Below are 57,671 nucleotides of genomic sequence, written 5' to 3' on the forward strand. Positions count from 1 at the left end.
ACTTGACAGGGAGCACTTCACATCTCGGACGGCTCTTGTCTCTTTTATTTTCCAACTTGAGTGAAATACTCTATATCATCTTTGTATATGTTGTACGCTGCTGAATACTCCATCACCCTAGCTACATCCGCGATGAAGGTGTCATCATAACCGGCACGTCTCAATAAATGGAATCCCATTTCCATGCCGGATGCGATACCGGCTCCAGTAATCATTCTGCCGGTATCAACAATTCGGGCTCTGCTGATCGTACAAGCGGGTGCGATTTCGGCAAGGCGATCTATCGGCACCTTGCCCATATTGGATGCTTCCAGCCGATCCGGTTCTTTCCTGCTAGTAGCGGGAAGACCATCCAAAAGCCCCATTTGTCCATATATCCAAGATCCCGTGCAAACGCTGGTTAGTAAAGTTGTTTTCGGCAGAGATACGATAAACTGATGCAATCGTTTATTATATGTTTCCTGGCGAGTTCCGAAACCTCCAGGAATCAGAAATGCATCCATATCCGGCATTTCATTGAAGCTGTAATTGGGATGCACAGTGAACCCAGCTTGTGTCTGGACTGGTCTTAAAGAATCAGCGACAAGAAATGCATCCAGTTCAGGATCCAACCTCCGTGCGACAGAGAATACTCCGTGAGGCGCTGCATAATCAATGATTTCAGCATCTTTGAAAATATAGATACCCACTCTAAAACCTTGCTTTTTACTCATAAAAATTCCTCCTGCTTTGATATCGAATTTTCGAATCTATTTCTTACGTTATTACATAAATTATGATAGCATGGTATCAGATATCGTAGTTATGATATAAAGCGATATGATCCATTTCATTTCATGATATCAGGAGGGGGAAGTTCTTGTGATTGAGTTATTGGAAGGAAGATTCTTCAAAACCTTTATTGCAGTGATGGAAGAGAAAAGTTTTAGCCGGGCCGCGGATAAACTGGGGTATGTTCAATCCACAGTGACAACGCATATCCAGTTTTTGGAGCAAGCGTGCAAGCAGAAATTGTTCCATCGATTGTCTCGTGGGGTAAAACCTACAGATGCTGGTGAAAAACTCGTGAAATTTGCATATCAATTTGTTCATTTGGGGGCTTCTATCGAAGAAGCTATGAATGAGATAGAACAGCCCCGAGGCACGGTTTACCTTCGTATGCAAGAATCCTTCTTTTTGACACGAATCTCTTCAATTATGAAGCATTTTGTTGCGGAATACCCAGAAGTGAAATTGCGGGTTGAATCAGGCTTCCATCAAGATATATTAAATCAAGTGCTTGAACATGCGATAGATTTTGGAATCGTGCCGCGTGATCCGCAGCGTAATGACATTTTATTTTATCCATTGGTTGAAGAAAAGTTAATATTTATCGCATCAAATGCCTTGATGAAGGAAATAGAGACTGAAGGTCTGAATCGATTAAGCAGAGAAGTAATGATCAGCTTCGGAACCATTTGCTTGTACCATACACATGCCAGCAAAGTGTTGCAGGAGGCAGGGATTTATGTGAAGGATGCGCTTGAACTTCCGAGTCTTGAAATGATTAAGGAATCCGTTACATGTGGAATTGGTTTTGCGCTGGTCCCAGAAATCGGTGTGAAAAAAGAACTCGACGAAGGCCATTTTAAAGTGCTCCCCATCAGTCCGGATAGCTATTCCATGCATGGGTTAATTATTCATAAAAATAGAGAATTAAGTTATCCTGCAAAATTGTTTAAATCGGAATTGATAAAGAGATTAACTCCGCCAATGTAAGCATAATCGTGGCCGTATTAACGATTCTGCTAATTGAACGCCTTGTCTGAGACGCTTGTTGCTTATCCCGTTCAACTAATTTCATGCTCTCTGTGTATAAGCAGCCAATAATCTGGTAAAACTTTGTCAAACACATTACTGGCTATTGTCGCATGCCTATTTACGGTTTAAGGGAGAATACATCCATGAATATTAGAGAAATTGACTTGCCGGGTATCGGCCACAAATATCAGGTTACGACACGTGGAGGAGACAAGCTCGTCATCATCGTGCATGACGACGGTCGAAGAGAGATGTATCACTTCGAATATGAAGACTCGGACGACAGCATCTCAATGGTAACGCTGGATGACGACGAGTCACGTCAAATCGCGGCCATTGTCGGCGGCATGACCTATAAACCTAAGGCACTGGAGACCGCCGAAGTCGTATTGGAAGACCTTACGATTGAATGGTACAAAATAAATCCAGCTGCGAAGTGCATCGGCAGGACCATTGGTGAATTGGATGTTCGGCAGAGCACGGAAACCACGATCATTGCCGTGGTTGAAAAAGATAGTAAAAGCATCAATCCGGGACCCGATTATGTGCTTAAACCAGATTCCATCCTAGTCGTAGCCGGGGAACGCCCCCACATCAGTGCATTGAAAAGATTGCTCTTAACCGGGGGGGAGTAGTATGGATCATCTCGTTCTCGAAATCGGACTTGCGGTTCTGCTCATAGCCGTTGTAGGCATTTTTTCAACCAAGCTTAGATTTTCCGTAATCCCTTTCTACATCTTGATCGGCATGGCAGTCGGACCGCATGCGCCCAAGATCGGTGTATTTGATTTCCGTTTTATCGAGAGCGCGCCGTTCATCGAATTTCTTGGTCGACTGGGTGTCCTGTTCTTGCTGTTCTATCTGGGACTAGAATTTTCCATCGGGAGACTGATCAAATCCGGACGTTCGATCGCCGTCGGCGGCACAATTTACATTGTCATCAATTTTACCCTTGGCGTTATTTATCCTTTGGCCCTGGGATTCCCAATCGAGGAAACGCTTGTCATGGCCGGCATCACAACGATCTCATCCAGTGCCATTGTGGCCAAGGTTCTGGTTGACTTGAAACGAACGGCCAATCCGGAGACGGAGATGATCCTCGGGATCATTATGTTCGAAGATGTCTTCCTTGCCGTATACATTTCCATTCTGTCCGGCCTTGTACTAAGCGGCTCCACTTCGCTTGGCGGCGTCCTGCTATCTGCCCTATACGCGCTCGGTTTTATGCTCGCCTTTCTCATTATCGGCCGAAAGGCGGTTCCACTCCTTAACCGGGTGTTGAATATGCGCTCCAATGAGTTGTTTCTGCTTGTCATTTTCGGCTTTCTGTTCGTCACAGCGGGATTCTCGGAGACGATTCATGTCGCAGAGGCAATCGGAGCGCTGCTTGTTGGTCTGGTGCTTGCGGAAACGGAACACCTAAAACGGATCGAGCACTTTATAATACCGTTCCGGGATTTCTTTGGCGCCTTATTTTTCTTCAGTTTTGGCCTCACAATCGATCCGTTTACACTCGGAGGCGCCGTCTGGCTTGCCTTGGGTGCCGTTCTTATTACCCTGTTCGGAAATTATTCCGCCGGACTGCTTGCAGGCAGGTACGCTGGACTGTCCCCCAAAGCATCCACCAACATCGGCCTGACCATTGTATCGCGCGGAGAGTTCTCTATCATCATGGCAAATATCGGGCTTGCCGGCGGTCTGCTTCAGATCATTCAGCCGTTTGCGGCGTTGTATGTCTTGATTCTGGCCATCTTGGGTCCACTGCTCACCAAAGAGTCCAAGACGATATACAAATACGCCAACAAGCTGCTAAGGCTTGATCGAGGAAAGATGGCCGTCCAGAAGAATAATCCAAATGAAACTTGACAGAACGGAAGGAAGGTGTGCAAGCAGTCCGGCCTGCCCCATTACATGCGTCAATTGTTCAGCCATGTACCTAGGAGTGCTGTTGCGTATCTGGCTTTTATACCGATCACTGGTACTTCAGGCCGCTGTCCGATATGTGTTTGCGCTACTACGGAGTAGTACCTAAGAAACGTTTTATGATTCAAGAATAACTACATTGCCCGTTTCAGGACGTTTTAAGATGTTTATGGACATGCCTATCCTTCTCTGCGGAGCCAAGGCTGAACAGTACAAGGAGGTTTTGGAACGCCGATACAGATGACAGGTTATTGTAGGAACAGTCGATTGCTCGAACTGGGCAGCTACACTCCATGCGACCAAGGAGATGGAATCTCTCTACAAGGAGCGACCATGGCGACTCGCTATCGTCTGCGCGGGTGCTCATGGTAAGGTTCTGACCGTTACTACGCTTATATCTGGTAATTTAAGGAAAAATGGTGATATTGTTATTGTAAACGTTATAGCAAAGGATAAATACAGGCAAACTATGAGCAGATTGCACAAAGGACGGAATACCTTTTAAAGTATCTGTCCTTTTTTATTTGCGCCCAGCATGGGCGCTATCTCTAGGGTTCAAGTCCCGAACGGTGAAGGCAGTAATAGCCGTAGCTTAAGACAAGGGTGTCGACCGCGAGGTCGAATCTGAAGGAAGTCGGCAGCAAATCTCCGGTCTGAGGAACACGAACTTCATATAAGGCTAGCGTATGTTGGATGAGGTTGCATAACAAACCAAAGTCCTTACTGCCAAAGGCATGCGAGAGTAAATGAAGCAGAGAGATGGAGAGGAAGATAGCGCTCTTACCTGGGGAGATCTGTATGAACGCAGAGTAACTCTGTAAATCTGCTTGTGAAAGCAGACTGAACATACAGAAGTCAGCAGAGGTCATAGTACGACAGTTGTGACGACAACGGTCGGAAGGGCCGAACATGTTATAGGAATTGAACGACTTGGATTTCGAATGTAAGCGATAAAGGCAGACAATCTCCTGTTTTTTTGGGAGGCCTATTTGGAGAAAGTAGCGGTGAATACGTGAGGGTATTCAGAAGGGCTGAGCTTACAGCGGCATGAACAGAAGAACAATTCACGCAAGGACGAATGATAGAACTACTATTGTCACGGGAGAACTTGCTGACAGCGCTAAAACGCGTTGAGGCGAACAAAGGGAGCCATGGCGTAGATGGAATGACCGTAAAAGAGTTACGAGTCCACATTCTACAAAATTGGCGAACCATTCGTCAAAGCTTGAAATAGGGAACCTATGAGCCAAGTCCAGTCCGTCGGGTCGAAATCCCGAAGCCGAACGGCGGAACTCGGTTATTAGGTATACCAACCGTGACAGACCGATTTATACAACAAGCGATTATGCAGGTATTGACTCCTGTATTCGATTCGACCCTACGTTTTCCGAACATAGTTATGGATTTCGTCCACAAAGGCGAGGGCATGACGCAGTAAGGAAGGCGAAACAATTCATGCAAGAAGGATATCGGATCGTGGTAGACATTGATCTAGAGAAATTCTTTGACCTGGTTCACCATGACCGACTGATGGCGAGACTGGCAGAGCGAATAACGGATAAGATGCTGTTAAAGCTAATTCGAAAGTACCTACAATCGGGGATACTCCAAGATGGACTCGTGCAATCGAGTCGAGAAGGAACCCCGCAAGGAGGCCCGCTGAGTCCGCTACTGTCCAATATTGTACTAGACGAGTTGGACAAGGAATTGGAACAGAGAAGCTTAAAATTTGTGAGGTACACAGATGATTGTAATATCTACGTAAAGACATGGAAGGCAGGAAACCGAGTAAAGCATTCGATAACGCAGTTCATTGAGAAGAAGCTAAAGCTAAAGGTGAACCAAGCGAAAAGTGCGGTAGACCGTCCATGGAAACGAAAGTTTCTCGGATTCAGTTTTAGTGCGGATAAAGCAAACCCGAAGGTAAGGATATCCCAGACATCTTTGCAGCGAGTAAAAGCAAAGATAAAGGAACTCACCGCGCGGAAAAGTCCAATCTCAATGAAAGAGCGGATAAGAGAACTGAATCAGTATCTGACGGGGTGGTGCGGATACTACGCGTTAGCTGATACACCATCTATCTTTAGTGCACTCGATTCATGGATACGTAGAAGATTGCGAATGTGCATCTGGAAACAGTGGAAACTGCCAAGGACTAGGGTTAGGAACCTGATAGCATTAGGTATTCCGAAAGGGAAAGCATGGGAATGGGGGAATACGCGGAAGAAATATTGGCGTAGTGCGTACAGTCCAATTCTCAGTCGTACATTGAGTAACGAATACTGGTTAAAGCAAGGGCTGAGAAGTCTAATGTATAGATATAATCTTCTGCGGAATATAACATGAACCGCCGTATACCGAACGGTACGTACGGTGGTGTGAGAGGACGGGGGTTAGGCACCCCCTCCTACTCGATTAAGCTACGGGCAGGATTGTGTAGCACCAAAACAGGTCAAGATCGGGCAAGTTTCTATCAAATAATTGGATGGATAAAGGAAGTTGAACATGTTAGAGAGGATATATAGTTCTGACACACCGCAGACAACAGTGACAGGAAGTAGGTAACCGACTCCCTGTAACATCTATTCTCAGAATGAACCACTTTCTCGACAAGCTCGCAGAAGTCGGATCTACGGTCCGATTTCTTCCTTCAAATTCGTATTATTTTTGATACTGCTGCTGAACCGCCTCTGGTAGCTCCTCGAAGGTAACCTCTTCCCAGTACGTGACGCCCCGAATCAACGTGTTATATAGCTGAACATAAGCGCCTTCTCTCAATTGCTTTCCGGCCGAAAAACCAAGCTTCTTCTCCTTTCCTTTCTCGTTATATGAAGTCAGCTCATAGTTGTAACGCCCGTTCTCATCTTGAACACCGAGGCCGGTTATCATCGTATAATAGATCGTTTTTCCCGCAGAATTTTCAGGCGTCAGCTTCTCCGAGTTGAAGAAGAACATCAATAGGCATGCCCCAACCACGAGTATGAGCCCCAGCACAAGCAATATTTTTTTCATGATAAATTCCTCCTAACGCAATCAGGATGAGACAATATCGTTGTTCTTCAACCGGCGAATAGACATCGACGCAAAAATAATGATGAAAGCCAAATTGATCATCCAAAACAGAAAGTTCTGCATGTCAGTCAACTTATCCTGACTCATCACACGCATGCCAATATTGAGCAATGAGAACGGGAAAAACATTCCCAACTTGGCAATATACATGCCCAGACCGATAAAGACCGCGCACAGACTAATGCCGATAGGCGTAGCAAAGCTGCGGATCCGCAGCGAAAGTCCCAATTGAAGAGCGCTAATGGACATACAAGCATACCATCCGCGTATCGTCCAACCTATAGTCTCTACAGGGAAAGGCCCAGGTAAGGAGAACAAGGTACCTGCAAGCCAGTAGAGTCCCATGAACAGCGCTTGCGCGAACAAGATTAAAATGCTAACGACAATCAATTTGGCAAGAAATACACTGGCAACTGATACAGGAGAGGTCATAACCATATTCCAATTTCGGTTTAAATGCTCTAGTCTACATATATAGGAACAACAGATGGCAATCAGAATAGGCAGGAAAAACACACCGTAAAATAGGCTGACCTGGGTCCACAGGCTGTACCAACCATTTTGCAGGGCACCCTGGTTAAAATAATAATTCGCACATCCAATCAACAGACTTATAATTGGAAGTACAGCGATTACAAGACCAATCCGGGAATGACGCAGTTTGAGCCATTCAGCAGAAATACTTCGTTTCATTAACTTCCCTCCTCAGATTTCCTGCCGGCTTACATGGATGTTCCCGGCGATATAGAACAGGACGGTCATAATCAACGCACCCAGTACAATTCCAAAACTTTCTGGCTGTACCGTATAGGTGTTCGCAGCGTATAGATAAGTAACCGGGCTGAGATCCAAATAGTAAGACCAAATAAAAATATGTCTAAAAGCAGCCGGAAATAATCCGGCGGTCATTCCGATGAAGCCGCCCAGCATGCCCAAGCACAGCGCAAAGGCCTGATTTTTAATAGCAAAAGAAATCCATTGTTGAAGTGCTGTGACAGCGAGAGTCGTCAGTAGAGTACCCCCAATGAACCGAATCAGTAAATCGATAGGAAGCGTACCGGGAAAATCCTTTATGACTCCGAACACGATGATGAATAAGGCCTGTACAAAGATGCCATACAGAAGCAGACTATTGATGCAAATATACTTCGCTGCGTAGAGATGCCCGCGCCCCACATTGGTAGCAACAAGCATTTTCCAGGTCGTTCCCTTATGCTCCATATCGCAAATACGTGAGACAACAACGGCCGAAATAATCGGCATAAAAAAGCCATTCATGGAGGATATACTAAAAATAATAGATTCCCAAACGGCGTGATCCGGATTGCTCGCAATGGACCGGCTAATGGACATAAAAGCCCATAGCATCTCTACGACAAGAAATAAGATAATCATGATCCATATTTTTTTGCGGCGGATTTTGAAATATTCCAGTCCTAATATTTTGATCACAAGCTCCGCTCCCTTCCTGTCAATTCCAGGAAAATATCCTCCAGACTTTTCTTCTGCTCCTCGATCCGAGTGACAGCGATTTGATGCTCAACAAGCAATCTGTTCATTTCCGCCACTTCCGTATCCTGAAGATTGCTAAGCTCAAGCCGGCTGCCACTTTGTGTTGGACTGTATCCTTTAGTGAATAGTAACTGCTCCGCTTTGGCATTGTCCCCTGTTTTCATAAAAATGGCGTTTCTATTTTTTTGCCGCAGGCTTGCCATACTGCCCTGGTACAACAGATTCCCTTCGCTGATAATGCCTACTGAGGTAGCGATCTGTTCGATCTCCGAGAGAAGGTGGCTGGAGAGCAATATCGTTATTCCATAGCGTTCGGGTAATGATTTGATGAGCTCCCGAATTTCACCAATGCCTGCGGGATCAAGTCCGTTCGTCGGTTCATCGAGGATCAACAGCTTGGGGAAGGCTAGCAGGGCCATTGCGATTCCCAGCCGTTGCTTCATTCCTAGCGAATATTGTTCAGTTTTTTTGTTTTTCTGATTTTCCAGCCGTACAATACGAAGCGCCTCATGTACGTTTTTATCTGGCACGTTCCGCAGGCGCTGCATGACCTTCATATTCTCAAGCCCTGTCAAATGTCCGTAGTAAGAGGGAGATTCAATCAGTGATCCAGTACGTTGCAGAATGGATGGCCGATGTTTGCTCAGGCTTTCCCCGAAAATTTGGATTGTCCCTTCAGTAGGCTTGATGAGTCCGAGCAGCATTTTTAGCGTAGTTGTTTTCCCCGCTCCGTTTGGACCCAGAAACCCATAGATTTCTCCCTCCTGCACATGTAAATCAACCTTATTCACACTGTTAATTGCCCCGTACGTTTTGGACAGATTTTGCGTTTGCACAATAGCTAATGCACTCATAAGAAAGTCAGCTCCATTCAAGTCATTTTAAATATTTCCCCTCTGTTTCAACAGTAAGGAATCCACCTTTCCTTAATCTTTAGAAGACCTTACGCCAACCTTAAATAGAATCTGAAAAACATGGTTTATCCCCTTGTTCATGTATAATAAATTCAGGGTGGTGCAGCATGGAGAATTTAAAAGACAAAAAAATATTAATTGTAGATGATGAACCGGAAATCAGAACTATGATAGAAAGATTTTTAAGAAAAGAGGGCTTTTTCCGCATTTACACAGCAGCCGACTGTGCTTCAGCTCTGTCGATCTGCCGCACAGGCAAGCCGGATTTCGCGATTCTCGATGTCATGCTGCCTGATGGCGACGGATTCTCGCTTCTGTCTTCCATTAGACAGTTCTCGGAAACTCCGATTCTTTTTCTCTCCGCACGGGGTGAGGATGAAGACCGATTGCTTGGACTAGGTTTGGGGGCAGATGATTACATTGTGAAACCGTTCCTACCGCGGGAGCTGGTATTACGGCTTATGGCAATACTGAAGCGGGTCTACTCCTCTCCCATGGTGGAGCGTTTGTTTGCTTTTCGATTGGGAGAACAGAGCATTGATCTGGATAGCGCTGTTGTGCACAGGAATCAGAAAGAGCTGCCATTGACGGCAAAGGAACATGCGATTCTTGTAAAGTTGTACGAAAACCAGAATCGAATTGTCACAAGTGATGCCTTATGCCAGGCTGTTTGGGGAGACGACAGCTATGGTTACGAAAATACATTGATGGTCCATATCAGGCGGGTACGAGAAAAAATCGAGCTCGATCCCTCCAAACCGATCCATCTTCTCACCGTCAGGGGACTGGGATATAAGTTGCTGGTGAAGGAGATACGTTAGTGGAGGGAATTATTCGCATATTACGCCGGTTTGTCGCCACGACCATCTTTATCTCGATATTTCTGCTTATTTTTAATTTCGTACTACTGGGCACGCTGGTGTTCACAGAAAACTACAAGCACCCGTCCCCAGAAGGCATGATTAAGCAAGTGGCCCAAGGCTTGGAGAAGCAGGACGACAGCTTTCAACTGGACGAGCAGGCTACCGAGCTTCTGAAGCAGAATCATGCCTGGGCCATGCTTCTCGGTGATAAAGGTCATGTGAGATGGGACTACCATCTACCTAATGATGTTCCTAAATCCTACAATCTAGTCGATGTAGCCAAGTTCTCGCGGTATTACCTTATGGATTATCCGGTTTATACGTCAGAACATACGGATGGCCTGATGGTGGTAGGGTATCCCAAGGAAAGCCACTGGAAGTATCAATTGGATTTTCTTCCAGATTGGATAAGCTCGTTGCCTCTGCGGATTGTACTACTGCTACTTTGTAATTTAGCGTTGGCTCTGCTGATATCTATTGTCATTGGCACGCGTCTCATAAGAAAGATACGCCCTCTGGTGGACGGAGTTCACAACCTAGCCAGGGAGCAAGCGATTCAGTTGGACGCCAAAGGTATATTCGGTGATTTAGCCCAGAGCATTAATTCCGCGTCAGCTATACTTCAGAGAAAGACAGCCGCGCTGCAAGATCGGGATGAAGCACGCTCCAACTGGATTGCCGGGATTTCTCATGATATTCGGACGCCTCTCTCGCTCGTTCTCGGTTATGCAAGTGAAATGGAGGATCATTCGGACTTGCCAGAGGAGCAGAGGCATCAGGCCGGTATTATCCGGCGCCAAGGCGAGAAGTTACGCTCACTTGTAAGTGACCTGAATCTGGTCTCCATGCTCGAGTATGAAATGCAGCCTTTGCATTTGAAGCACATCCGGTTATCGGTTTTAGCTAGACAGGTTGTCACGGAATTTTTAAATAACGGATTGGATGACCGATATGATATTGAATTGAAACTGGCCGATGAAGCGGTTCAGATCCATGGGGATGAGAAATTACTGCTACGTGCAATCAGTAATCTTGTCCAGAACAGTGTGCGTCATAACTCGCAGGGATGCAAAATCATAATAGAAGCCTCTCTATCCAAGGACCGCTCCCAGTATCTCTTTATCGTAAGGGACAATGGACGGGGAATCCCACAGGAGCAATTGGCGGAGATTACCGAATTGTACTTTTCAACAAGGAGAAAGCGCCCTATCGAGCAAGGTCAAGGCCTGGGGCTTCCGATGGTGGCAAGGATTGCGAAGGCGCATCACGGTCGTCTCGTTCTTGCAAGTGGTGTGGACCAAAGAGGTCTAACAGCGGTTATGGAATTCCCTGTGCAGTCACAAAACGAAAAATTAGACAATGAGAACATTTGATTACATATGGTTATGGTTAATCTTTAAACTAATTTAGATATCATTCCAAACACGTGAGGTGCGCTTTGAACTTAATACAAACGATCTTCCTCAAGGAAAGTATTTCTGTATTGCAGAAATCCGTAGGTAGTTGAACTAACGGAGAACGTTAGTTAAATAAAACAGCGGCAGTCTAATACTTTATTTTCTCGGCACACTAAAGGGATTGATAAATGATGAAATATGAAATCATAAACTGGTTAAGGGAAATATATGATGACTTGGCATACATATTTTCAAGCCAACAGTATTTAAATGAATTAATAATATTGCAAAGCGAATTCCCAAACATAGATATGAATAGTGATATCGAATTTGTTGAAAAAACAATCAATTGTAGTCAGGGATTGGTGAGAGGCGCATAAATTAGTATGCGCCTGCTCGGATTACGTGTGACAGCGTACAGCTCACTCTTTGATTGCACCGCAAGCAATGCGATCTCCGGAGTTGCCTGTAGGATCCGTGATATAATCATCGGCTTTGTCATGAATGATCAATGATGTTCCGCCGGGTCTTAGTAGCGAATTGGGCTTGCCTTTTTCTAGAGTTACCGTCGTGGTTGTAATATTTGCCCGCACTTTGCCGTCAGCACCGACTTCAATGTTCGGCAAATCTCCAGCGTGGAACCCTTTAGGATTTTCAAAGCCATGCTGCTTGTGTTTCGGATTCAAATGCGCTTCTGCCGTTTTGAAATCTGGTGTATCGCATCGGCCGACAGCGTGAAAGTGAGTGCCATGTATTCCCGGGGGCAGGTTGTGCGCCTCGATAAGAATCTGTACTTTATCGCCGATTTGACTGAGTCGAGCCGTTCCGATATCAGCGCCCTTGCTGTTGATGATATTGACCGTCACGTCAGGAGTTTTCTCTTCAGCAAAGGCTTCGTTGGTGCCGCAGGCGCTTAATATAAGGCCGCTTGCCAACAAGCATGTAATAGCAAGTTTGTTCATCTTGTCCTCCTTGATGTTTGCATATTTCTGTATTAGTGTGCTCCATTTTTATACAAAAAAAACGATAGCTAGCACATTTCTATATAAAAGCTCACCATTAGTCATTCGGTTTTGTACATGGGACGACGCGATTGCTGGAAGCCCCTTATATGTAGGGATAAGATTGAATAACAGGAACACGGAGGACTATTATAAAATGAGACCGTTGCCCGGTGTGGATACCGGACAATGGCCTCTGCTGAATTTCCTAAAAGGGTGTGCACCAAGTGGAACTGATTTTCAGTAATTAGATGAATGAACGGCTTATAATGACCAATAAAATAAAGAGCACCAGGATTACACCAGTAGACGTGAAGAGTCCGGCACAAGAACCACAGGATGGAGCGAAACCCATTTTCTATTCCTCCTTATATTACAGATGGTGTATTGTATGGCGGATGATGGATATGCGTATAGATAAGTGCCATTAGGCAAGCACATATATATTTTTGACTATGGAAAAGGATGCGGGTGCGGATTGAGTTGTGCAAGCGTCAGTGGTAGCTTCGCATACCCAAGTTCAACTGGCACATTAAGAACTCTCTCCAGCCCTGTCAAGCGGGAAAGGTGATGCCCGAACGACATCGGGATCATTCCCGGAATGAGCACTTTTACGCAATGCAGCCCGTTGCGCAGCGTTTCTAACGACGTCTGATCTACCACAATCACATCGAGGCTCAGCCTGCGGAATGCTTGGAGCATCTCATTAACATCATCGGTCAGATCCCGATGTCCCGGCTTCCGCTTATATTCCTCATCAAACGATCGCAATGGACGACGTTCGTCCAACAAAAAATGCAAACGTTCCTCTGCTTGTGGTAAACCGTATAGCAGGGAATGATCCCCCATTTGCTGTACCAAGGATGGATCGTAGAACATTTGAACGCACTCTTCGTGGCGTTCCCTGAAAGTCTTCTTCAGCGGCAACATCATGCCTGCTAATTCATGAATCGCGCTTTTTGCGGCCCGTATCGGATCCAAATGGGCTCCTGCCGCGCAGATAAGGTTCATTTCTTCAAATTTTGTGCTCTTCGCCAACGCCCATATGCTCGGAATTCCATTCTCCATAGTCGTGTTGAACAAGTGCAACTCATATCCGGTTACGGCCTGCAGCCGTTCGATCATAAGCCTTAGCTCCCGATCATTAGCTGAAGCAGGATCGAGGCGGGGGACAGGGAGCTTCGCATACCAGGTCATCAGGAATGAATCGCGTTCCACCACTTCCAAGATGCCATAGAATATCGCCTCCTCCAAACTTCCGCCCAGCGCGCACCCGTTAGAGGTTTCGTAGACAAAACCGCCTTGATCGCCCAAGCTGTAGTAGCCGAGCAGCTCCGGAACAAGGATTGGACGTTCCTGCAAGAACGAATAGCCCCACACCCAGTCGATTGGTTGGTCGGGATCGAACGGTTCAAACGGGAAATCCTGTTGTCCATATTGCTTCTGCGAGTAAACTCCTGCCTTGACCGGATCGAGCGCCTGACTCGCAAGATTGCGGAAGCTGTCTCGAATCACGGTTCGTTTCCCGCGGGGAGCCAGACCGCAGCTCCGCTCCAAGCCCTCCAAAATTGCAGTCAGCTCGCTCTCCGCATACGAATGGGCACGGCCTCCTGTGACCTCGTCTCCTGTGAAGAACAATGGCAAATTCACGACTGAGCCTGCAAACGGTGACAAAAGGTCGTGCTTTTTATCATTAAAAAGTCCAGTCCGGCCATCCACATAATCCTGAATTAAAACTTCTTTCAGCTCGTCGAGCGGACGGGAACGGTAGTTCTCACAGCTTATTTTGGGACGCGGATGCAGCGAAATTCGGGCGGCTTCTAGCGAGTCGTCGGGCAACTGTCCGCACACGGGACATAACGGGTTCGGCAGAAAAGTGTGAAGAGAGGTCGCTAAAGTTATCAGATTGATCAAATATATTCGTTCTTCCGTATGTGCCCTGCTGCCCTGAAGAATTCTCTGCGCCTCTGCCGCGATCAGAAGAGCCATTTGACGAAGTCCTGTTATTGACGCATAAGGGTTAGGGGCTCTTTCTCCAGGCGTCAGCAGATTGTTCAAAAGCTGCTCTAGTCTCTCCTCGGAGTCACGTCCCGCCAAGAGGCGGCGGTGATCAGCGCATTGGGAACAGCCCGGCGTACTCGGGCGAACGCAAGGTCCCACTACACCCTCGTCGAATGACACAAACGCGCATAGCCATGGGATGTCCCCCTGCTGGAGCGCTCCTTCGGCTTCAAGAAAGATGGAGGAGTCTGAGTCGTCGTCAAGAATCAGAATCAATTCGACTGACTTCGGAACATTTGCTCCGACATCAGATAGACAGACAATCGTATGCATTTCTAATAGTTCTTCACATGCAAGCTCCGCCAACATGCCCTTGCCTACAACTGCTACGACGGGATTCATGGCGATACCTCCTCGTGCATCAGCACGCCGAACACTTCTATTGGAGCTCCTGTTACAAAAGGTTCCAGTTCCAAATCGAACACGATAAGCCGCTTGCGGTTCCGTTCCAGTATTTGCAGGGCGGACCCTAGAACTTCGACATGTGATGCGCATGAACTGGCAGGGACGGCTAGATGAAGCGGAATCCTGTCTGCTTCCATAATGAGAGGGGCGTTCAAGCTGTTCGCCGCCTGATCAATCACTTCATTTTGCGCCAGCTGCAGTGCTTGCTGCAAAGCCCGCCGCAGCGCCGCTGTCGTATTCAAGCCTGTGCTTCCATGCCAACGATCATTTGCATGAACCCATACGGCAGGGAAGCCGCATATATTCTCTTCCAAGCCGATCGCTGGCATTCCCTGCAGCGTGGTCAGAGCCTGCAAATAAAAAAGGCAACGTTCATCTTCCACCTCATGTAAATGCACTGGTACGATGGAAAGGATACACTGAGCTTGCCGCTTGCCTAGTTCATCGTCCAGACACTTTTGCAATCCGCGACAGACGCCTTCCGCGAACGTTTCTCCTGCTCCGACGCCGATGTATTCCTTCGCTTCTATTTCATTCCACTCTATTCCGTGAGGCGGGGGAAGCGCCGTAATAAGCGAACCAGCCATTCGTGCCACATAAGCTTCTATTCCAGCTAGAGCAGCTTCCCGCCGGGCCTCTTCGTGCGTGATTCCGGAACAGACGATATCTGGCAGCAGCTCGGCCGGTCCATGAGTTGCCGGATCGGCGGGCTGCACGCGGCACTGCGCGAGCGGGAGCTGCTTCAAGTCGCCTTCTTCCCAGATATGGAAAATGCCTGAGCTCGCTGATGTCAGACGCTTGAAGTAGGGGAACCATTCATCCGGCTCGCTTCCGCCCGAAGTCTGCCTCAGCCTGGGCTCGCAATGTTGAACCCATTTGGCCGCAGCGCGTCCGGTCACGATCGGATGGGGGAAATAAGAATGCCAGGATCCTTCCCATGTTTCCAGATCAAGCAGATAGAATGGATGCTTCCTTTCTAATTCAGTTACTCCCGTAACCTTCTTGAACCATTCAAAGACGATCACATTTGCCAGCAGCGCACCGGCAGTGGGGGAGAATCCAGGCTGAGGATGACTGTCATAGCCTAACGCAGACCGATGTATACGCCGCCACGCAGACTCCCAACAACCTTCGGAGTCCGGATGGATCAATGGACCTGCCAGCCCCTTCCGTCCAATGCATAGGGCAGGGAGCAGGGTTTTCTTCTCCTCCCTGCAAGCCGCATGGATAGCCCGGAGCTCCTCGATATCGCCTTTCTGCGACACATATAAAATCGAATCAAACGGACAGATGGCTTCCCGCCAATAGCTTTTCCCCTCTTTAGGCAAGCTCATCTCATCTATCGATGCTCCAGAATCTAATCGGCTGGCGCGGTCTTGCAACTTTATTAAACGCTGCTGATCGGTCGCCGCCGCGTCCGTGACCAATACATGGAATCTGGACAAGCCAGAATCGAACAACGCCGTTGCGAGCGAGAGCAAGAAGGGACCGGAGCCGATGGCCAACACTTTGGATTGACGGTAGGACTTAAATAGGGGAGCGCCCGGCTTGCCGAAGCTATTTAAAAATTGGAGCTGTGCAGCGTATTTTCTGAGAACATTTTGTGATAATGGAGAGGAGGTGTCTTCGCTCAATCCTTGACCAAAGGAGTTTTGTTCCACAGCTACTACTCCTTTAAAATGTAATTGGCTTAAAAAATATACTTTCAGGTTATGACGCTAAATCCGCTTTTGTTCCGTAAAAAACCATAACCAGGATGACACACAACCTATGTGTATTGCCTTAATCTGATGCACAGCGTGTGAAAATATTGCTCTCTTTGTGATATTATTCATATAGAAGGGCGGATTTCGGCGGATTTTACCATGACCTAGAAATGTGAGGTAATTATATGATTCATGTTGCAGGAGCTATAGATGAACAGGGAAGATGTAAACATTATCATAAAGAAATCGATGTCGTAGCTATAAAGTTTAAGTGCTGCGACACGTATTATGGATGTTATTTCTGTCATGAGGAAGCGGCTGATCACAAATCAAAGGTATGGCCAAAAGCGGAGTGGGATACAAAGGCTATCCTTTGCGGAAATTGTTATACGAAATTAACCATCAAAGAATATTTAAACTGTCATTATAGATGTCCATTATGTCATTTTCAGTTTAATCCAGGATGCTCGAACCATAATCACCTATATTTTGAATAGCTGCGATTATAGGTCGTCGTATTGACATCATAAAAGGGCGCAATTATAATGGTCATAGCAACTATCGTCTTGTTTACTAAAATGGAGGCTAACCTTGGAATTAGAAAAGTATATCGGCGTCATGGTGCACCGGGCTGATTTAAAACTGAACAATTATTATCAAAAAGTAGTGAACCCCTTCGATATTACCGTTGATCAATGGGAAATTCTTGTGGTTCTGTGGGAGCAGGAGGGCATTACGCAAAAAGAGCTTGCGGAAAGACTGTATAAGGATCAAACGAATATTGCGCGGATGCTGTTCAAGCTGGAGAAAAAGGGCTTTATCCACCGTGTCATTCATGAGACGGATAGAAGATCCTTGCGTGTATATTTGACTTCCAAAGGAAGAGAAATCGAGGACGAAATTCTGGCCCCATCGATTGAAGCCTATAAGAAAACGATTGAAGGATTAACCGAAGAGGAAGTTGAAGCTTTCAGAAGGACGCTTTCCATCATGTATAACAATGTAAAGGATCTTTAGCTCGATTTGCTTGCCGGGATCCTTCATTTTATGGACATATAGTTGCCATGACTATTATCATCATAGCAAATAAATATAAAGGAGGCAGTTTCCGTATTATAGTTGGAACGAAGGAGGGATTGGAAACAAGGAACATACATTTTTTTATCATAATACTTGCTATAGCAATTACGGTTGTGACAAGTATGGAGGTGCGCGATGATAACGAATTCGAAAAAGGTTGGGATTTTTGACGCTCCATACCGGGCGTTGACAATCGGTATTATTTTGGTCGTTACAACCGTGGCATTTGAAGGGCTGGCCATTACGACGATTGCTCCCAAATTGGCGCAAAATTTAGATGGCATCCATCTTTATGGCTGGATATTTACTGCCTTTCTGTTGTCTCAAATTATCGGTACGATGATTATGGGGCAGAAAATTGGCAAGCGGGGTGTCGCTCCATCCTTTATTGCATCCATTTTTATTTTTGTTATAGGCATCATTATTGCAGCGACTTCGGTGAACATGCACATGCTTATTGCAGGGAGAGCGTTTCAAGGATTTGGTGCAGGTGCCATTATAACTTGTGTGTACTATAGCATTACATTACGTTATCCTGATGCGTTGCGAACAAAAATTCTGGCCGCTTTTTCCAGCGCTTACATTTTGCCTGCTTTAATTGGTCCTTATTTGGCAGGACTTATCGCTGAATTTGCATCGTGGAGATTTGTGTTTTGGTGTGTGCTCCCTTTCATTGTTCTAGCTGTATTCTTAACGCTTCCTTCATTTCGTAAATTACAAAAAACCGAACGCACATCAGCTGCAAAAGGCAGACATAAAGAAATATACGCTATATTATTAGCTCTTGGCACGGGGGTGCTGCTCACCGGCTTAGGCTCTATATCCGATTGGAAGGGAATGGCGCTATCGGCAGCAGGAGTTATTGTGATGATTCAGCCGCTGAGGAAGCTGCTTCCAGCAGGGACCTTTTTCGTTCGAAAAGGCTTGCCGGCCACCGTTGTGTCCAGAGGGTTCTATGTTGCCTGCTACGTCGCAACGGAAAGCTACGTCGTCCTGGCTCTAACCGAGGTGAAAGGCTTCTCGGCAGGCCTTGCCGGCTTGATCGTGGCCGCTGGAGCATTAAGTTGGTCCACTGCCGCTTGGCTGCAATCCAAGCTTGATGAACGAGACTATGGCAAGGGCAGGAAAAAGCGGGTCATTATCGGTGTTGGTGTGATGATCGTCGGGGTAGCGTTAGTCATCACCGTAATCGGGTTACCAAGCAGTGGAATCGTATGGGCGGTCATTTCGCAAATATTCACTGGGTTCGGCATAGGGTTGGCCAATCCTACAACGGGAGCCATTGCACTACAGCATGCCGAGCCAGGCCAAGAAGGAGAGGTGTCCGCCAATCTTCAATTCGTTGATGCGTTTGGCCCCGGATTAAGCATTGGTGTAGGCGGTGCTCTCATAGCCATTAGCGAAACGCTTGAGTGGGGAATATTTACCGGTATTATGCTGGCATTAACCGCTCAATTGCTTTTTATACTGTTAAGCTTTGTTGCTTCCTTTCGTATAACAGTCAAGGATAACTAACGATTATTGGATGGCCGCAGCCGAACTAGCTTAACAAGCCTTTCATGTAGACGGTATAAGAAAATGGAGAGCAGCAGATGATGGGGATGGAACGATGACTGTTCTGTCCTCTTTTGCTGGATGGAAATTTGCTCGAAATGCTCGATTCCTATTTGTATAATGAAATGAAGGCAGCTTCATCACTTAATGGGAGAATGTATGGGTTGCATTGTTGTCTTTGCGGGTGTTTGAATGCTCGCAGACTCATGCCATTGGATTTCATACAGCAGATTGGTGAAGAAGAGTAGCGGCGAGAGGCCGCCATTGGATTTAGTACAGTGGAATGGACCTGCATACAGTTGTGTAGCTGGAGAAGGGCCGATTTGATTGGATGTTTTACAGTAGAACGCCCCATTTTGGCTTAAATAGAGCATTTCTGTTGGATGATTTCCAATGGACGAAGTGTAAACGTAATATTAGGTTGCCCGAACAGCCAATGGCCGGCGACGGACAGGCTCTCGCGTAAAAGCGGTAGGCCGGGGGTTGGATTAATGGAAACCGGGCGTGGCTTTGTGTTATATTGCTAGTCCAAAGTGGATTCAGACTAGTAACCTGAAAGGATGCAATTATGAATAAATCTACTAACATTCCATATAATATGAATTTTACATTTGATAAAAAGTTACACGAAGTACCGATAAACATGGACGAAATGAAAAAAGGAATTATCAAAGCGCTTTTTAGAAATGGCCTATCATATGGAGAAACAAGCCAATCATGCGAGGGGCCAGTTTATTAATCGAATTAGACTTGCAAATACATATCAATGGAATAAAGAATTTCAGAAATCAAATGAGATATTTGATGTTCTGGTAGGAGAGTTTCATAATCAAGCTGATGAATCGTTGCAGGATATCGAGGACTTTCTATATCAACATATGGGGAAGAACAAATTTGAGCAAGGGGAGTATGAAGAAGCGCCGACTCACTTTTATAAGACGTTAGAAATCAGGCTTGTGAAAAATAATTCGGAGTTAATCGAGTCAACGCAGCTGGCAATTGATGCCACATTGAAAATGCATAACGAGTAACCGCAGGGGGTTCAGATGAACAGCGTAATCTATATGGTTCGGCATGCCGAGTCTCCCTATATCGAATGGAAATCGTGAATAATCAATTGAAAGAAGTAAAGCGACTATGGAAAGAGTAGATCTCATTCAGTAAAACTCAATGGCTAATTTTGATCTTTTGTAGTTCTTTGTGAAAGGTTTTTTTCTGGTACTCCAAAATATAAACATCCAGCTCTTGGCTTAGCAATACAACTTCTGTGTCCGTGAAATTATTCTTCTCGCTAACTGCAAGGACAAGTCGCTGTCTAAGATTTAGTATCATCTTTGACAGCTCATTATCGTCTAATTTGTCGTACAGGTACACCTTTTGTCACCTCGCATTTTCAGCACATTGATGACGCATATCCATGATTGTTGTTATAGTTGTACCCATTGTAATATACGTTGTACAAAATCCAGTATTTAGATAATCATGTAACTTTCGACGGTATTCTACAAATATCACCACAAAATTGAAGAGTACCTAATTAGGTACTCTCCAATACCAACTTCGTTCATTTGTAAACCACTCGAATAATGACAATGAATTATCGTAGAATTAATTTGGTTTCCATTCGGGATCCCCTATTGAATAATTAGTGATGGCTGGGTCAAAAGAGTTTGCATTTGACATCGTCGGCGATACTATTAAATATAGAGAGAAGAAAAGAACAACTGCTGTCCACAACCTTTTTTTCATAGTCTTACTCCTCCTTTTTATGTCTTAATTCGTTATAAACCGAGTCAATTTTGCGGATAGAATCCAAGCCAAAAAGTGAATTGTTTTCAAGGAGTGCTTTTGAAACAAAGCTTAGGCTCTCAAATGATTCATCATATTTAGATATTTGGGCATATTCTAATGCGCTTTGAAGGTAGCAATCGAAAGCACCTTCGAAATCTTCTATTGCATAAAGCAGTTTCCCTTTTAGTCGAAAATAATACGCAAAGCCTACTCGTTTTATTGGTGTTGTTAAGGGGACATTTTTAATTCTAGTTTCATAAATTAGAAGTTGTTGTGCAATGTAGGTGTTATTATTTTGCAGATATATCTCAATCAGCTTATTTACGACATGAATAAGGTTCTGATCAGATACCTCTGCTAAGCATTTATTAAGCTGCTCAATTGCCAAGTCTATTTTCCCCGTTTTACTATTGACTAACGCAGTTGTGACTTTTTTGTTTTCTTCAATACCAGTAAAGTCATAGGTGGCATATTCTTTTAAGTTGTATTCCCACTTTTCATAATTACCGAGATAGTAATGTGCAAGACCTGATGCATATAGAGCGTTCGCTTTTATTTTAATCTGAGTGTTTTCATTTTCTATGACATACTCACATAAATCAACGCATTCCTCATACTTCATCAAGTTGTACGCATGAACGCCAAGTTTATAATAGAGAGTTATCTTCTCTTCATGAGACAAAAAATTAGTGTAATTCAAAATATGCTTCCCAGACTGGTATGTGGTCTCTAATTTGCTGAAATCGTCTCGTTCAATTAAGTAGGCTGCGTACAGTCCTTTTGCCAGAAAGAGCATCATGCCGTGGTTACGCGAGTAATGAATCAGCAGCCTGTACAACGATAGTCTGATTGGCTTGTCTTCGATTGCATCGGCCAGCGTATAAAGACGCTCAACAAGACTATAGCTGTCTTCGCTAGGGGATTCCAAAAACTTCAAGGCAACCTTGTTAATAAGTTCAATATTGCCTGACTGAATGACAGTTTGCAAAATGGTTTGCAGGGAATCGGCCCTTTTATCAATCTCTATGTAACGTTCGACGATGTCCTCGAAGGGTATTCCTAATGCAGACGCTAGTGGATGTACGGTCTCAAATTCGGGTCTCTTGACATCTCCGTTTTCAATCCTTGATATCGTACCTTTATGACTGCCTGTAATGTCTGATAACTGAGATAACGTCATGCCAGACTCGCGCCTATACTGGTGAATCAACTCCCCGATAGTCTGAATCTGAATCACATCATTCACACATACCCGCACCTTCCTTTTGAATCTCAAACAATTGACCACCTATATTTTACCATGTTGTTTATGGGTTGTAAACGCAACGTCTAGGCATGCAAGTAAATCAATACGTTGACAGGATATTCACAGGATAAATCTGTTCAACTCTAATTAAGGCAGTTCGATTGTTGGTGCGATTCGGGTTTAATACAGCTCAGTATCAACGATTCCCGTATCGCCCAAGCGATCTGTGATGTGGTCAAATGGTTGGAGGGATGCCCCTTCTGAACGGGAGGGAGAGTGGAGAAAAGTAGTTGGCAGCTCATCATTATTGGCTGGAATATGCACTTTTTTTAGTTCAACCCGCCTATTGTTTTGATTGTACAAAATCCTATGAAGAGGGGACTGGACCCTAACCAGAGCAGAACTGCGGACTCATTTAAGCAGCTGCCGTAACTCTTCTGTCATTTGTTCGACTAACTCAGGTCTCCCATGAAACTGAGCCGGGGTATTCTGAAAAAGTTGGATCCGCCAATTCCCCTCGTCTATAACGGCAACTAGTGTTTGATGCGTGTTGACATTAGGATCGAGCTCTGATTGTCCACGCGGCACCATACCTGCTATAGCTCGTACGATGGCGATTTCAGAGCCTAGAACACGCACACTTTTCACTTTGCTTACAAATATAGCAGTTGGGTGGTTTTCAAATATGGGCTTGAGGTGCGTGAAGATCTCATCGCGTCCAATCTCCTGACTCCCATCAAAACCGATAATCTCGCCCTCCTCTGCGAACAGCTCAGCCATTGCGCGGGCACTGCGATTGTTCCAAGCGTCTATTAGTTGTTGATAGAGTGCGCGGACTTCGTTCGATACAGAAGATTCCATAATTTATGCCTCCTAACAGATTTCTTACTATTATAACCAGGCTTTCTGTTAAACAAAACCTTAAGTTTTCGAGGGAAATCTTCGTGACCGGCATCGTCGAACTGGCAGCCGAGCGGGCGACCGCTCAAGATATACGAGAGATTGAAATCGCATTCGAAAAATGGGGCAAGATTGACCGCAACTCAGATGATCCCGTGAATCCAGCAGTGTTGGTCGGATGTTTGAGGCCGATCCCATCAGAAGAGAGTATATATGCGAATGGAAACGTATTCGTTCCATACAAACGCATTTCGTATAAATTAAGCTGGTGTTTGGTCCCGTTTTTTCAAGACTTCCTATATCGGGGCTATCATAATAGAAATAACTTGATAAGAGAAAAACGATTTTGCGAAGTATGAATGAACCGCGCGTGAGAATCTACAAACGGTCCAATCCAGATGATATACATACAGCTGATAGCAGGTAAGTTAAATGAGGTGCAAGGCGAGCATATCAATTAATGTTCTGATACAAGGAAACCTCCAGCCTGCTGTATAGCGGTGCTGGAGGTTTTCACATTTCAATCGAATAACTTATGCGGTTATTTCGGTTGTTTTGTCTGCTTTATTCTTTCTGGTGAACAGCCGCTTGATCCAGTTCGAAAAATCGTCCAGATACGTATACATGACCGGCACCAGCAGCAATGTAAAGATGGTCGAGCAAGACAAGCCGAATATAACGACGACCGCAAGAGGAGCTTGCATTTCTGCGCCTTCGCCGATGCCGAGCGCGAGCGGCAGCAATCCGAGCACGGTTGTCAAGGTTGTCATGAAAATCGGACGAATCCGGCTTGGCGCCCCTTGCATGATTGCCTCTGTCCGCTCGAGTCCGCTTCTGCGCATGATATTGATGTAATCGACCAGAATAATCGCGTTGTTCACGACGATACCCGCTAGCATAATGACTCCGATTAAGGCGGTTACGCTTAACGGAGTTTTGGTGATGAACAAGCCCAGCGTGACACCCGTAAAGGTTGTCGGCATAGCGAACATAATAATGAACGGATAGAGCAGGGACTCGAATTGAACGGCCATCACGACATAAACCAGGAAAATGGAAAAGATGAGAGCGATGCCGAGATCGACAAAGGACTTCATCATATCCTCGGTTTGGCCGCCCATTGAGTAGGAATACCCCTCCGGAAAGTTCATTGTCAATAGCGCCTGTTCAATTTCGGTGGAGATGCTGCCCAAATCTCTTCCTGAAATGTCGGCGGTAACATTGATTTGCCGCTGCTGATTTTCACGCTGAATCATGACAGGACCTTGAAGCTGGTTAAATTCAGCCACGTCGGACAGCGGGACCAATCTGCCGCTCTGCGATTGAATCGTTAACGTGTTTAGCGCCGCAATGCTTGACCGGCTCTCTTCAGGCATGATGACTCTTACATCATATTCATTGCCGCCTTCCCGGTATTGCGTAGCTAACTGCCCGTTAATCGCAAGCGAAATTTCATTCGTGATTTGCTGGTAGGTCAACCCGTATTTAGCTGCCAAGCTGCGGTCGATCGTAATATTCAACTCGGCATTTCCTTCCGCGGCAGATGACTCTGCATTATAGACGCCGCCGATCTCTGAAATGAGCCACACGACCTGACTGGCGACTTCCTCCAGCACATCTTGCTCCTGCCCGTTTAATTTGATTTGGATCGGAGCTCCCGCTCCGAACCCGGATTCCATCGCGGATACGGTAATCTCCGCTCCGGCGATATCTCCGGACGCTTCCGTTAATTGCCGCATCATCTCGGCCGTTGTAATATCCCGTTCGGTTGCCCGAATCAGCTGAATCATAAATGTCGCTGAATTGGCGCTTCCTCCGAACGGACCGCCACCACCGCCGATCGATTCCGACGCGGTGTCGATCACTTTTTCATACGGCTTCAGCAATACAGACACTTTGTCAGCCATTTTTTTGGTTTCCTCGAGATTCGTGCCGCTTGGCGTCTGAACGGTAATTTGGATTTGGCCCTGATCGCCACCCGGCATAAACTCCATCCCGATGAATGGAACTAGGAAGAAACTCCCGATTAACAACACGAACGTGCCGAATACCGTCGTTTTGCGGTGTCCGAGCACCCAACGCAGTATTTTTTTGTAGAACGTAATAAAGAGACCAAAAAAGCGGGTGTACCAGCCTTGCTTCTCCGTCTTTTCCTTTTTCTTCTCGGATACTAGCTTGGAAGACAGCATCGGAATCAGCGTTATCGCCACGACGAGAGAAGCAATAAGGGAGAAGCAGACCGTTAAAGCCAGCGGCCGGAATATATCCGACGTAATTCCTTGCACGAACACAATCGGTAAAAACACGACCAACGTCGTCAAGGTAGACGCGATTACGGCGGAAGCCAGCTCGGAAGCGCCTTTGACCGCGGCTTCTTTCATAGGCATTCCTTTTTGCCGATACGTGAAAATATTTTCCAATATGACAATGGAGTTGTCCACCATCATCCCGATTCCGAGCGCCAGGCCGCCCATGGAAATGACATTGAGCGTTTGCCCCGTAAAATACATGAGCGTAAACGTGGAAATGATGGCGATCGGCATTGAAATGCCGATAACGAACGTTGATCGGACGCTTCGCAAAAATAGAATCAGAATCAATATCGCCAGCGCGCCGCCGCTGAGCATATTGCTGACGACACTATCAATCGATTGACGGATAAAAATAGAGGTGTCGGAAACCATCTTTAACTCGATTCCCTGCGGCAGCTTCTCTTGGAGCTTGTCCATCGCCTTGTAAATATGATCTGCTACCGCAACCGTGTTCGCGTCTGATTGTCTCTGCACCGACAACACTAGCGCAGGACTGCCGTTAACCAGCGTAAGCGAATTTTGCTTCTTGAATGTATCGGTGACCTGAGCCACGTCGCTCACTTGGATCTGCCCGCCGTTAGGCAAATGGATCAAGGTTTTTTGAATTTCATCTACAGATGAATATTCGCCTTTGATGCGGATTTGAAGCTCCTGCACACCCTTCGGGACGCTTCCTGCCGCCGCGGATTTGTTCTCCATATTGAGCGCCTGCACAACCTGTGAAGGCGTAATGCCGTAGCGAGCCAGATTGGCGCGGTCCAGCTCAACGAGAATTTCCCGTGTTTTTCCGCCCTGGACGGAGACGGAGGCGACACCGTTTTCCCGTTCAAAGAAGGGGATAATGCTGTTGTCGGCAATCTCCTGCAGCTTCTCCGGCTGAGCTCCCGTCAATCCCAGAGTTATGATGGGCATTTGGTTCGGGTCAAAGCGGAGCACGGTCGGATCGTTGGCGGCTTCAGGCAGCATCCTTTTGATTTGATCGACTTTTTCCCGCACGTCAATTAAGGCGTTATCCATATTGGTGCCGGTTTTGAAATTCAGCATGACTAGGGATGAGTTCGCTTGCGATTGCGAGGAGACCGTATTAATCCCTTGGATGGTGCTTAAGGAGGATTCCAGCGGCCGCGAGATTAGTTTCTCGATTTCCTCGGGCGCCGCGCCTTGATAAGAAGTCGCAACGACGGCAATCGGCAGATCGATTTTCGGAAACAAGTCGATCGCGAGGTTGCGCAAGCTGATCAAGCCGAGCGCAATAATGGCGAGCACGATCATGATGACGCCGATTGGACGCTTAACGGAGAGATCAATGATTTTCACGTTATCGTGCCCCCTCGATAATCTTCACTTTGTTGCCATCGCTTAACGTGATCTGACCTTTCACGACGACTTGATCGTTTTTATGGAAATCGCCTTTCACGGCAGACATTTTCGTCTGCGACTCCAATACCTCGACAGCTTTTTCAACTGCGCGGCCGTCCTTCACTATGTATATATGTGCCGATCCGTTTTTCTCTACAATGGATTCGGTAGGGATGAGAAGAGCGTCTTTCAGCAGCTCCTGATCGACAATGAATTTCGCAATCATTCCCGGCTTAATCACATCGTCCTTATTGTCCGCCTGCGCTTCCAATGTATAGAAGCCAGATTCGTTGGTTATAGGGGAAAGGTAGGTAATCTTGGAGGAAAAAGATTTTCCTAGATCAGGAATTTCCACCTTTGCTTCCTTCCTGTCCTGCAGCAGCAGCATTTGGTTGGCGCTGACATTGGCAGTTAACGTAACCGGATTGGTGGACACGATAGTAAACAGTGGGGAAGTTGATGTGACAAATCCCCCTTCTTCGGCCGCGACGCGAATGACTTGCCCGCTGATCGGAGCCTTCAGATAAGCGTCATCTATCCGGTTCTGGGCTTGTTTCACCCGCAGCCGGGCTTGCTCGACGCTGCGCTTCGCTTGATCCAGTTCCATTTCTGCCGGTGCAGCGTTATGCGTGTTTTTATATTGATCCTGCGCCTGCTCTAAGGCGAACTGTTCCAATTGCAGTTGGATTTCCAAGTCCTCCGCGTTGATGCTGCCCAGAGAGGCTCCTTTATTGATGTAATCCCCCTTTTTCACATTTAATTTGCTCAGCTCGCCGTTGAGTTTCGGAATGACGTCGATGGTTTTGTTCGGATTGGCTGTTCCGATAATTTCATTCTGCAAGCTAAGAGCTCCAATCTCAATCGGAGCGACTTGAACGGGAGTTTCTTTTTCCTGTGCTCCTTGCAGTGGTTGTTCTGATTGCGGGGTGCAACCTGTTAATCCGGCACTCAGCGTTAACGCAAGCACGCTAGCGCACAGCCAATGTTTTTTCAAGATTTATACCACTCCTTTTGCGATGTATAGGTTGTCTCTTTCTAGGAACGTCGTTCCAAAATAAAGAAAGCTAATAATTATACGTGCTTAATTTAACACAGTTTCATACAAAAAGGTAGAATTGGACAGTACTAATGCTAGACAAAGCTAACGAATGAGAAGCTGGAATACGAGTTGCATAACTTTATTCTTGAAAAGGTTCAAGGCTCGGAGCGTATTCCGGCCTTTTAATGTAGGAACATCCACATTTCGATGCTGGTCGAAGCTACTGCATCTTATACTGGGGTAGCCAGCATTCACTGTTACCTGAAATTATACTTCGATGCTGGGCAAATTTAGGAAAATTGCTGCACCACATCTGGAGGTAAAGAGGAATGGACATTTTTGAGACTGACCTTGCGCCTGCGCGTCCGTACAACTTTGGGTTGGCTTTGGCCCATCTTCGCTCGTCGACTGCTGCCATATTAGAACGAGTGAATCAAGAGCGGTATTCCCGCGCGTTAACTTTTGCAGGCTCGGATGTGCTCGTTCAGATTACAAGCACAGGGTCAATCGAACATACGACGCTGCATCTACAATTAACGGGGGAAAAAATCAGTAAGGAAATCGCAGAAAAAGCCGTTTCATGGGTGAAACGGACGTTTACGCTAGATACAGATCCGTTATCTTTTCACAAGCTGTACGCTCATGACCCGATACTTGGGCGCCTCATACAGAACTATCGAGGTTTGCGTCCGGTGCTTGTCGCGGACCCTTATGAAGCGCTCATCTGGGCCATTATTGGACAACAGGTTCATGTGCGATTTGCGCGTAAGCTGAAGCTCGCTTTTGTGGAATTATGCGGGCGAAAGATTGCGTATGACGGAACGGAGTACGGGGTGTTTCCGCAGCCCGGAGACGCTGCAATACTTAAGGAAGAATCACTACGAGGCATTCAAATGAGTCATCAAAAGGCGAGAACCATTATAACCGTGTCTGAAGCGGTTGCAGGCGGTGATTTGAACCTGCCAGAGCTGCGTAACGTTGATTATAGCCTTGCGTGCAAGACTTTGATGCAATACAAGGGTGTGGGCAGGTGGACGGCAGAGTCTGTCCTTATGCGTGGACTTGGGGTTCCAGACGCAATTCCCGCAGCCGATGTGGGGCTGCAATCGATAATCGGCCGAACCTATGGTATCGGAAAAAAGGCTACGGAGGAGCAGGTGCGGCAACTGGCGGAACGATGGGCACCGTGGAGGGGATGGGCGGCCTTTCTCTGGTGGTTTCAGCTTCAAGCAGAGGAACTTGTGAAGGTAAATTCCAAGTGACAGGATAGGTTCGAAAAAAACGGGATTCTATTAGGTTTGACGTATTTTGCAATCCAATTTATGCTATAAACAAATTAGGATTTATCCGAGATGGAACTGCAATCCTTTGCAGGTATAGAAGGTTTAGTAGTCAGGGGCACATTTCCGGTAAGGGCTTTTGTCCGAAAGTGCTGACGCTTGCCGTCGCTGCTTTCAATGAAAGAGCGATCAAGGTGTACAAAAAAGCGGGATTTGCAGCCTTGAATACATTTATGCAGGCAACCAACGGGGGGCGGTTTGAATTTTGACTATGAAATACGTGTTGCCGGAATTGAATATCCAAGAGGTTAATAGAAACATACAAGACCAAGCGAAGAGCGTAATATTAGAAGGGCTAGCAGAGCGCTTCGGCTTTCTAGATAACACCTTAAATCCTGATCTGGATGATATTATCTTGAATTATATCGGAAAAGGGGATGTCTTTTTAGTTGGGCTATATGAATCACGCGTCGTTTGTACGGGGGCGCTCCAGCATGAAGGTGATCATACCGTACGAATTGTTCGTATGTCAGTAGCAAAGCAACATCGAAGAAGGGGATATGCGAAAGAGATGATTTACGAGCTGGAGAAACGGGCAGTTCAGAAAAACTACAGACGAATCATCCTAGAAACGAACCATGCGTGGAAGGATGCCATTGCATTTTATCATTCAAATGGATACACGGAATACGCTGCCGACAAGGCAAGAATTCATATGAATAAAATTATTGGATAGTGTAGATGAAGCAGCGTAGGAATGCGACACACTGCCCAACTATTAGATCGCAAACAGCTTGTCCCTAGAAGAAGGACAAGCTGTTCTTCCCTTAATCTGACTGGCTAACTTACTTTTCCGCGACAATGGAGAACATGGGCGTCGTCCTGTTCAGCACTTTTTCGCTTTCTGTGTAGATAGCTTCGTCAAATCCCCAATTGCAGACAATCTCCCTATAACCGATTTTCTCCAGTGATTGCACATCCCAATCAGGACGATGCTCAAAGGTAAGCGGAAGCTTACTCGTAATTTCATCGCCTTCGCGCTCAAGGCTTTCTTCCAGCTCAATGCCATAACCCATCCTTCTCGCGGTTTCACAATCTTCCATATACTGCTTGCGCTGCTCTTCATCTACAAGATGTTTATTCCAATTCGCATCAAATATAACGATTTTTCCGCCCGGACGCAGCAGTCTGTGCCATGCATCGTATGTTGCGAAAGGCTGCGGCAGTGTCCAGGTTACATTGCGGCTTATAATGACGTCGAAGCTGGCTTCCTGGAAAGGGAGAACGCCAATATCTCCTTGTATAAACTGAGCGACAGCCCCCGCTCGGAAGGCGTTGAATTGCGCCTGCTTGAGCATGAGCGGCGATGAATCGACAGCCGTAACCGTATGATTCATACCGCTCAACAGAATCGCAAAAAAACCGGGTCCGGTACCGACATCCAGCACATCAAGCCCCGATCCGCTGCCGATATGCTGCTCAATTATGGCCCTCCATGCCGGCGCTTTAAAGCTGTTAAGCTCATCCAAAACGATATCATTATAAACCTCGGCGCTTTCATCCCAATATTGTTGAGAACGGTTTTTCGTTTCCATCATACCCTCCTTGATCTTGTCTATTTTATATTGACAGTTTTGCAAACGCGCTCCTATAATAGTAATCATTACGATTAAGGAGGGCAAGCTTTTTTTCATCACACATAAAAAATAATATAAGTTGAAGTAGAGAAAGATCACATTTCCAGTCAGTATCGATACGCTGTCAAGTCCTTCTCTCCACTCTCCCTCTCGTTCAGAAGGCGCATCTTTCGTATGGGTGATTGACTTTGCTGTGCATGCCCCTAGTAACATGGCTTCTCGGATGATGCAGCAGCATCACCGGTAGATTACACTGCCTAGCGCCTGAGTCATGCGGGAATCGTGGTTACTGACAGAAGGGGAGAGTGAGCGGAAACGCCAAATGGGGAGAGTATCGCCTCTCCAAATATTTTGAGAAATAACGAAGCCGTATCAAAACTTAATTCAAGTAATTCAATATCGCGGGGAGAAGAGAGATTGTGAGAATAAAAATTGCTGTAAGATACAAAGCACCCATAGAAATGCTCAAACCATGGTTTATTCTGATGCTGGCGGTTATCGTCATTGCCGGTTGTGCAAAAGAATCCTCCGAGGCTGCTCCATCCGAAGCCAAACAGATTACCGTCGCAAGCAGTACGGATAGTGGAATCAACCGACTGGATGCAGCTTCTTATGAAGGAATGATGCAAGCTTACCCGTTAATTTACGATTCTCTGGTTGAGTATGGAGAAAAAGGGGAGATCCAGCCCGCTTTAGCTGAGTCTTGGGATATTTCGCCTGATGGCAAAGAGTATACGTTTCATTTACGTAAGGATGTCCAATTTTCTGACGGAACGCCTTTTAATGCAGAAGCAGTAAAGTTCTCCGTGGATCGTTGGGCGAATAAGCCTGAGCATGATTGGCTGTTGACCTCGAAAAATCTAACATCAATCAAAGTGATAGATGAGTTTACCGTTAAGCTTACGTTTACGAAGCATTATTATTTGACACTTGCGGAACTTTCCTACCCTAGGCCGTTTCGAATCATGAGTCCGACTTCCGTCGAACCGGCTGGCGATCCGGAGGGCAAATTTGTAAAGGCGATCGGCACAGCAGCGTGGGTACAGGAAGAATATAAACAAGATGTACAAACTGTTTTTACGCCTAATTCTACCTATTGGGGCGTTAAGTCCGGAATTGATAAGCTCACGTTCAAAGTGGTTCCGGATTCCCAATCGCGTGTCCTAGCCGCCCAGAACGGCACTATTGATATTGCGGGAGGCGAAGTTAGTAAAATTCCGTTGGAAAGCTTATCATTACTGAAAAATGGAGAGAAGACGAAGCTGGCCACTCAAAAGGGCACCGCTTCTTACTTCCTTGTTGTTAATGATGCAAATGCGGCAATTGCCGATAAAAAGGTGCGTCAAGCGATTAATTATGCTGTTGATAAGCAGTCTATCGCACGAGACTTGTTTGACGGTACGGGCAGTCCAGCTACCGGCATACTTCCGACAACTAATGCCTACGTCTCCGAGGACAGTAATAAAGGTTACTCATATAATCCGGAGATGGCCAAGCAGCTCCTTAACGAGGCTGGCTGGAAGGATGCAAATGGGGATGGAACGGTTGAAAAAGAAGGAGAAAATCTTGTGTTTTCACTTGTGCTGCAAACCGAGGAGTATCCTGAATGGAAACCGTTGGCTGAAGCTGTTCAGGACCAATTGTCCAAAGTTGGCATCCAAGTAGAGCTCAAGGTTCTGGAGCAGGCTTCGTATTACGATGCTTTGTGGAAGAACAAAGAGTACGATTTGCTCATCTACAGGACGTATGCCGATGCCTTCAATCCACTTGGCTTCCTGATGGCGCTTTTTTATAAAACAAATGAGGCTCCAGCGGTCGCTTTCGGCACGGAGCAGTTAAGCAGCTTGATTGACCGCGCGGCCGCGACTCTTACTGACGAAGAACGGTTTAAAGCTTACAATGATATTTTTCAATTGATGAATGAAGAAGCAATGAGTGTGCCGTTGTTTTACCCCGACGACTTGTTTGTAGTGAACAATCGTATCTCTGACGTACAGTTAGGAGCGACTACATTCAGACCGATTGTATGGGAAAAGCTTCGGTTGGATGAACAACGATGAATAAAGGTCTGCTTAAGCGACTGATCTGGACAATTCCCACCCTGCTAGGCGTGACTGTTGTAACATTTACACTCGTTCAATTAATGCCTGGAAATCCGACGGATATATGGCTGAGAAGCAAGGGGATTATTCCTGACGCCGTCAGCGTAGCAGAAATACGGCGCCAGATGGGGCTTGATCAACCACTGATTGCACAGTATGGAGCATGGCTGAATGAAATTTTTCATTTACGTCTGGGACTATCGTTTCAAAGCGGGCTGCCGGTTACGAAGGAACTCGCAGCGCGGTTGCCAGCGACTTTGAGACTGATGGGCGCCTCCTTCGCTGTCGCGTGTATTCTTGCGGTTCCAGCCGGCATCGTATCCGCATGGTATAAGCAGCAGCACCTCGACCATGCCGTTCGTTTCCTATCTATTTTGGGCGCGTCGCTGCCGCACTTCTGGATAGGAGCCATGCTTATTTATTTGTTCTGTATCCGAACTAACCTGCTCCCCATGATGGGTGACGGAGGAATTATGAATTATATAATGCCGTCCATAACGATGGCGGCGGGCATGGCGGCCGTATATGCTCGTATGTTGCGAGCCGGGATGCTGGAGGCGATGGCAGATTCCCATTATAAAGCGGCCCGGGCTAGGGGAATCAAGCAAAACCGTTTGATCGTCCAGCATGCGATTCGACCGGCATTGCTGCCGTTTATAACGGTAATCGGGAATAGCTTTGGTTATTTCTGGGGTTCCTCGATTATTGTTGAAGCGATTTTCTCATGGCCAGGGGTAGGCAGATTAATGATTGATGCTATTTTTAACCGCGATTATCCGGTCATTCAGGCAATTATACTGCTGACAGCCGCTTGCGTTATCGTGGTGAATTTGGCAGTAGATCTCATTTATTATTGGCTTGACCCGAGAATTCGGGCAGAAGGCGGTCGTTATGAGGAACTTTAACATACAGCGTATCAGAAAAATGGCGGGAGCAATCGGAAATCCGCTAGGGAACAAGATTGCCAGCTCCGGCTTGTATATCCTGTTAATGGTTATCGTGGTCGGTATTCTGGCACCCATGATTGCGCCTCACGATCCGCTCGCGGTCAATCTGACTGCGAAGCTGCTGCCGCCTAGCTTGGAATACCCGCTTGGGACCGATCAAATGGGAAGATGCGTTTTTTCAAGAATCATTAGCGGAACCATGGCCTCACTCGTCATGCCGTTGACTGCGATGGCACTTATTATTCTCATCGGTATGCCCCTTGGCGTTATTGCTGGTTACTATGGGGGCGTGCTCGATCGGATCATCATGGTTGTGGTGAATACGATGCTCTCCTTCCCGAATTTACTGCTGGCCATTGTACTAACGGGATTTTTTGGGCCGGGAACGTTGCATATTTTACTCGCGGTCGTCGCCGTGTGGTGGGCGAAGTATACGAGAATTGTGAGAGGGATGACGTTGTCATTGAAGGAGAAGCCCTATGTCAAAGCCAGCCGGGGCTGTGGCTCGTCGGACATCTGGCTGATGTTCCGGCATATTGCGCCCGGTACGATGCCAACCGTGCTTGTATTCTCCGCATTGGATGTCGGCCGAATGATTCTTGCGATTTCCGGTCTGGCCTTCCTCGGTCTCGGCGTTACGCCTCCATCCCCAGAGTGGGGCGCGATGCTCAGCGACGGTCGGCATTATTTGCAAACCGCGCCACGACTGCTTTTGTCTCCCGGTCTGGCCATCTTGCTCGTGATGGCGGCATGCAATCTGCTCGGTGAAGGTTTAAGAGATGCGTTGGATGTTAAAGGGTAACCGCTATCGGCGTTTTGGAGGATGGATATGACGATAAGAGAAAACGATGCCAACAACTTGCTGCGAGTAAATCAATTGAATGTTATATACGAAAATCGGCGCGGGATGGTGCATGCAGTTAAGGATGCCAGCTTTGAAATGGGAAGCGGTCGTGTACTGTGTATTGTGGGAGAAAGCGGCAGCGGCAAGAGTGCTATAGCGCTCTCCCTGCTAAAGTTGATCGACCCACCGGGCAAGATTTCGAACGGTCAGGTTCTTCTGGATGGGGAAGACTTGCTCTCGCTGTCAGAACAACAGTTAACCCGCATCCGCGGCAAGCAGATGGGGATGATTTTCCAGAATCCATCGCGCAGCTTGAACCCCGTCATCAAGATTGGCGTTCAGTGTGCGGAGACTATCCGCAGTCATGAGAAACTATCAAGAGTGGAGGCGGATGAGCGTACATTGGACTGCTTGCGGGAAGTCGGTTTTGCCCGTCCACAGGAAACGATGAATCGATTCCCGTACCAGTTGAGCGGTGGAATGCTGCAACGTGTCATGATCGCCATGACGCTGAGCTTAAAGCCAAGGCTGCTAATCGCCGATGAGCCGACGACCGCTCTTGATGTTACCGTTCAGGCACAAGTTATGTCCAGGCTGCTGCAATTGAAGAAACGTTGGAACACCTCCATTCTGCTCATTACACATGACCTCAGTATAGCGGCTCAAATGGCTGATGAGGTAGCAGTTATACATGCGGGAATTATAGTCGAACATCGAAAAACACTGGATCTTTTTCAAGATCCGCATCATCCATACACAAAAAAATTACTGCGCAATGTTAGGGGAGAGAGTAATAAGGAGATGACATACGAATGGAATTGCTGCAAGTGAATGGATTGTTAAAACATTACGGGACACCCACTCTAACGGGGGCAATAAATCTAGGCCTGAAGCAGAAGCGTCGAGGCTCGTCTCCTCCCGCTCTTGATGGCGTCTCGTTTACTATAGGCAAAGGTGAAGCATTCGGGCTCGTCGGAGAAAGTGGCAGCGGGAAGAGCACACTAGCTAGATTGATTTGTCGGATGGACACGCCTACAGCTGGGCAACTCCTGTGGAATGGGGAAGACATCACGGAACTGCGAGGCAAACGGTTGAAAGGCTTCAGGCAGCATATTCAGATGATCTTTCAGGATCCGGTATCCAGTCTGAGCCCTTATCTAACGGTAGAGCAAGCCATTCGAGAGCCGCTCCGAAATTTTGGTCTAGGCTCTCGCTCCGAGCGCGATATCCTGGTTCAAGAGCTTATCAAGGATGTCGGCTTGGATCCAAAGCTAGCGTCACGCTATCCGAGCGAATTAAGCGGAGGCCAGAATCAGAGGGTCAATATAGCCAGGGCACTGGTCTGTAAGCCCTCGTTAGTTGTGTGCGACGAACCGCTGTCCAGTCTCGACGCCCCCATGCAGACACAAATTCTAACGTTACTGGCAAGACTGCGGGATCAGCGTACTTTATCCTATCTGTTTATTTCCCACGATCTGCTCGCTGTCCAATCATTGTGCGACCGGATTGCTGTCATGTATAGAGGAGCCATTGTCGAAATATTCGACAGCTCCCAAATGTCCGTCATCCATCATCATCCGTATACGAAGCTGCTGCTTTCCTCCATACTTATTGCGAACCCTCTCAAACGCCATCAATGGAAAGAAACGGAGACAGAGAAGGACGACAAAGCAACATCTGAGGAGGGCGGTTGCAGTTTTTATCAACGTTGTCCATTCGGCACACCGTTGTGCAGGACGGTCAGACCGCAGTTAAAGCTGAGGGAACGGGGGCATTATGCCGCCTGCCACGAGCTTGACGACACGAGCGATTTATAATGCGCAGAGAGCGCTGCATCAGTGATTTTTTGCGTACGGCAGCCCCTAATTAGAAAACATACAGTGTGCTATTTTTTGTCACAATTACTTATGGATTTGAGTCTATAATAATTATAATACAAGTTTAAATGGAGAAGGTGCCGAAGGAATGAATAAAAACAATGTGCGATTGGAAATGACAAGTGATGAGGAAGAGTTGGAGCAAGTAAGGAATCATTTATACTCGTATAATATGAAGAGTGTGGATGCGGATTTCGAGCCAATTAATTTGGTTCTGAAAGCACAAAACAATGAGATTGTCGGCGGTTTGCTAAGCTATAGATACGGACAAAGTATCTTTATCGAGATTTTATGTGTTGATGAAAGATTGCGCGGCAGCGGACTCGGAACGAATCTGCTGAAAAAAATAGAAGAGATAGCCGCACAACGTGCAGTAGACACGATACATTTGGATACGTTTGGTTTTCAAGCGCCGGGTTTCTATCTGAGAAACGGATATGAGCAGTTTGGGGAACTTAAAGATGTGCCCGTAAAAAACCAAAACAGATACTTTCTGAAAAAGCAAATGAATAAATGCAGATAAAGCGCCGGGGCAGGCAATGAGCTTGTCTTCATTGTCTTCCCCTCATATATGACAAGAACAAAATGACATAAAATAGCGCTTTCAAATTTCTTCTTTACAGATGCGAGGGAAAGAAGTAATATAAAAACAACAAAGTTGTATACAAGTATACTTGTAGTCTTTTAAGAGGAGTGAAGACAGCATGAAGTTAGGCATGATTGGTCTTGGCAAGATGGGATATAATCTGGTTGAAAATATGCTTCGTCATCAGCACGAGGTAGTCGTATATGATGTGAATACAGAGCCAAGGCAGCAATTGGCAGGGCAGGGGGCAGTACCTGCGGGTTCTATCGAGGATCTGGTTTCGAACTTGGCATCCCCTAAAGTAGTCTGGATGATGGTGCCTGCAGGCGAGATCGTGGATGGTGTAATCGACACGCTCATTCCGCTCCTGTCGCAAGGGGATATCGTTATTGACGGGGGCAATTCTCATTATAAACAATCGTTGGCGCGGGGCGAGAAGCTGCACGCACATGGGATTCATTTCTTCGATGTCGGGACATCGGGCGGAACCGAGGGCGCGGCACAGGGCGGCTGCTTTATGATTGGCGGGAATCAGGAAGCTTTTGCATCGATTGAGCCTTTGTTCCGAGATATCGCCGTAAAACAAGGATATTTGTACGCCGGTAAGAGCGGCAGCGGTCATTTTCTGAAAATGATTCACAATGGCATTGAGTATGGCATGATGCAGTCGATCGCTGAAGGGTTTGAACTGCTGGACAAGAGCGATTTTGATTATAACTATGAAGATGTGGCGCGTGTATGGTCGAATGGTTCCGTTATTCGCAGCTGGTTAATGGAGCTGACACAAAATGCATTCTCGAAAGATCCGAAGCTAGAAGGGATTTGCGGTGTCATGCAGAGCTCCGGCGAAGGGAAATGGACCGTGGAGACGGCCCTGGATTTGCAAGCGAGCGCACCGGTCATCGCGATGTCCTTGTTCATGAGATATCGTTCACTTGAAGCCGATACGTTCCATGGCAAGATCGTCGCTGCGCTGCGGAATGAATTTGGCGGTCATGGGGTAGTTAAGAACATCTGAGGGCGCAACAACTCCTCATCCTGATGGAATCGTCAAGAGAATGTGATAGAATGAGTCTAAATGTCACCTTAACGGGCGAACTACCATTCATTAGGAGAGTTGAACCTTTATGCATTATCCATCCGCATGGCTGCAGGGAATTTCCCTTGGGGAATCGATTGCTTGTGAATTACGATTGCAAATTATAAATGGAACGATCAAACCGGGTGAGGTCATCTCTGAAAATCGAGCGGCCGCCGACTTCGGCACGAGCAGATCTCCGGTAAGGGAAGCGTTGAAAACGCTATCGAACGAAGGTCTGATCCGGTTAGAACGGATGGGAGCGGTAGTCTTGGGTTTGAGCTCAAAGGATATCGAGGAATTGTATGATGTCCGCTTTCTCATCGAAAGCTTTGTTCAGCAGCGTCTGGCCCATGGCAACCAAGAAAAGTTAATTGTAAAATGCAATCAAATTATCGATAAAATGGAATTAGCGGTCAAATATAACGATGTTGTCGATTTCGCCTATCAGGATTTTTCCTTTCATGAAGCGATTGTGGCAGCGGCGGAACATAAAAGAATTTTTCATCTATGGACAAGCATCCGCCACATCGTAATGACGGTCATGTTGATTACAACCGAAGAGGTATTTTCCAAGGGAGAGCAGAAGCTCAGCTCTGTCATTAATAAGCATCGTACGATTGTGAAAGGGCTGGAGTCCAAGAACGCCGACACGATACAGAACGTAGTTCGGGAATATTTTGCGGATTCGCGCCAGACACTGCATACGAGCTTGCCTCAATTTTAAGGGGAAGGAGAAGAGTATTTTCTTTTCGCTTAAAGTTGTCGACAAGTATACAATATGTGGAATGGAAAAACTAAGGGGAATTATAAAAGAGTCAGAATCGCAGGGAGGATTTATATATGAGCAGTATTTTTGGTCTCAGTCACAATGTAACGTTGCTCATTTGGACATTGATTGCAATTGTATTTCTGGTTGTGTTTATTGCTAAATATAAATGGAATCCTTTTGTCACACTGCTCCTCTCAGCTTTGATGCTGGGATTGCTTGCAGGGATGAAGCCGCTTGATGTGGTGAGCTCGATTACAGGCGGTCTAGGCGGTACACTCGGGACAATCGCGATCGTCATCGCTCTCGGAACGATGCTTGGCAAGATGATGGCAGAATCCGGAGGCGCGGAGCAAATCGCTTCTACCTTGGTAGATAAGTTCGGAGAGAAGCGAGTTCATTGGGCGATGATGATCGTTGGCTTTATCGTAGGGATTCCGGTGTTCTTCGAAGTGGGTCTTATCCTCTTGATTCCAATTGTGTTCACTGTGGCACGTAAAACAAAAATGCCGCTCTTGCAAATTGGGATTCCTATTTTAGCTGGACTTTCGACGGTGCATGGACTTGTCCCGCCGCATCCGGCACCGATGATTGCGATTGATGCCTATCAGGCGGATCTCGGGAAAACGATTCTGTATTCTCTTTTGATTGGCTTGCCAACCGCAATTATTGCCGGTCCTTTATTCGGCAAGTTCATTGGTAAGCGCATTCAGGTGGAACCACCGGCCAAATTGGCTGAACAATTTGCGCTGCAGAGCGATCGTAAGCTTCCGGGCTTTGGCATCACCTTGTTTACGATTTTGCTGCCGGTCATCTTAATGCTAGTTGGTTCGGTGGCAGATATCGCGGATCCAGAAGCAACTAGCAGCATCACTGTATTTTGCGAATTTATCGGGCACGAAATTATAGCGCTGTTGATTGCGGTTGTATTCTCGTTCTTCTCACTCGGTTTTGCGAGAGGATTTACGAAAGAAGAAGTATCCCGCTTTACAAGTGAGTGCTTAGCGCCCACTGCCACGATTATTCTCATCATTGGCGGGGGCGGAGCCTTCAAGCAAGTGTTGATTAATAGCGGTGTAGGGGGAGCGATTGCCGAAATTGCGACACAAGCCAATGTGAATATTATTTTGTTCGCCTGGTTTGTAGCTGCATTGATTCGGGTCGCCACTGGATCTGCAACCGTGGCCATGACGACAGCCGCAGGAATTGTGGCACCTGTCCTTGCGATGAATCCTGGTGCGAATGTAGAGCTTGTCGTGTTAGCGACAGGTGCAGGCTCGATTGTGCTGTCCCATGTCAATGATGCTGGCTTCTGGATGGTGAAGGAGTTCTTCAATATGTCCGTGCCTCAGACATTGAAATCATGGACGGTGATGGAGACGCTGCTATCAGTTGTAGGATTGATTTTTATACTTCTCCTCAGTACAGTAGTGTAAGTGAATCAGGATTATGGCAAGCAGGATTTCGAGAAAGAAGGTTTACCAATGAGCATGAAAAAGTACATGATCGGTATCGATATCGGAACAACGAGCACCAAGGCTGTTCTGTTCGAAGAGAACGGACAGGTCGTAGCCAAGGGGAGCGAGGGGTATCCTTTATATACGCCTAATTCGACGATTGCGGAGCAGGATCCGGAGCATATCTTCCAAGCGGTCATCCAAGCGGTCAAGCAAGTGATGGCGCACAGCGAAGTTCGGCGTGAGGACATCCTGTTCGTCGCATTCAGTTCGGCGATGCACAGCGTCATTGCTATTAATGCCGCAGGCAAGCCGCTTACGCCATGTATGACGTGGGCGGATAACCGCAGCAGCGAATATGCCGCGCGGTTGAAGCGGGACATGAACGGTCATGAGCTGTACTTGCGGACAGGGACGCCGATTCATCCGATGTCCCCGATTACGAAATTGATGTGGATGCGCGATGAGGAGCCTGAGATTTTTCAAAAGACTAATAAATTCATCTCGGTTAAAGAGTATGTGTTCGCCAAGCTCTTCAACGAGTACGTGGTGGATTACTCGATCGCTTCAGCGACCGGCATGTTGAATTTAAGGGATCTGGATTGGGATGAAGAGGCGCTGCGAATTGCCGGGATTACCCGTAATCAGCTGTCTAAGCTCGTCCCGACGACGCATCAGGTACAGGGGTTGGATGCGTCATATGCAGAAGAGATGGGCTTGGCGGTGTCCACGCCGTTCATAGTGGGAGCGAGTGACGGCGTCCTCTCCAATTTGGGAGTGAATGCGATCGAACCCGGCGTGGTCGCGGCTACCATTGGCACGAGCGGAGCGGTTCGCACGGTCGTGGATCGTCCGGTCACGGACCCGAAAGGAAGAATTTTTTGTTACGCCTTGACCGATAAGCATTGGGTGATCGGTGGTCCCGTCAACAACGGGGGCATGCTGTTCCGTTGGGTGCGGGATGAGTTCGCGGCCGCGGAAGTGGAAACAGCCAAGCGTCTTGGGGTGGACTCCTATGATTTGTTGACGAAAATTGCAGAGCAGGTAAGACCGGGCGCAGATGGATTGCTCTTTCACCCGTATTTGACCGGCGAACGCGCGCCGCTGTGGAATGCGGATGCGCGCGGTTCCTTCTTCGGACTGACGATGCACCATCGGAAAGAGCATATGATTCGCGCCGTGCTGGAAGGAGTCATTTTTAACCTGTACACGGTGCTGTTGGCAATGGAAGAGCAGATCGGACGGCCGCGCAAAATTCACGCCACAGGCGGCTTCGCCCGCTCGGCATTATGGCGCCAAATGATGGCGGATATTTTCGACCAGGAAGTCGTTGTACCTGAAAGCTACGAAAGCTCCTGTCTGGGCGCTGTCGTGCTCGGCCTATACGCGATTGGCCGCAGTGATTCGCTGCATATCGTGTCCGATATGGTGGGGGCGATTCACGAGCATAAGCCGATCAAGGAAAACGCAGAATTGTACCACGAGCTTCTGCCCATCTATATTTCGATCTCGCGCAAGCTGGAAGAGGAGTATGAGGCGATCGCGCAATTCCAACGGAAGCTGTTTGAAGAGTAACCTATATTTAAGGGAAGACCCTGAATGACGAATTTGTCGTGATTCAGGGTCTTATTTCTTTCTTCATCCTTTCGAGTTGTTAAGATAGTTGTTGAAAGAGGAGAATTCCACAATTTCACGAATACATAAAATGACATATGTTGTTCGAGCCGATCGAGTGCTGCATATCCAAATTGTTTATAGGGAGAGTTAGGTATGGAATTTCATGAACTGCAAGGTGAACGCATCAAGCTGATTCCGCTCGAATTCGATCATATCCCGAATTTGTACGAATACTCTAAGCATCCTGAAATATGGACGCACTATCCGGCGAAAATTCGGACCTTGGAAGACATTTGAACGCCGGTCACGCCACCTGACTGCGAGCTAATGTATTGGGGGGGAATATAATTATAAATAGAGAACAAGTCACTTCATTTCTACATCATCTTCATACAAAGGAGTTTCTGTTTGCAGACGAATTCCGCATTCAAGCATACATCGACCCGGCGAGCGAAGTTTCATCTTATTTTATATCGTTGAACAGGGGATATGTTAACACCATTATAGAAGGCTTTATATTACTTCTAGAAAGACTTGAGTATATAGAAGAAGAGTGGGAATGGGATAAGACTCTTGTGGAACATAACAGAATCAATGTCCTTTATAAGGCAGTATATTATGTGATGAAAAACGGACTTTTCGAAGAAATAAGCGGAACAACCGCTGTAAAAAAGATGAATGAAATGAATGCAGATATTGAGCTCGAGCATGAAATTGCTAATGATTCCAACAATGTTGTTATTTTTGATGACTGGAATTTGTTTCAACTATTAGGGCATAACGAGGAAATTGTTTATCTTTATATATGGTACACGACGGCCTGAACAACTTTCACCGCCCTAGACCCACCGGACTCCTCCATTTCTCTAACGAAATGGGGGAGTTCTTTATCATTATGCGTAATGGAATAGCTCCCCGAAGTTTAATAATGTTAAATATAATTGCAGCGCTAATGGCTTAAGGCTTAAACTTTGCCAAACTATCAATATACATTGACATAAAAAGACAATGGTAGTATATTGCAACAAACTAACATCTGCACATGAAATATGTGAAATTGAGGAAGGTAAGGAGCGCTCGAACATGATCAGTAAAAAATATGGTGTCAATAATTAGTGTCAATAATTATTAAATATTAGAATTATATGAATAATATTGTATTTGGTAGATTATTTGATATACTATTAGCAATTCAATAACTCTGCTTCTTAAGTATCTGCATTTGGCAATAGCCAAAACTAGGTAGGAGGAATAAGAGTGTATCGAAATTTGCTGGAAGTGTTGGAAAAAATGGCTCATCAGCACCCGGATAGAAAAGCGTTTGTTTATTTAAAAGACGGGGAAGTGGAGAGCGACAGCTGCACATATCGCGAATTGTGCCGCCAATCCCAAAAACTTGCCGCCTATTTTCAGCTTCTGAATTTGGAAGGCGAGAGAATCATGATTCTGCTGCCCAGCGGGATTGATTACATCATTGCTTTTTTCGGATGCATGTATGCAAAATCACTTCCGGTGCCGGTCTACCCTCCTAGTAAATCACGAAATGCGGAGCGGATCGCATCGATCTATAACGATGCCAAGCCAGCTCTGGTAATTGTGCAATCCCTCCAAGATTCCGAAAAACTTCCTGAGATGATGCGCAACGTCCACTCGATCAAGCTTGAAGAGATATTACAGAGCGACTATGAATATATGCCGCAGGTCGACACGATTCTCTCTGATCAAATTGCTTTTCTCCAATATACGTCCGGATCGACCAGTGCCCCAAAAGGGGTAATGGTGAGTCACCTCAACTTACTTCACAATTTCGAGATGATGAAACAACGGTTTCAACACTCGGATCACACCGTTATGGCAACTTGGCTGCCAATCTATCATGATATGGGTCTTATTGGAGTTGTTTTGCAAAATATATACAATGGCGGATGCTGTTATATTATGTCGCCTTTGGATTTTGTGCAAAAACCGATCCGTTGGCTGCGGACGATCAGCAAATATGGAGTCACTTTCAGTGGCGGCCCGGACTTCGCTTATCGGCTGTGCGTCCAAAAAATATCGGATGAAGATAAAAGCGATTTAAATTTGAGCCATTGGGTGAACGCCTTTAATGGGGCTGAACCAGTGCGAGCGGACACAATCCGGGAGTTTTGCAATGCTTTTCGGGAATGCGGTTTTCGTGAAGAGGCTATGCTGCCCAGCTACGGCTTGGCTGAAGGAACACTGTGCGTAACGGTTGGGGAAAGAGAAGCTGCTCCCAAGTTTTTGCATATTGATGAAAAGGGGCTACAAAGCAACGATATTGTCATTGAGGATTGTTCGCCCAATACATCGCGTGCACAAGTCGGCTGCGGGCAAATTTTATCGTATCAGCAAATTATAATCGTAGACCCGCTCACAATGATCGAATGTGCGGCAGGGAAAGCGGGCGAGATTTGGATTAAAGGCGATAGTGCCGCCAAAGGGTATTGGGGGGCTCCAGAAGGCAGTAAAGAAACGTTTGCCGCTTGCCTGTCAGATACGGGAGAAGGCCCTTTTTTGCGGACAGGCGATCTTGGCTTTATCTGCGATGGAGAGTTGTACATTACCGGGCGGTTGAAAGATTTGATCATTATTCGCGGGCAAAATTATTACCCCCATGATATCGAGGAAATTGCCGCAAGTTGTCATTCGGAAATCAATGTCGCCAGTACGGCTGCTTTCTCAATTGACGTACAAGGCAATGAGGAACTTGTCGTGCTGTGCGAAATGAATAGGGAGTTCAAACATATCGTTCAACGGCAACAGCTCGACATGGAAATGTGTCTGAAAGAGATAACCCGTCATATTAAAGCAGAAATTATCGAAAAATTCCAGCTTCATACCTACGATATCAAAATTGTTAAACCTCTAAATATTCCGAAAACATCCAGCAACAAGATTCAACGCCGCAAATGCAAAGACATGTATCTGAACGGAAGTTTAATCGTGTGGGGTGATTGAATGAGCGGGGAACAGAGCAGCCGTTACAACGACATTTGCAGGTGGTTCGTACAGAAAATCAGTGCTGTGAAGCAGCTTTCGCCAAGTGAAATAGAAGCGTCGGTTCCGTTTTCATATTACGGACTCGATTCCAAGGAATTGGTGTCTTTGTCTGGAGAATTGGAGAGCTTTGTCAGTCATGCTGTCGATCCGACCTTGTTCTGGGACTATCCATCCATTCATTCCGTGGCCCAATATTATTCTTCCCGCGGTGAAGACAAACGTGGCTATATCCGGTCTGGAGGTTCTGTGCAGGAGCATGCGGATGGTGTTGCGGTAATCGGAATGGGATGCCGGTTCCCAAAAGCAAAAAACATCACCGAATATTGGCGCAATTTGCACAGCGGATTGGACTGCATTTCGGAAATACCAGCAGAGCGCTCGGTCCATTTTGCACAGGACGGAATGCGCTACGCCGGTCTTGTGGACGACATCGATCGGTTTGACAATGAGGCTTTTTACATATCTCCGCGTGAAGCGGAGCAGATGGACCCCCAGCAGCGGATGCTGCTGGAAGTGGTATGGGAAGCGATTGAGGATGCGGGACTGACGAACGAACGTTTAAGCGGCTCGAGGACAGGGGTTTTTGCGGGAATTTCCAGCAACGATTACGGCTACAGCAAGCTATCGGATTTCGGGCAGAGCAGTATTTACAGAGTAACGGGAAATTCCAAATGCATTGCTGCCAACAGAATTTCTTACATATGGAACTTGCGTGGTCCCAGCCTGGCTGTGGATACAGCGTGTTCTTCTTCGCTGGTCGCCATTCATCTGGCTTGCCAAAGCCTAAGAACGGGTGAATCCGACATGGCCATCGCCAGCGGAGTGAATGTGATATTAAACCCAGGAATAAGCAAGGCCTTCTTCGAGGCGGGTATGCTCTCGGCAGACGGCAGATGCAAAACGTTTGATTCCCGGGCGGACGGCTACGTTCGCGGGGAAGGAGCGGGTGCCGTCATATTGAAGCCGCTGTCCGACGCTCTTCGTGACCAAGATAAGATATACGCCGTTATACGGGGCAGCGCTATCAATCAGGATGGTTTGAGCAATGGATTGACCGCTCCCAATTTACAGGCTCAGGAAGAGGTGCTGAAGGAGGCATACCGTATTGCCGGTGTTCACGCGGAACATATAGACTACATCGAGGCGCACGGGACGGGCACCGCTTTGGGAGATCCGATTGAAGTCCAGGCTATAGGGCGGGTGCTGTCAACCAATCGTTCCATGCTGGATAAGTGTTATATCGGTTCCGTAAAGACCAATTTTGGACATTTGGAGGCAGCGGCTGGAATTGCTGGATTTATAAAAACAGTGCTTTGCTTAAAAAACAGGGAGTGGGTGCCCAATTTGCATTTTGAGCAAATCAACCCATATATCCCGTTCCAAGACCTGCCGCTTCAAGTGGTGAGGCAGTCAACGACACGGCCGGCAGGCGGCAGACCCGCTTTGGCCGGAGTAAGCTCCTTTGGCTTCGGAGGAACGAATGCCCATGTCGTACTTCAACAATATGTCCCTGTAGGGACGGTTCCACAGAAGAGGGAAGACCCGAAGCTGTATTTCTTGCCTCTGTCAGCCAACACCGAGAGTGCTTTGGCCCGATTGGCAGCCGACACGAAGCAATATTTGCATGAACATCCCGATATGCCGCTGACCGATATTTGCTATACAGCTCAACGAAGAAGGACGCATCGTGCATGGCGCGGGGCCGCTATCGGCAGCAATCGTACGGAGCTCATCGGGGAGTTGGAACGACTCGACGCACGCTGCGGAACCATCGATGTGTCCAAAATGGTGTTCGTCTTCTCGGGTCAAGGCAACCAATGGCCAGGCATGGGGCGATATTTCCTTGAACATGAAGGCGAGTTTAAACGCGTGTTTTTAGAATGCGATGCGTTATGGGACAACTATGCGGGATGGTCTCTCTGGGACGAGATTCACCGTGACCAAGTTGATGACTGGTCTGATCGTACCGATGCGGCGCAGCCGCTGGTCTTCGCCGTTCAGGTATCCCTAGCAGCCTTATGGAAAAGCTGGGGGGTTGAGCCGAAGGCCGTGATCGGACACAGCTTGGGTGAGATTGCCGCGCATTATACGGCAGGCGTGCTCAGCTTGGAAGACGCGCTGCTGATTGTATATTGGCGCAGTAAGCTTATGCAGACGACCCAAGGACAGGGAGCCATGGCACTCGTCCGTATTCCGCTTGCTGATATTGAACAGCGGCTGGCGGACAACAGCTATTCGAGCCTGTGTATAGCTGCCGTTAATGGACCAGCGTCTATCGTGCTCTCCGGAGACAAATATGAAGTGGAACGCTTTATTCAGAATCTGCCCGATACAGTCAAAACCTACCCGCTTTCAAGCTCGTTCGCTTTTCACAGCAGACAAATGGAGCCTTTATGCGATCGGTTCCATTCCGAAGTCAAATCAATTCGACATCGATTGGCACATCTGCGTATTTATTCGACGGTGACAGGCCAGGTAGAGAACGGTCTGCGAATTCATGCGGATCATTGGTTGGACAATATGCGTAAGCCTGTTTTGTTTGCGGATGCGCTGGTCAAGGCGAAGCAGGACGGGTACGAAGCATTTGTGGAGGTTGGACCGCATCCAGTGCTAATTCAAAATGTAGAGGAATGCTTTGAGGATTGCAGGACGAAGCTCGCGCTGTTCTCCATGCGCAAGGGTGACGGCGGGGAGTCCATGCTGCAGGCCGCTGTCAAGCTGTATCAGCACGGTGTGGAGTTGAAATGGGGGAACATGGGACCTAAAGGTGAGTGCGTCTCCATTCCGACCTATCCCTGGGAGAAAAAAAGATTCTGGATCGACGATTCGGATGCGCCTCTTCAGGGGACGATTGCAGCGCCTCCCGTTACGGAAGATAGCCTGACCGGCCACCATGCCGCACTGTCCGTACAGTCAATCATTCAGGTTGCTCACGAGCGCGAACAGGCTCTGCCGCTGTTGGAACAGCATTTACAGACCCTCTTTGCAAGCATATTGAAGATAACTCCGGCTGCGGACTTATCCATGGACCAACCCTTGGTCATGCTTGGTATGGATTCCATTATGGCCTTGCAGCTTAAGCACAAAATCGAGCAGGAGTTCCAAGTATCTTTGCCGCTCGTTCATTTTCTGGAAGGAACAACAACGCGGCAGGCTGCGCTAAAAATGAATGAGATTTTGCAGGATACCCGATGTCAGGATGCTGGGGAACATTCGCAGATAGACGATTTACTAGCATCGGATGATATGGAGCGCGATGTGAGCGAGCTGTCCGACGAAGACATGGATCGATTATTGCTGCTTTTAACGCAAAAAGGATCTGAATGATTACGATTTCAGGAAGTCAATGACAGGAGAATGAAGATGAAGAATGATTCGATTGTCGTCGCTGGCTTATCCCGCGCTGAAAAAGAAAAGCTGATCCAACAGCTGCTGCAGCAGCGCTCGGAGAAGCGAGATACTATGGTATCGTATGGGCAAAAAGCGCTTTGGTTGCTGCAGCATGTCAATCCAGACAATTGTGCCTACCACATTCAAGCGGCATGGGATATTTTATCACCGGTAGATGAGCGCAAGCTGCAAGCAACGTTTCAGAGCCTGTCCGATACATATAGTTCACTTCGCACCACATTTATGATGGAAAACGGAGACATTAAGCGGATTGTCAAGCCGGATTGCGAAGTCGATTTTCGGGTGCACTGTCTGGACGAATGGGGACCAGAGGCGGAAGCCATGTTCGCCAGACATCTGAAGATGCCATTCTCATTAAATGAAGGACCGCTGTTCCGTGTCAACTTGTACTGCGCTCCCAAGCGTCCACCCCGCCTTCTTCTGTCTCTGCATCATATTATTACAGATGCATGGTCCATCGTTATTCTTCTGCGTGATTTCATGGACCGTTACCAGCAGGAAATCTCGGAGGGACACCCATATATCGAAGAGAGAAGCTATAGTGCGTTTGTGGAATGGCAGGACCGTTATTTGAAAAGCGCTCGTGCAGAGCATGACTGGTTATATTGGAAAAAAACGTTGGCGGGCCCGCTGCCTGTCTGTTCGCTTATTGCGGACAACCCCGGGGCGATGATAGAAGGCAATCGGGGAAGCAGCTGCACCTTCAGATTCAGCGAATCCTTGTCGCAGGAAATCATTCAATTAAGCAGAAAGCTCGGCATTACGTTAAATTCGTTGCTGCTGGCCTCTTTCGCCGCACTCCTGTATCGGTACACGGAGCAGGAAGATCTCGTGATCGGCACGTTTGCTTCCGGCAGGAGCGAAGCTGGGTTGGAACGCATATTCGGCTATTTTGTGAATACCGTTGCCATACGTCTCGAGTGCTCAGGGGATCTCTCATTTCAGCAATTATCGGATGAGGTCAAACGGAAGGTGCTCGAATCCATGGAGCACCAGGACTATCCATTTCCTCTGGTTGTTGAACGATTGCAGCCAGAGCGCGATGCAAGGGTTTCACCTATTTTTCAGGTTGCCTTTGTCATGGAGCGAGCACAGAGCTCGGAGGGGCGTCGATCCCCGCTGTTCATCAGCAACGATCAAGATCGGGTAGAGCTGGGATCCATGATTCTGCAGCCTGTTCCGCTTGAGACGGCAGATACGCAGTTCGAGCTCGTTCTTATGATGGAAGAGACGGAAACATTCATTCACGGTTCTTTTATGTACAGGTCGAAGCTGTTTAGCGACAGCTTTATGACAACGATGGCTCGGCTGTTTACGGATTTGTTGGAGCACATCGTACGGAATCCGCAGGAACGGATTGGAAATTTGAGGTTCTATCAAAACCCATATGGACAGAAGGAACAGCACGTGCTGCCAGCGGCGGCAGAACCGCATATTTGTCTGCATCATCTGCTTGAATATCAAGGAGAGTACCGGCCGGAAGCGGCCGCCATTACTTTTCTGCACCAAACGGTAAGCTATCGTCAATTGGATCAACGAGCCAACCAAATTGCTCGGTTGTTAGCCCGAAGAGGCGTGAAAAAAGGAGATTTTGCAGGGGTCTGCTTGGAGCGTTCTCCTGATATGGTTGCGGCGGTGTTCGCCGTGTTAAAGCTGGGTGCGGTCTTCATTCCCATTGATCCCGCCTATCCGCCGCAGCGCAAAGCGTATATGGTGGAGCTGGTCAACATGGCGGCGATTATCAGCGCCTCGACAGTGGATCCCCATTCGTTCGGGGATAGAGTCGAACTCGTGTTGCTAGACCTGAACGAAGAAGAAATCGCTTGTCAAAGTGTGCAGGCTGTAAAGGAAAACATCGGCATTCACGATCTGGCTTATGTCATTTTCACTTCAGGCTCCACAGGCAAACCGAAGGCTGTGCTTGTCGAACACCGTGGCATCTGGAACATGGCCGAGGCGCAGAGAAGATACTTTGACTTAAATGACACAAGTAAAATACTTCAATTCGCTTCGTTCAGCTTCGATGCGTGGATTTTCGAAATCGTCATGGCTTTCCGCAGTGGGGGGACGCTGTGTATGGCTGCTGCAGAAACGCTGCTGCCCGGCAAACCGATGGTGCGATGGATGAAGGAACAACGGATCTCGCATGCGGTGCTCCCGCCGTCTGTCCTTTCCCTTATCCCGGATGTGAACCTGCCGGATTTGCAAGTCGTCATCTCAGCCGGTGAAGCGTGCACCAGAGAGATCGTGGCACGATGGGCTCCCGGCCGCCGATTTTTCAACGCTTATGGACCTTCGGAAGCTACCGTCTGGGTTACCGTAAAGGAGTGCTTCGCTCAGGAGTCTGTCATTGATCTGGGGGAAGCGATTCCCAATGTAGAGATACACGTGTTCAACGAGTACTTGCAGCATCCTCTCCCGGGCGCCATAGGAGAACTCCATGTCGGGGGTGTGGGCCTAGCCCGGGGGTACTACAATAATGCGGAAATGACGGAAGCGAAATTCATTGCTTATCCAGACGCGGAACAGCCTCAGGCAAAGCGATTGTACAAAACAGGGGATTTGGTCAGATGCCTGTCTGACGGGAGCCTGCAGTTTGTAGGCAGAAAAGACGATCAGGTCAAGATCAGAGGGGTCCGGATTCACCTGGGTGAAATCGAGCATCATTTGTCGGAGCACGCGGGAATCGCGGGCAATGCCGTCCTTGTCACGGGGGTCTTGCCCGAGCATGCGGCGCTTGCCGCTTTTATTGTCCTGCAACCACACGTTTTGTGGGATGAAACGGGTGTAAGGAACTTTTTGAAAGAACGGATGCCGGGCCATTATATCCCTTCCCGATTTATTGTCATCGGCGACATGCCTTTGACGCCCAATGGAAAAGTGGACCGCAAAGCATTGCAGGCTTCTCTGGAACACCATGCGCACGATGCTGTGGAAGAGAGAAGCTATAGCAACAATTTTGTCGAAGAAATATTGATGGAAATGTGGAAACGTCTGTTGGCCAAAAAACAGGTGCGGGTTGACGATCAATTTTTCGAAGCCGGCGGGCACTCATTACTGGCGACCCAGCTCATATCCAACATTCACGACGTGTTTTCGATTGAATTGCCGATTCACACCGTTTTTGCCAAGCCGGTGCTGCGTGAGATGGCGCATGAGATCCGACTGTTGCAGGAGGGTACGGGAACCGGCGTGGTCCAGCAAGAAATCATCCCCTTGAATCGCACTGGTGACTATCGTGTTCCTTTAACGAGCGCGCAGCAGAGAATGTGGTTCCTGCAAAAGCTTGACGAAGCCCAGACCGCTTATTTGATTCCGGGCGTCTTGTCTCTGGAAGGACCTGTGGATATGGATGCGCTGCAGCTGTCTTTACAGGAGATTATTCGCAGACACGATTCCCTCCGGGCCTCTATTCATTTGGAGAACGGAAGTCCCGTTGCTGCCATCAGAGCTGATGTGACGTTCCAGCTAGAGGTTAAGGATTGCACGGAGGAAGACGCATGGCAATGGATGCATGCGGAATGCTGCCGCCCGATTTATTTTTCGAACGACTTATATCGAATTACGCTGCTGCATACCGGTGACAACCGTCATTACTTGGTGATGGTTCTGCATCACATCATGACGGACGGCTGGTCCATGGGCATCATCATGAACGAACTGCGGCAGTTATACGCAGGCCAGGTTGAGAAGAAGCGTGTGGAGCTGCCATATCCGCCGCTGGCTTATTCCGATTACGCACTTTGGGAACAAAGCTGGTTGGACAGCGATTCGTACCAGCAGCAGCTTCGATATTGGACAGGGATGCTGCGTAAACCAATCCCGCCGTTGACTCTGCCGTCCGATTATCCAAGATCGCCAGTGCAAAGCTATCGCGGCAAGCGCATTTGCTTGCAGCTCCCGCAGGCGTTGAGCGAACCGTTAATGGCACTGGGACAGCGGCACAACTGTACGCTGTTTATGACGTTAATCGCCATTTTCAATCTGCTGTTATATCGCTTGAGCGGCGCGTCCGATATTGCGGTCGGCGTGCCGATTGCGGGTCGAAATCAGCAGAATCTGGATAAAGTCGTGGGGCTGTTTGTCAATACGCTGCTCCTGCGTACCGATCTATCCGGCGAGCCCGACTTTACCCGCTTGCTGATGCAGATTCGTGAAACGGCCATAGGCGCGTACGCGCATCAGGACATGCCTTTTGAGAAGCTTGTGGAAACGTTGCGGCCAGACCGCGATCTCAGCCGTTCATCCATGTTCCAGGTCATGTTCAACATGCTCAATATCCCGCCGGTTACGGCAGAGTTCAGCGGATTGACAGTGCAGATCGTAGACATGGACGAGCATGATTCCAAATGCGATATAACTCTATATGCGCAGGAGAATGCGGATGGCATTCATTTGGAAATGGTGTATGCAGCCGATCTGTTCCGGGAGGAAAGGGCCGCGGAAATGCTGGCTCAATTCCAATGCCTATGCCATCAAGTCGTAGAAAATCCGGAACGGTCCATCGAGCAATATTCACTCCTAACAGAGAATTCCAATGCGCTTCTGCCCGATCCGGCCCTGCGGTTAAAACATGCAGACGACCATCTATTAAAACCGATTCATGTCTTGTTTGCGGACATGGCGGAACGATGTCCGGAGGCCGCCGCCGTAATTGACCGGGACGAAGCCGTATATACGTACCGCGATCTGGATCGATTAAGCGATGAACTGGCTTCGAACTTGATTCAGCATACGCAAGAAAAACGCGGGGTTATTGCCGTATGCGGGGAACGAAGCGTCTCCTTAATCGTCGCCTTGCTGGCCGTGCTTAAGAGCGGGTCCGTATTTATTGTATTGGATCCGGCGCATCCATCCGGGCGTTTGGCAGAGATGATCAAGGTTTCTTCGGCGAATGGTATTGTATTCCTCGACACCGGGAACGCGCAGCCAACCAGCCTATACGATGATTTAACAAATCTGGTTTATTTTACTATGCATTACGATGGCACTGCCGGTTGTACGAATACGAATTATTCATCTTCAGAGAAGCTGGCACAGATCGGCATCTCCCTGCACGACACAGCTTATATTTTGTTCACTTCGGGCACGACGGCCGTTCCGAAAGGAATTCCATGCACTCATGAACCGCTCTCGAATTTTATTCGCTGGTATGTGAATGAATTTCGGCTTGATTCGCAGGACCGATTCAGCATGTTTTCCGGTCTGGGACACGATCCATTATTAAGGGATATTTTCGTTCCTTTGTCCATCGGAGCCGCGGTCTGTATTCCAGATGGAAGCAAGCTGGTCATTCCCAGCTATATTAACCAATGGATGGCACGCCACAAGATTACCGTCTCGCATTTAACGCCGGCGATGGGCATGGTCATAGCAGGATGGAGCGGGCATGAACGGAACGGATGTGTGCTCGGCGATTGGCGGTACGCCTTGTTTGGCGGGGATGTGTTGGTGCCATCCCACATTGAAAATATGCGTGCTATCGCACCGCGAATCCGCTGTTATAATTGTTACGGAGCGACGGAAACGCCGCAAATTATGGGGATATATGCCATACCAGCGCCTCTGGGGCCATTTATCCCGATTGGGAAAGGAAGAGAAGGAGCACAGCTTCTCATAATGGACTCCGAGCTTAGGCAGAAGGGGATTGGGGAAACAGGAGAAATATGCATCCGCTCGCCTTATTTGGCTTCTGGCTATCTTACAGCAGCGGACGCGGACGGCAATCCATCCTCTTTTGTGCAAAATCCCTATACCTCTGCAGAAGACGATTATATATACAGAACGAGTGACCTAGGCAGGTATATGCCGGACGGCAACGTTGAATTCATCGCCAGACAAGGAGATATCGTCAAGGTTCGCGGATATCGGATTCAACTGCGTGAAATTCAGCAGCTCATATTGCAGCATCCATCTGTAACCGATTGCTTCATGCTGTGCCAAGTCCATCAGGACAACCGGATTATCGCGTATGTGGTGCCGGCCCAACAACCGTTTCATCCTTCTGGTCTGCAGCTGCACCTGAGAGAAAAGTTGCCGGATTACATGCTGCCTGCGGTATATATGGAATTGGCACAAATTCCACTGACCCGCAACGGGAAAATAGATGTTGAAAGGTTGCCGGAACCGGATGCGTTCAACTACAGAGATGAGCAGCAAGCAACTGCCATGCCGGAAACGGCGCTGCAGCAGAAGCTTGCGGAGGTGTGGCAACACCATTTGAATGTAAAAGAAGTAGGGATTCACGATAACTTTTTCGAAGCAGGCGGTCATTCACTATTGTTAATTCGCGTCCAACAGCATCTTGAAGAAGCTTTACAGCGTCAAATCCATATTGTCGATTTGTTTAAGTATCCGACGATTTACTTGTTGGCCCGTTATTTGGAGGGAAGCGGCGAAGCGGAGGAGGAGCGTCATACAACCGCACACAGGAAAAGCAAGCAGCGGGCGGCACAGCAGGCACAAAAATCACGGCGAAAGGGTGAGCGAAAGTGACGGTGAGCGAAACGGAGAACACGATTGCCATTATCGGGATGAGCGGGAGGTTTCCCGGGGCCGGCCATGTGGGGCAGTTTTGGGACAACCTGAAGCACGGCCAAGAATCGATCACTTTTTTCACTGACGATATGCTGCGGGAGGCTGGCGTAAGGGAGGATAAGCTTCACGCTCCGAATTATGTGAAAGCTGCCCCTGTATTAACCGATATCGACAAGTTTGATTACCCTTTTTTTGGAATGAGCAAGCGGGAGGCAGACATGCTGGATCCGCAGCACCGCCTGCTGTTGATGTGTGCATGGGAAGCGCTTGAGGATGCGGGATACGTAGCTGATTCATATGAAGGACTGATCAGCTTGTTTGCCGGATGCGGGTTTAACAATTATTTAGTGAATGAAATTTTATCACGCAAGGACGATTTTTCTGAGGAAGAGCTGCAAATGGTGCTGCAGACCAACAGCAACGATTATTTAAGCACGAGAATCTCTTACAAGCTGAATTTACGCGGGACAAGCGTCACTCTTCAGACCGCTTGCTCCACTTCGCTGGTTGCCGTTCACTATGCCTGTCAAAGCTTGCTGATGTACCAGTCGGATCTGGCCTTGGCAGGCGGCGCCTCGCTGCGTATTCCGGCATTGGAAGGCTATATGTACCAAGAAGGGGGGATTTTCTCCCCTGACGGGCACTGCAGAGCGTTCGACGCAGAAGCTAAAGGGACGATATTCGGCAGTGGAGCGGGAATCGTGGCGCTGAAGCGTCTGGAGGACGCCCTGGAACATCACGATCATATCTATGCCCTGATAAAAGGCAGCGCCGCTAACAATGACGGTTCGTCCAAGGTGGGTTATACCGCCCCAAGTGTCGAAGGTCAGCGGCGCGTCGTATCGGAAGCGATGATGATGGCGGAAGCAGACCCGCGGACGATCGGTTACATCGAGGCGCACGGAACAGGGACGGTATTGGGCGATCCCATCGAGATTGCGGCACTGCAGGAAGCATTCGGAGATACCGGCGACAAGCAATACTGCGCGATTGGCTCCGTCAAGACGAATATCGGCCATCTGAACGCGGCCTCGGGCATTGCGGGGCTGATCAAGTCGGTGTTGATGCTGTATAACAAGCAGATTCCCCCGAGCCTGCATTATCATAGGCCCAATCCGGCCATCGATTTTAAGGAGAGTCCTTTTTATGTCAACACAGCTTTGACGGACTGGGCCGCTGCGGCTCACCCCCGCCGCGCCGGGGTAAGCTCATTCGGGATCGGCGGCACAAATGCGCATCTCATCTTGGAGGAGGCGCCAACATCGCCGAAGACGGGATCCCGGATGGAGCAGGTGCTCCTGTTGTCTGCGCGCACGGATACGGCGCTCGATTCGATGGCCGCGGCTTTGCACCGGCACCTGCAACTGCATCCGGAATTGGCAATGGAGGATGTCGCGTATACGCTTCAAGTCGGCAGACAAGCATTTCCGTACCGCTATGCGGCGTTATCCGGCGTTGACGGCGGACTGAAATTAATTGGAAAGAACAAAACGGATAAAGGCAAGGCGAAGATTATATTTATGTTCCCTGGTCAAGGAAGCCAGTACATCAACATGGCAGCCGGGTTATATGAACACATCCCCTTGTTCCGCCGCTGGGCGGACAAGTGCTTTGCCGAACTGAATAAACATCTCCGCACGGACTTGGCGCCTATTCTGTTCGGAGCGCCGGAGGGCGGAGCCAATGCAGCGTTGCTGGAGCAGACCGCCATCGCTCAGCCGCTTCTCTTTGTTATAGAATATGCGCTTGCCCGCTGCTTAATAGACTGGGGTCTGGAGCCGCATGCGATGATCGGCCACAGCCTCGGCGAATATGTCGCCGCATGCATCGCAGGCGTTATATCGCTGGAGGATGCTTTGGCAATTATCGTGAAGAGAGGAGAGCTCATGCAGCAGAGCCCTGGTGGAGCCATGTTGGCTGTCTCGGCCTCTTTTGGAGAGATCGGGGGCTTCACGGACGAAGGTATTCATCTGTCTGCCGTCAACAATCCCGGTTCCTGTACGGTCGCGGGTGACGGCGAAGCGATTCTCCGAATGGCGGCGCGATTGGAGACGGCCGGAATCGGGCATAAGCTTCTGCCTGTATCGCATGCGTTTCACAGTCCGCTAATGGCACCCGTCTTGGAGCCATTCGAGCAGGTGATGCAGAAGTACAAGCTGCATGCTCCCCACATTCCTTACATATCCAATGTAACCGGAGATTACATGACAGAAGCGCAAGTGAAGAACCCTCGTTATTGGAGCGATCATATCAGAGAGACCGTCAACTTCAGCGCAGGAATCGAAACATTGCGGCAGAGCGGAAATCTGATGTGGCTGGAGGTGGGGCCCGGAAAAGCGTTGACCCAGCTTGTTCACCAGCATGGCATCGAATCGCTCAAGGGAAATGTGCTCAACATGATGAGGCACGGCAAAGAAGACGAGTCCGATGTTTCCGCCTTGTTGAAGGGCTTGTCTGCATGCTGGTTATCCGGGGCGGATATCCAATGGGAGAAGCTTCATCCTGCGCTGCCTGGACGTGTATCGCTGCCAACGTATCCGTTTGAGGGAAGACGGTGCTGGATAGACGGCAAG

44 protein-coding genes and 2 pseudogenes (1 of these 46 running past the window's edge) are annotated in these 57,671 nt (G+C 47.7%); 31 read left to right on the forward strand and 15 right to left on the reverse strand.

All coding sequences use genetic code 11. The features are described from left to right. Positions 1-44 precede the first annotated feature (44 nt). Positions 45-713, reverse strand: coding sequence for a DJ-1/PfpI family protein (locus A372_RS0122135; RefSeq protein WP_019423092.1), 669 nt, complete (start codon positions 711-713; stop codon positions 45-47). 148 nt (positions 714-861) lie between these two features. Between A372_RS0122135 and A372_RS0122140 the strand changes: the two genes are divergently transcribed. The 4 genes and pseudogenes from A372_RS0122140 to ltrA all read left to right on the forward strand — a co-directional run bounded on the left by A372_RS0122140 (position 862) and on the right by ltrA (position 6,069). After that, positions 862-1,758: a LysR family transcriptional regulator gene (locus A372_RS0122140; protein WP_019423093.1), complete on the forward strand. Its 897-nt coding sequence runs from the start codon at positions 862-864 to the stop codon at positions 1,756-1,758. 185 nt (positions 1,759-1,943) lie between these two features. Continuing rightward, on the forward strand, positions 1,944-2,435 hold the full coding sequence (locus tag A372_RS0122145; protein ID WP_019423094.1) for a cation:proton antiporter regulatory subunit: 492 nt from the start codon (positions 1,944-1,946) through the stop codon (positions 2,433-2,435). A gap of 1 nt (position 2,436) precedes the next feature. Next, complete coding sequence (locus A372_RS0122150) at positions 2,437-3,666, forward strand: cation:proton antiporter (RefSeq protein ID WP_019423095.1); 1,230 nt, start codon at positions 2,437-2,439, stop codon at positions 3,664-3,666. Positions 3,667-4,801: 1,135 nt separating this feature from the next. Beyond that, a pseudogene (ltrA, locus tag A372_RS34520) lies at positions 4,802-6,069 on the forward strand (group II intron reverse transcriptase/maturase). A 315-nt stretch (positions 6,070-6,384) separates the two neighbouring features. On the opposite strand, the gene A372_RS0122160 reads toward ltrA, so the two are convergent. The 4 genes from A372_RS0122160 to A372_RS0122175 are packed head-to-tail and all read right to left on the reverse strand — an operon-like array spanning position 6,385 to position 9,161. After that, a complete protein-coding gene (locus tag A372_RS0122160) occupies positions 6,385-6,735 on the reverse strand; it encodes a YxeA family protein (RefSeq protein WP_019423097.1) in 351 nt (116 codons plus the stop codon). A gap of 21 nt (positions 6,736-6,756) precedes the next feature. Further along, positions 6,757-7,488: an ABC transporter permease gene (locus A372_RS0122165; protein WP_019423098.1), complete on the reverse strand. Its 732-nt coding sequence runs from the start codon at positions 7,486-7,488 to the stop codon at positions 6,757-6,759. A gap of 12 nt (positions 7,489-7,500) precedes the next feature. Beyond that, a complete protein-coding gene (locus tag A372_RS0122170) occupies positions 7,501-8,247 on the reverse strand; it encodes an ABC transporter permease (RefSeq protein ID WP_019423099.1) in 747 nt (248 codons plus the stop codon). Then, on the reverse strand, positions 8,244-9,161 hold the full coding sequence (locus A372_RS0122175) for an ABC transporter ATP-binding protein (protein ID WP_019423100.1): 918 nt from the start codon (positions 9,159-9,161) through the stop codon (positions 8,244-8,246). Before A372_RS0122175 ends, A372_RS0122170 begins: the two co-directional genes overlap by 4 nt. Positions 9,162-9,328: 167 nt before the next feature. Here A372_RS0122175 and A372_RS0122180 point away from each other — a divergent pair, with 167 nt between their 5' ends. The 3 genes from A372_RS0122180 (at position 9,329) to A372_RS38750 (ending at position 11,861) form a co-directional block, all read left to right on the forward strand. Next, the gene (locus A372_RS0122180; RefSeq protein ID WP_019423101.1) at positions 9,329-10,042 is read left to right on the forward strand and encodes a response regulator transcription factor; all 714 of its coding nucleotides are present in this window, start codon (positions 9,329-9,331) and stop codon (positions 10,040-10,042) included. Further along, the gene (locus A372_RS0122185; protein ID WP_019423102.1) at positions 10,042-11,457 is read left to right on the forward strand and encodes a sensor histidine kinase; all 1,416 of its coding nucleotides are present in this window, start codon (positions 10,042-10,044) and stop codon (positions 11,455-11,457) included. The genes A372_RS0122180 and A372_RS0122185 overlap by 1 nt, the downstream gene beginning before the upstream one ends. A 212-nt stretch (positions 11,458-11,669) precedes the next feature. Beyond that, the gene (locus tag A372_RS38750; RefSeq protein WP_019423103.1) at positions 11,670-11,861 is read left to right on the forward strand and encodes a hypothetical protein; all 192 of its coding nucleotides are present in this window, start codon (positions 11,670-11,672) and stop codon (positions 11,859-11,861) included. A gap of 42 nt (positions 11,862-11,903) precedes the next feature. On the opposite strand, the gene A372_RS0122195 is transcribed toward A372_RS38750, so the two are convergent. The 4 genes from A372_RS0122195 to A372_RS34525 form a co-directional block, all read right to left on the reverse strand. Beyond that, the gene (locus tag A372_RS0122195; RefSeq protein ID WP_019423104.1) at positions 11,904-12,443 is read right to left on the reverse strand and encodes a superoxide dismutase family protein; all 540 of its coding nucleotides are present in this window, start codon (positions 12,441-12,443) and stop codon (positions 11,904-11,906) included. A 286-nt stretch (positions 12,444-12,729) separates the two neighbouring features. Continuing rightward, a complete protein-coding gene (locus A372_RS38755; protein ID WP_233696728.1) occupies positions 12,730-12,837 on the reverse strand; it encodes a YjcZ family sporulation protein in 108 nt (35 codons plus the stop codon). A gap of 98 nt (positions 12,838-12,935) precedes the next feature. Further along, positions 12,936-14,885 (reverse strand): TOMM precursor leader peptide-binding protein, encoded by a 1,950-nt coding sequence (locus A372_RS0122200; RefSeq protein WP_019423105.1) that lies wholly within the window; start codon positions 14,883-14,885, stop codon positions 12,936-12,938. Next, on the reverse strand, positions 14,882-16,609 hold the full coding sequence (locus A372_RS34525) for a hypothetical protein (RefSeq protein WP_019423106.1): 1,728 nt from the start codon (positions 16,607-16,609) through the stop codon (positions 14,882-14,884). Before A372_RS34525 ends, A372_RS0122200 begins: the two co-directional genes overlap by 4 nt. A 230-nt stretch (positions 16,610-16,839) precedes the next feature. On the opposite strand from A372_RS34525, the gene A372_RS36585 reads away from it, so the two are divergent. From A372_RS36585 to A372_RS34530, 4 genes are all read left to right on the forward strand, one after another. Next, positions 16,840-17,151 carry a CHY zinc finger protein gene (locus A372_RS36585; RefSeq protein ID WP_083858915.1) on the forward strand — a complete coding sequence of 104 codons (312 nt, stop codon included), beginning with the start codon at positions 16,840-16,842 and terminating at the stop codon, positions 17,149-17,151. 94 nt (positions 17,152-17,245) lie between these two features. Beyond that, positions 17,246-17,671 (forward strand): MarR family winged helix-turn-helix transcriptional regulator, encoded by a 426-nt coding sequence (locus A372_RS0122210; protein ID WP_019423107.1) that lies wholly within the window; start codon positions 17,246-17,248, stop codon positions 17,669-17,671. Positions 17,672-17,869: 198 nt separating this feature from the next. Next, a complete protein-coding gene (locus A372_RS0122215) occupies positions 17,870-19,249 on the forward strand; it encodes an MFS transporter (RefSeq protein WP_019423108.1) in 1,380 nt (459 codons plus the stop codon). 737 nt (positions 19,250-19,986) lie between these two features. Next, positions 19,987-20,319 (forward strand): hypothetical protein, encoded by a 333-nt coding sequence (locus A372_RS34530; protein WP_157259658.1) that lies wholly within the window; start codon positions 19,987-19,989, stop codon positions 20,317-20,319. 136 nt (positions 20,320-20,455) lie between these two features. Here A372_RS34530 and A372_RS34535 read toward each other — a convergent pair whose 3' ends face one another. The 3 genes from A372_RS34535 to A372_RS0122240 all read right to left on the reverse strand — a co-directional run bounded on the left by A372_RS34535 (position 20,456) and on the right by A372_RS0122240 (position 23,186). Further along, positions 20,456-20,620 carry an aspartyl-phosphate phosphatase Spo0E family protein gene (locus tag A372_RS34535; protein ID WP_157259665.1) on the reverse strand — a complete coding sequence of 55 codons (165 nt, stop codon included), beginning with the start codon at positions 20,618-20,620 and terminating at the stop codon, positions 20,456-20,458. A gap of 421 nt (positions 20,621-21,041) precedes the next feature. After that, the gene (locus tag A372_RS0122235; RefSeq protein WP_036705048.1) at positions 21,042-22,325 is read right to left on the reverse strand and encodes a helix-turn-helix domain-containing protein; all 1,284 of its coding nucleotides are present in this window, start codon (positions 22,323-22,325) and stop codon (positions 21,042-21,044) included. A 411-nt stretch (positions 22,326-22,736) separates the two neighbouring features. After that, on the reverse strand, positions 22,737-23,186 hold the full coding sequence (locus A372_RS0122240; protein ID WP_019423113.1) for an SgcJ/EcaC family oxidoreductase: 450 nt from the start codon (positions 23,184-23,186) through the stop codon (positions 22,737-22,739). A gap of 83 nt (positions 23,187-23,269) precedes the next feature. Between A372_RS0122240 and A372_RS0122245 the strand changes: the two genes are divergently transcribed. Further along, positions 23,270-23,584 (forward strand): hypothetical protein, encoded by a 315-nt coding sequence (locus A372_RS0122245; protein WP_157259659.1) that lies wholly within the window; start codon positions 23,270-23,272, stop codon positions 23,582-23,584. A gap of 174 nt (positions 23,585-23,758) precedes the next feature. Here A372_RS0122245 and A372_RS0122250 read toward each other — a convergent pair whose 3' ends face one another. Then, positions 23,759-26,854: an efflux RND transporter permease subunit gene (locus tag A372_RS0122250; RefSeq protein ID WP_019423115.1), complete on the reverse strand. Its 3,096-nt coding sequence runs from the start codon at positions 26,852-26,854 to the stop codon at positions 23,759-23,761. A gap of 1 nt (position 26,855) precedes the next feature. Then, on the reverse strand, positions 26,856-27,890 hold the full coding sequence (locus A372_RS0122255; RefSeq protein ID WP_019423116.1) for an efflux RND transporter periplasmic adaptor subunit: 1,035 nt from the start codon (positions 27,888-27,890) through the stop codon (positions 26,856-26,858). Between the two features lie 374 nt (positions 27,891-28,264). Here A372_RS0122255 and A372_RS0122260 point away from each other — a divergent pair, with 374 nt between their 5' ends. The 3 genes and pseudogenes from A372_RS0122260 (at position 28,265) to A372_RS0122270 (ending at position 29,951) form a co-directional block, all read left to right on the forward strand. Continuing rightward, entirely contained in the window at positions 28,265-29,197 is a 933-nt protein-coding gene (locus tag A372_RS0122260) for a DNA-3-methyladenine glycosylase family protein (protein ID WP_019423117.1), read from the forward strand. Between the two features lie 164 nt (positions 29,198-29,361). Beyond that, positions 29,362-29,484 (forward strand): annotated as a pseudogene (locus tag A372_RS38760) (GNAT family N-acetyltransferase); the annotation flags it as partial. A gap of 2 nt (positions 29,485-29,486) precedes the next feature. Continuing rightward, a complete protein-coding gene (locus tag A372_RS0122270; protein WP_036705027.1) occupies positions 29,487-29,951 on the forward strand; it encodes a GNAT family N-acetyltransferase in 465 nt (154 codons plus the stop codon). Between the two features lie 109 nt (positions 29,952-30,060). On the opposite strand, the gene A372_RS0122275 is transcribed toward A372_RS0122270, so the two are convergent. Then, a complete protein-coding gene (locus A372_RS0122275; protein ID WP_083858916.1) occupies positions 30,061-31,065 on the reverse strand; it encodes a methyltransferase domain-containing protein in 1,005 nt (334 codons plus the stop codon). A 206-nt stretch (positions 31,066-31,271) separates the two neighbouring features. Here A372_RS0122275 and A372_RS0122280 point away from each other — a divergent pair, with 206 nt between their 5' ends. The 16 genes from A372_RS0122280 to A372_RS34540 all read left to right on the forward strand — a co-directional run. Beyond that, positions 31,272-32,912: an ABC transporter substrate-binding protein gene (locus A372_RS0122280; protein WP_019423121.1), complete on the forward strand. Its 1,641-nt coding sequence runs from the start codon at positions 31,272-31,274 to the stop codon at positions 32,910-32,912. Beyond that, entirely contained in the window at positions 32,909-33,859 is a 951-nt protein-coding gene (gene nikB / locus A372_RS0122285) for a nickel ABC transporter permease (RefSeq protein ID WP_019423122.1), read from the forward strand. Before A372_RS0122280 ends, nikB begins: the two co-directional genes overlap by 4 nt. Further along, the gene (locus A372_RS0122290) at positions 33,846-34,703 is read left to right on the forward strand and encodes an ABC transporter permease (protein ID WP_019423123.1); all 858 of its coding nucleotides are present in this window, start codon (positions 33,846-33,848) and stop codon (positions 34,701-34,703) included. The genes nikB and A372_RS0122290 overlap by 14 nt, the downstream gene beginning before the upstream one ends. Before the next feature lie 27 nt (positions 34,704-34,730). After that, complete coding sequence (locus A372_RS0122295; RefSeq protein ID WP_019423124.1) at positions 34,731-35,576, forward strand: ABC transporter ATP-binding protein; 846 nt, start codon at positions 34,731-34,733, stop codon at positions 35,574-35,576. After that, positions 35,558-36,562: an oligopeptide/dipeptide ABC transporter ATP-binding protein gene (locus tag A372_RS0122300; RefSeq protein ID WP_019423125.1), complete on the forward strand. Its 1,005-nt coding sequence runs from the start codon at positions 35,558-35,560 to the stop codon at positions 36,560-36,562. The genes A372_RS0122295 and A372_RS0122300 overlap by 19 nt, the downstream gene beginning before the upstream one ends. 148 nt (positions 36,563-36,710) lie before the next feature. After that, positions 36,711-37,145, forward strand: coding sequence for a GNAT family N-acetyltransferase (locus A372_RS0122305; RefSeq protein WP_019423126.1), 435 nt, complete (start codon positions 36,711-36,713; stop codon positions 37,143-37,145). Between the two features lie 181 nt (positions 37,146-37,326). Further along, positions 37,327-38,226, forward strand: a complete 900-nt coding sequence (gnd, locus tag A372_RS0122310) for a phosphogluconate dehydrogenase (NAD(+)-dependent, decarboxylating) (RefSeq protein ID WP_019423127.1) — start codon at positions 37,327-37,329, stop codon at positions 38,224-38,226. Between the two features lie 109 nt (positions 38,227-38,335). Next, positions 38,336-39,013 carry a GntR family transcriptional regulator gene (locus A372_RS0122315; RefSeq protein ID WP_019423128.1) on the forward strand — a complete coding sequence of 226 codons (678 nt, stop codon included), beginning with the start codon at positions 38,336-38,338 and terminating at the stop codon, positions 39,011-39,013. Between the two features lie 116 nt (positions 39,014-39,129). After that, positions 39,130-40,491: a GntT/GntP/DsdX family permease gene (locus tag A372_RS0122320; protein WP_019423129.1), complete on the forward strand. Its 1,362-nt coding sequence runs from the start codon at positions 39,130-39,132 to the stop codon at positions 40,489-40,491. A 48-nt stretch (positions 40,492-40,539) separates the two neighbouring features. Continuing rightward, complete coding sequence (gene gntK, locus A372_RS0122325; protein WP_026011229.1) at positions 40,540-42,087, forward strand: gluconokinase; 1,548 nt, start codon at positions 40,540-40,542, stop codon at positions 42,085-42,087. A 195-nt stretch (positions 42,088-42,282) separates the two neighbouring features. Continuing rightward, positions 42,283-42,426, forward strand: a complete 144-nt coding sequence (locus A372_RS37575) for a hypothetical protein (protein ID WP_019423131.1) — start codon at positions 42,283-42,285, stop codon at positions 42,424-42,426. A 35-nt stretch (positions 42,427-42,461) separates the two neighbouring features. After that, positions 42,462-42,953 (forward strand): hypothetical protein, encoded by a 492-nt coding sequence (locus tag A372_RS0122335; protein ID WP_019423132.1) that lies wholly within the window; start codon positions 42,462-42,464, stop codon positions 42,951-42,953. A gap of 433 nt (positions 42,954-43,386) precedes the next feature. Continuing rightward, on the forward strand, positions 43,387-45,108 hold the full coding sequence (locus A372_RS0122340) for a fatty acyl-AMP ligase (protein WP_019423133.1): 1,722 nt from the start codon (positions 43,387-43,389) through the stop codon (positions 45,106-45,108). Continuing rightward, positions 45,109-48,477, forward strand: coding sequence for a type I polyketide synthase (locus A372_RS0122345; RefSeq protein ID WP_019423134.1), 3,369 nt, complete (start codon positions 45,109-45,111; stop codon positions 48,475-48,477). A gap of 36 nt (positions 48,478-48,513) precedes the next feature. After that, positions 48,514-55,056 carry a non-ribosomal peptide synthetase gene (locus A372_RS0122350; protein WP_019423135.1) on the forward strand — a complete coding sequence of 2,181 codons (6,543 nt, stop codon included), beginning with the start codon at positions 48,514-48,516 and terminating at the stop codon, positions 55,054-55,056. Then, on the forward strand, positions 55,053-57,671 hold the 5' portion of the coding sequence (locus tag A372_RS34540) for a type I polyketide synthase (protein WP_019423136.1). Its footprint extends 366 nt past the window's final position; only the first 2,619 of its 2,985 coding nucleotides appear in the window; the start codon lies at positions 55,053-55,055; the stop codon falls past the right edge of the window. Before A372_RS0122350 ends, A372_RS34540 begins: the two co-directional genes overlap by 4 nt.

Origin of the sequence: Paenibacillus sp. OSY-SE (assembly GCF_000283315.1) — a bacterium.
In the GTDB taxonomy this organism is placed as follows: domain Bacteria; phylum Bacillota; class Bacilli; order Paenibacillales; family Paenibacillaceae; genus Paenibacillus_B; species Paenibacillus_B profundus.

Bases quoted from the DNA above. Each gene is read 5' to 3' on its own strand.
- nikB (WP_019423122.1), top strand. From the start codon at position 32,909: ATGAATAAAGGTCTGCTTAAGCGACTGATCTGGACAATTCCCACCCTG.
- A372_RS0122215 (WP_019423108.1), top strand. From the start codon at position 17,870: ATGATAACGAATTCGAAAAAGGTTGGGATTTTTGACGCTCCATACCGG.
- A372_RS37575 (WP_019423131.1), top strand. From the start codon at position 42,283: ATGGAATTTCATGAACTGCAAGGTGAACGCATCAAGCTGATTCCGCTC.
- A372_RS0122270 (WP_036705027.1), top strand. From the start codon at position 29,487: ATGAAATACGTGTTGCCGGAATTGAATATCCAAGAGGTTAATAGAAAC.
- A372_RS0122315 (WP_019423128.1), top strand. From the start codon at position 38,336: ATGCATTATCCATCCGCATGGCTGCAGGGAATTTCCCTTGGGGAATCG.
- A372_RS0122350 (WP_019423135.1), top strand. From the start codon at position 48,514: ATGAAGAATGATTCGATTGTCGTCGCTGGCTTATCCCGCGCTGAAAAA.
- gnd (WP_019423127.1), top strand. From the start codon at position 37,327: ATGAAGTTAGGCATGATTGGTCTTGGCAAGATGGGATATAATCTGGTT.
- A372_RS0122135 (WP_019423092.1), bottom strand. From the start codon at position 713: ATGAGTAAAAAGCAAGGTTTTAGAGTGGGTATCTATATTTTCAAAGAT.
- A372_RS0122345 (WP_019423134.1), top strand. From the start codon at position 45,109: ATGAGCGGGGAACAGAGCAGCCGTTACAACGACATTTGCAGGTGGTTC.
- A372_RS38755 (WP_233696728.1), bottom strand. From the start codon at position 12,837: ATGGGTTTCGCTCCATCCTGTGGTTCTTGTGCCGGACTCTTCACGTCT.
- A372_RS36585 (WP_083858915.1), top strand. From the start codon at position 16,840: ATGATTCATGTTGCAGGAGCTATAGATGAACAGGGAAGATGTAAACAT.
- A372_RS0122200 (WP_019423105.1), bottom strand. From the start codon at position 14,885: ATGAATCCCGTCGTAGCAGTTGTAGGCAAGGGCATGTTGGCGGAGCTT.
- A372_RS0122160 (WP_019423097.1), bottom strand. From the start codon at position 6,735: ATGAAAAAAATATTGCTTGTGCTGGGGCTCATACTCGTGGTTGGGGCA.
- A372_RS0122260 (WP_019423117.1), top strand. From the start codon at position 28,265: ATGGACATTTTTGAGACTGACCTTGCGCCTGCGCGTCCGTACAACTTT.
- A372_RS0122295 (WP_019423124.1), top strand. From the start codon at position 34,731: ATGACGATAAGAGAAAACGATGCCAACAACTTGCTGCGAGTAAATCAA.
- A372_RS0122145 (WP_019423094.1), top strand. From the start codon at position 1,944: ATGAATATTAGAGAAATTGACTTGCCGGGTATCGGCCACAAATATCAG.
- A372_RS0122290 (WP_019423123.1), top strand. From the start codon at position 33,846: ATGAGGAACTTTAACATACAGCGTATCAGAAAAATGGCGGGAGCAATC.
- A372_RS0122240 (WP_019423113.1), bottom strand. From the start codon at position 23,186: ATGGAATCTTCTGTATCGAACGAAGTCCGCGCACTCTATCAACAACTA.
- A372_RS34530 (WP_157259658.1), top strand. From the start codon at position 19,987: ATGGAGAAACAAGCCAATCATGCGAGGGGCCAGTTTATTAATCGAATT.
- A372_RS0122150 (WP_019423095.1), top strand. From the start codon at position 2,437: ATGGATCATCTCGTTCTCGAAATCGGACTTGCGGTTCTGCTCATAGCC.
- A372_RS0122165 (WP_019423098.1), bottom strand. From the start codon at position 7,488: ATGAAACGAAGTATTTCTGCTGAATGGCTCAAACTGCGTCATTCCCGG.
- A372_RS34535 (WP_157259665.1), bottom strand. From the start codon at position 20,620: ATGATACTAAATCTTAGACAGCGACTTGTCCTTGCAGTTAGCGAGAAG.
- A372_RS0122320 (WP_019423129.1), top strand. From the start codon at position 39,130: ATGAGCAGTATTTTTGGTCTCAGTCACAATGTAACGTTGCTCATTTGG.
- A372_RS0122305 (WP_019423126.1), top strand. From the start codon at position 36,711: ATGAATAAAAACAATGTGCGATTGGAAATGACAAGTGATGAGGAAGAG.
- A372_RS0122180 (WP_019423101.1), top strand. From the start codon at position 9,329: ATGGAGAATTTAAAAGACAAAAAAATATTAATTGTAGATGATGAACCG.
- A372_RS0122175 (WP_019423100.1), bottom strand. From the start codon at position 9,161: ATGAGTGCATTAGCTATTGTGCAAACGCAAAATCTGTCCAAAACGTAC.
- A372_RS0122300 (WP_019423125.1), top strand. From the start codon at position 35,558: ATGGAATTGCTGCAAGTGAATGGATTGTTAAAACATTACGGGACACCC.
- A372_RS0122275 (WP_083858916.1), bottom strand. From the start codon at position 31,065: ATGTTACTAGGGGCATGCACAGCAAAGTCAATCACCCATACGAAAGAT.
- A372_RS38750 (WP_019423103.1), top strand. From the start codon at position 11,670: ATGATGAAATATGAAATCATAAACTGGTTAAGGGAAATATATGATGAC.
- gntK (WP_026011229.1), top strand. From the start codon at position 40,540: ATGAGCATGAAAAAGTACATGATCGGTATCGATATCGGAACAACGAGC.
- A372_RS0122195 (WP_019423104.1), bottom strand. From the start codon at position 12,443: ATGAACAAACTTGCTATTACATGCTTGTTGGCAAGCGGCCTTATATTA.